The sequence below is a fragment of the Yersinia frederiksenii ATCC 33641 genome (assembly GCF_000754805.1).
Lineage (GTDB): Bacteria > Pseudomonadota > Gammaproteobacteria > Enterobacterales > Enterobacteriaceae > Yersinia > Yersinia frederiksenii.
On sequence record NZ_KN150731.1, the window covers coordinates 824,492 to 882,162 of the forward strand.

Genomic DNA, 57,671 nt, shown 5'->3' on the forward strand with positions numbered 1-57,671 from the left:
ATTCCGGTGCCACCACGGTCAATGGCGGTATTATCAAAGCCGGAGCAGACAATGTGTTCAGCGCCAGCTCTGATTATATCACCCAGGCCGGCGGCTCGTTGGATTTGGACGGCTACAACCAGACACTTCAGTCCCTCAATCACGGCGGCACGGTGAACTTTGGTGGGATTGGGGGCAATACCCTGACCATCACCGGCGATTATATTGGCAACGGTGGCCTGCTGAATATGAATTCAGTTTTAGAAGATGACGATTCTGTCACCGATAAACTGATTATCGGTGGCAATACCGCCGGTAACACCTTTGTGCAGGTGAATAATCTGGGGGGCAGCGGCGCGCAGACGTTGAACGGCATTGAGCTGATCACGGTGGGCGGGGTGTCGGAGGGCGAGTTTACTCAGCAGGGACGTATTGTGGCCGGGGCCTATGACTACTATTTAGAGCGCGGCGTTGGCAGCAATAATGCTAACTGGTATCTGAGCAACGCGATCCCGACAGAGACCCCGGAAGTTCCGGGCGAGCCATCTCCCCCACTGGTTGAGCGGCCTGAAGCCAGTGGCTATAGCGCCAACCTGGCGGCGGCCAACAACCTGTTTGTCACTCGCCTGCATGATCGTCTGGGTGAAACTCACTACATTGATGCGCTGACCGGCGAGCAGAAAGTCACCAGTTTGTGGCTACGCAATGAAGGCGGCCATAACCGTTCCCGTGATTCTCAGGACCAGTTGCGCACGCAAAGTAACCGCTATGTGATGCAACTGGGGGGTGATATTGCTCAGTGGAGCCACACGGGTGCAGACCGTTTCCATCTGGGCCTGATGGCCGGTTATGGTAACAGCAAAAGCACCAGTGAATCACGTTTATCCGGTTACAGCGCCCGTGCCTCGGTGGACGGCTACAGCACTGGGGTGTACGGCACCTGGTATGCCAATAGCGCCGATAAAACCGGCCTGTATGTGGACAGCTGGGCGCAATACAGCTGGTTCAATAACACTGTTAATGGTCAGGGTTTGGCGGCTGAAGAGTACAAATCCAAAGGGGTCACCGCCTCACTGGAAAGCGGCTATACCTTTAAGGTGGGCGAAAATACCGCGAAAAACGCCACGTATTTTATCCAGCCGAAAGCCCAGGTCACCTGGATGGGCGTCAAAGCCGACGAGCATCAAGAAGCTAATGGCACTCATGTTTCAGGCGAAGGCAATGGCAATATCCAGACTCGCCTGGGGGTAAAAGCCTTTATGAACGGCTATGCGGAGCAGGATAAAGGTAAAGATCGGGTATTCCAGCCATTTGTCGAAGCCAACTGGATCCACAACACCAAAGACTTTGGCACCACCCTGAATGGGATCACCGTGAAACAGGACGGTGCGGCGAATATTGCTGAGCTGAAACTCGGAGTGGAAGGCCAGATTAATAAGAGCGTCAATCTGTGGGGTAATGTCGGCCAGCAGGTGGGTAATAAAGGCTACAGCGATACGGCGGTGATGTTGGGTGTGAAATATAACTTCTAATTGACGCTGCACTGATGAATATAAAAGGCGCATACATCAGCTATGCGCTGCTTAATTATAGGCTCTGTTGTCAAAATCTAGTGATAATAATCTAACGACACCATGTCAGCTGAAGGTGTCGCCATTACATGCTTATCATTTTTCACGACAAGCTAGTTAGGAGATTATATGATCATTTTCTTTTTTTTTTTTTTTTGATATTTTTTATTCGCTAACGTTTTATTGCGAGGTTACTGCCATGATCACTTTATGGAATACGGTATATATTGAAAACGCGATTAACCGTCTGAAAAGAAAGGAACTGCATTTCGATGATAAATTGCTGTCATATATATCTCCACTGAGCTGGAAGCAAATGAATCTGACGGAAGATAATAGCTGGCGAAACAATAAAAAACTGGCTGAAGAGAAGTATCGACCTTTGCAGCCAGCTGATATCAGTCAGTACAAAAAAAATCTTAATGTACAAAAATTCCGTTTCCCAAACTGATCCTTTATCGCTCGATCTCACACATTTACGTATGAATCTTTACCTCTGGCCAATTTAGGTTAACGACCCGCCGCTGTCCCTTTCTAGTTCCATTTAGACTTCATGTAGTTCTTTGGAATTGCTCATGTGAATAGACCCGGATTTTCTAGAAGGTTCCGTCCCTCATGAACTAGGTACTTTCATAAACTGCAGGTGGTTGATCTTCACTGGCACTGTGAAGATGTTTGGCATTATAAAACATCTCTTTCCAACGATAGCCAGATATCTTCAGCATAATTTTCAGTTATGCAGGTTTCCTTCACGTTCCATCAACGTTCGGCAATCAATTTGAAAGTATTGGTTTTAGCCTCTTGTGAAGACCGGAGCTGCTCTTTTTGATACTTAAGAGGATCGAACTGTTTGCAAGTAACGCACGTGCTTTTGCTCTCAGTTTTCGTGCGTCAGAAAGTGTGACTGAGGGATAGGCTCCAAAACTCTGCTTAGTGCGTAGTTTGGTGAAAGGGCGATAGTAGCGAAATTGCCAAAGTTTATTGCCGCTCGATTTGATTAGCAGTGACAGGCCATTTCTATGATGCAGATGATAATCTGCGTCTTTGGATTTTGCTGCTTTGATTTCCGTATCGGTCAACGGCTTGGTTTGTCTAGCCATGATCAGTCTTCGCTCTTGTAGACCCAACGAAAACCATAATAGCTTTCATTGGGCCTATCAATGGGCCCAAAAGGATTGGATTTAATTAGGTTAGTTCAGACTTCGCGGGACAAATTGAAGGTACAAAAAAGCCCGCAAGGCTTGCGCCATGCGGGCTTTTCGTACTTCATCGGCCTTATCTGGTAATAACCGATGTCTAAATTGGTGGAGCTGGGGGGATTTGAACCCCCGTCCGAAATTACTACACCGTCGGTACTACATGCTTAGTCCAATCATTACATTCGCCGGCCAGCTGCGGATGGACACGCCACTGACAAACTATCCTGATTAGTTTTAATGCTTCCACCCCAGGCAAGGTTTCCACACGAGCTCTTTTAGTTTTGACCTCTCTTGATCCCCGTCCTAAGAGCGGAGGCTAGGGAGAGAGGGCTCTAAGCAGGGTATTAAGCTGCTAGTGCGTAGTTTTCGTCGTTTGCGACTATTTTTTTGCGGTTTTTTACGAGGCCACCGCACCTCGGCATGCACCTTGGGTTTCGCGAATCCCGTCGAATCCAGAATCAGCCCCAAAGAACTTCACTAGTATAACAGAACTATGTCCTGCTAAGCCAGTGACTTAACGATTTGCGTGCTTCATGATGCGCGCTTTATCCAACTTCCATTCGCGATCACGAATATCATCGCGCTTGTCGTTGTCTTTCTTACCTTTGGCCACACCAATTTTAATTTTCGTCCATGCATTTTTCCAATACATAGAGAGTGCGACCACAGTGTAACCTTCACGATTGACCCGTCCAAACAGAGAGTCTAATTCGCGTTTGTTCAGTAGCAGTTTACGAGTACGCATTGGCTCGCAGACAACATGAGTCGACGCCACGTTTAACGGCGTAATAGTGGCACCAAACAAGAATGCCTCACCGTTTTTAAACATAACATAGCTGTCACTGATGTTAGCTTTGCCCGCACGCAGTGATTTTACTTCCCAACCTTGCAATGCAAGACCCGCTTCGAATTCTTCTTCAATGAAGTATTCATGGCGGGCACGTTTATTTTGCGCAATGGTTGCGGAACCGGGTTTGTATGCTTTTTTCTTTGTCATAGTGTTGATCATTATACTGTATGCGCAGGCGAATGAAATCCTTTCCCGCAGGATGTCAGTGCATTTTGTCTCATTTGTTGCACGGAATGCCTAGCAGATTTTTTGTATGGTGGTGGATAAATGGTATTATCAGTGCGTTTTATGTCTCACAGGAAATGTTATGCCACAAATTAGCCGCTCTGCGTTGGTTCCGTTTAGCGTAGAACAGATGTATCAACTGGTTAATGATGTTCGCTCTTATCCAGAATTTTTACCAGGTTGTACTGGAAGCCGGGTTCTTGATGCCACTGAAAATGAAATGACGGCCGCCGTCGATGTTGCTAAGGCCGGGATCAGTAAAACATTCACAACACGTAATACATTAACTGATAACCAGAGTATTGATATGCAGCTGGTTGATGGGCCGTTTCGTAAATTGATGGGCGGATGGCACTTTACCCCACTGAGTGCGGATGCCTGTAAAGTTGAGTTGCACCTCGATTTTGAATTTACCAATAAGTTGATTGAGTTGGCTTTTGGTAAAATATTCAAGGAATTAGCTGGGAATATGGTGCAGGCATTCACCCAGCGGGCTAAAGAGGTTTACAGTGCCTGATATCCGCGTTGAGGTGGTTTATGCCTTACCTGAACGCCAATACTTGCGCACTGTTTCCCTTGCTGCTGGAAGTACGGTTGAGGATGCTATCAATGCATCAGGTTTGCTTGAGTTGCGGCCAGATATTGACCTGACAAAGAATAAAGTGGGTGTCTATAGTCGCCCGGTAAAGCTTGGCGATAAAGTTAATGATGGTGATCGTGTTGAGATATACCGCCCATTAATTGCAGATCCTAAAGAACTGCGTCGGCAGCGCGCTGAGCAGGCAAAAAAATAAGGCACAATTTGCGCCTTATTTTTTTGTTGTAGCCCTGGACTGCTATTGAAGAAAAATGAGCACCATCATATGGCTGTATAAACAGTAATAGGCTTAATGCCTAAAACCCTCATTAAGATTCGCTTCCTCAATCTACTCTGCAATCTTCGGATAAATTAATTTCCTGCTAATGTTGGCTCGTTTTTGATATCAGTCAGCACACCACTGCTATCGAAGGTCAACGTTAGTGTTTGTTGCGTGACTTTCTCGTGGCCAGGTTGCTGGCGGAATACATAGAACCAGGTTTTTGTACCAAACGGGTCCTGTAACATTGGGGTGCCTAAGGTATATGCCACTTGTTGCTGGGTCATACCCTTATGAATTTTGGACGCGTCATTAGGTGATAAATAGTTACCCTGATTAATATCAGGCCGGTAGACCACCTTCTCCAGCGTTGAACAACCCGCAGTAAGCATTGCAAGCATCACAGCGGCGGCAGTCAGCATTTTACAGCGCATAGTAATCACATTCCTTTAGGGCGTAGGATGACGATGATAATAGACCTTGCAGCAGTTGGAAACCTTTACAGGGCACCTGTATGACCTCTGGAAAGGAAAAAAGTTAATCTTTTCTATGCTGCGAGCAATTCTTTTGCATTTGCCAAGGTGTTTTTCGTCACTTCACTACCGCCTAGAAGGCGCGCCAACTCTTGCAAGCGGGCTTTTTTATCTAGTCGATGCATATGTGTTTCGGTTTCAGTGCCATCAGTTTGTTTACTCACAAAGAAATGTTGATGACCACAACCTGCAACTTGTGGAAGGTGGGTTACACACATAACCTGAGTTGATTCGCCTAATTGACGCAACAGGCGGCCCACTATGGCGGCCGTTGGTCCACTGATACCCACATCAACTTCATCAAAGATAAGTGCAGGAGTGTCCATTTTACGCGCTGTAATGACCTGAATAGCCAATGCGATACGAGAAAGCTCACCACCTGAGGCCACTTTAGCTAGCGGTTGTAATGGCTGGCCTGGGTTAGTTGTCACACAGAATTCAATGCGGGTTGCTCCTTCAGCACTAAGGTGTTCAGGCTCAAATTGAGTTTCTATAGTAAATCTGCCGTGTGGCATAGAAAGCTCATGCATGCTTTCAGTAATCAGGGTCGCCAATTCAGTAGCATAATGTTGGCGTTCTTCATGCAACCGTTTGGCAATAGCCAATGCGTACTGATAGTGAATATTGACTGCGTGACTGAGTTGCTCGTGATCATTTTCTTGCTGCGAGAGTTGTTCTTGCTCATCCAGTAACTGTTGGTGGAACTGTGGCAACTCTTCTGGTGCAACATGATGTTTGCGGGCCAAGTTTAATTGGCGAGATAGTCGCTGTTCCAGTTCATAGAGACGATTGGGATCCATATCAAATTGCTCGGCGTAGTGGCGCAATTCATCACTGGCCTCACTGATTTGGATGGATGCCTCTTCCAACATGTTCAGTAGATTGTTAAATTGTTCGTCCATACCTGCCAGTTCAGTCAATTGATGCTTGGCTGAGTAAAGTTGGCTGAGGATATTATTTTGTTCATCATCCGATAATAACTGCAACGTCTGTTGGCTGAGCGACAACAACTGCCCACTGTTTGCCAGGCGCTTATACTCAATATCAATTTGTTCATACTCCCCAGCTTGTGGGGAAAATGAATTGAGCTCTTTCAACTGATATTGCAGGAGTTCATGGCGAGCATTACGCTCCAGTGATTGTTGCTGATGCAATGCTAGCGTACGACAGCTTTGGTGCCAGATTTGATAGGCGGCTTTCATTTCAGCTAGCAGGGTAGACTGGTCGGCATAGGCATCTAATAATTGCTTTTGATGATCGGGTCTTAACAATAGTTGATGAGCATGTTGGCCGTGAATTTGAATCAGATGCTGGCCCAGTTCCCGTAATTGGGACAAAGGGACGGCGGTTCCATTAATAAATCCTCTTGAGCGGCCATCAGTGCCAATAGCGCGTCGCAACAGGCATTCATTACTGTCGTCAAGATGGTTGTTTTCCAACCATTGGCGAGCCGATGGAGTATCTGCGAGTGAGAAGCGTGCGCAGATATCAGCACGAGTAGCTCCCAAACGAACCATACTACCTTCTGACCGGCTGCCAAGGCACAACCCCAGAGCATCTATAGCAATGGATTTACCCGCCCCCGTCTCACCAGTGATTGCAGTCATTCCGGGTTGAAAATCAATTTCTAACTCTCGCACAATAGCAAAATTACTGATGGTTAATTGGGCCAGCATGGTAAATCTCCTGTACATAAACACATATCTGTATTTGAATACAGTATAGACTGGTTTTATATACAGTAAAGTGCTCGAGGCACTTTTTAGAATAATTTTTTTGACCAACCCAATTTGGTGCTTAACGTATTGAAATAGCTGTAGTCCTTAGGGTGAATGAGATTGAGATGAAAATCACTGCGTCGGATTAAAAGCTCTTCCCCTTCCTGAATTGGTAGGGCTATCTGGCTATCACAGCTGATTTCCAGGTCGCTGGTAATTTGAGAAAACTTTAAGCGGATGGTGCTGCTACTATTAATAACTAGTGGGCGAGCAGTCAGCGTATGAGGGAACATGGGAACCAAGACGATGGCATCCAATGTTGGTGTTAAAATTGGGCCGCCCGCTGAGAGTGAATAAGCGGTAGAACCGGTAGGGGTGGCGATAATCAAGCCATCAGAACGTTGTGAAAATGCAAAGCGGTCATCGATATACACTTCGAACTCAATCATATGGGCCACTTTGCCTGGGTGCAAAACGACTTCATTGATTGCGGTACTGATACGACTTTGCTGATTGGTCCGTGTCACTTGGGCTTCCAGCAAGAAACGTTGCTCGCTGAGGTATTCGCCCTCCAGTACGTCCGAAAGTTGTTGCTGAGCATTATCCGGGTCTAAATCGGTCAAAAAGCCGAGATTACCTCGGTTGACACCGATCACTTTGATATCATAACGGGCAAGGACTCGAGCGGCGCCAAGCATGTTGCCATCGCCGCCGACGACGACAGCTAAATCGGCTTTTTGACCGATATCAGCCAAACTACCGGTGACGGCGTCGGTTAAATTGAGATCTTTGGCTATCTGTTGTTCGACCATCACGTCATAACCTCTGGCGTTTAACCAGTGGTAGAGCATTTCATGGGTGGCAAGTGCAGCCGGATGCCGTGGGTGACCGACAATACCAATACAATTGAATCTTTTATTATTCATTGCCGTGATTTTCCTCAATGGGGCATCTTTTACCCCACATTATGACCGGTTCCCTTGAATCCCCGGTTTTGATCCCCATAATAAGCCAAGTAGCGAGATTAATGCTAAAACGCGGAGATATCCATGAGTAGTAAAGAACAGAAAACACCAAACGAGCAAGTCTCGGAAGAAATGGAAAATGCAGCAGAGCAGCAAGTGGAAGCAACACAAGAGACGGGTGAAGGTGTAGAACCGCGTGTTGCCGAGCTTGAAGCGCAGTTGGCTGCAGCCGTACAGCGTGAGCGCGAAAGCTTGCTACGCGCCAAGGCTGAAGTTGAGAATATCCGTCGTCGTACTGAATTGGATATAGAAAAAGCGCATAAGTTTGCTTTGGAACGATTCTCAGCTGAATTATTGCCAGTGATCGACAACTTAGAGCGTGCGCTGGATACAGCTGATAAGAGCAATGCCGAGTTGACGTCAATGATTGAAGGTGTCGAACTGACCCTAAAATCATTGCTTGATGCAGTAGGTAAATATGGTATTGAGGTGGTAGGTGACACTAACGTGCCGTTTAATCCCGAAGTTCATCAGGCGATGACCATGCTTGAATCTGCTGATCATGAGCCAAATCAGGTCATGATGGTCATGCAGAAAGGTTATACATTGAATGGTCGTCTATTACGCCCAGCAATGGTTGCGGTATCTAAAGCGAAAGCTTAAGGTGTCCTGACAGTAAAAAGGCACCTTTGTGGTGCCTTTTTTTATCTGCTTTTTTGAGTAAACGGCGTTTTATTCTGACGCAGGTAATTTAGGTTGCCAGTCAATCGGCGGCAGACCTTGTTGCTGTAATAGGTGATTAGCTTGTGAAAAGTGCTTACAGCCAAGAAAACCACGGTGCGCGGACAGTGGTGATGGATGTGGGGCTTTCAAAAGAAAATGGCGCAGGGCATCAATGATGCGGCCTTTTTTCTGGGCATGAGCTCCCCACAGCATAAAAATCACACCATCACGATGCTCATTCAGTGCCGCAATAACTTTATCGGTGAAGGTCTCCCAGCCAAGATTAGCGTGAGAATGCGCATTACCCGCTTCAACCGTTAGCACGGTATTCAGTAGCAGCACACCTTGCTCGGCCCAGCTTTGTAAATAGCCATGGTTGGGGCGTTGGAAGCCGGGAATGTCGGTAGCTAACTCTTTGTACATATTTACTAAAGAGGGCGGTGCAGGTACTCCGGGTAATACGGAAAATGATAATCCGTGAGCCTGGTTAGGGCCGTGATAAGGGTCTTGACCCAAAATAACCACTTTTACCTGATCTAATTCAGTCAGGCGAAATGCATTAAATACATCTTTTTGTGCCGGATAAATGGTTTTGCCAGCACTGCGTTGTGCTGCCACATAGGCCAACGTATCTTGAAAGTAAGGCTGTTCTTTTTCCTGGCCGATCACATCGTGCCAGCTAAGGGAGGCAGGCATAATCACTCTCCTTGTTTCGGTAAGGTATTGATGTGCGTTAGCTTACCGGTTCAATCCAGCGAGTGAAACTGTTAAACCTAAGTCTGTGACCCTAGCGGTGGTTTTTTGACCATTTAATGCAAAAAATGTTGAAAATTTACAAAAATAATTGCTATCAATCAGATTGATAAAATTGATATAAAACATAAATTTGCCAGTGTGGTGATTAGTGTGGTGGTGAAAAGATTGATTTAAGTCAAGGAATGGCGGCGGTCTGACTGGTATATAGAACAATAAGACAACAATGGTTTTACCAAATAACCAAGATAGTATCTCTCCTTGGAATTTATAGCCGTATTATGGAGGCACCAAATGATTACTGGTATTCAAATTACTAAAGCTAGCAATGAAGCCTTGCTGAACTCTTTCTGGTTGTTGGATGATGAAAAAGCTGAACTGCGCTGCGTTTGCGCTAAATCCGGCTATGCAGAAGATCAAATCGTTCCAGCAAGTGAATTGGGCCAGATCGAATACCGTGAAGTTCCACTGGAACTGCAACCGACTGTGCGTGTTGAAGGTGGTCAGCATTTGAACGTGAACGTTCTGCGCCGTGAAACCTTGGAAGATGCAGTTAAAAATCCAGAGAAATATCCTCAGTTGACGATTCGTGTATCCGGTTATGCCGTACGTTTCAACTCACTGACACCTGAACAGCAACGTGATGTGATTACTCGTACTTTCACTGAAAGTCTGTAATTCTTGTCATAACAATTAAGTCTCAAAATGTTAAGGGAGCCGCTTTGGCTCCCTTTTTTGTATCTGTAATTTATTCATCTATAAGTTAGACCGCGCTCACGTTCTTCAATTTATATAAATAAATCTTACCTATTTTACTTAAGAACTCATCCGATGTGTCGATAGATAAGCCATTGAGCCTGACTCAATACGGGAATTATCTTTCGACAAGGAGTTGGCATGAGTGTTTCTGTTAGTTTGGCCGGGCCTGTTTCATTGGCAGGATTGATAAGCCAAGTAAAATCATCGGAACAGGCACAGAAAGAGGGTGTCCCGCCGCTTGCCACAGTCGCTAAGCCTCAAGTGGAAATCACTGCAACCACTCTGGCAGGTAATGAACTCTATTACAGTATGCTGGCCAGCCTTAATTTACCTCGTAGTGAAGGTGTCGTGGCGAACAGTCACCACGCACCAATATCTAGTGGACGAGGATCACAGCAAGCAGACTATTCATTAGCATTGCTCGCTAAAGATGTTTACGCTCCAGTAATGGGCAGTATTGCTGGGTTTACTCGCCTAAATGATGATGCATTACTCCGTGTCGGGATTGATCCTGCCAGTTTATCCGACACGGCTTCTGGTTTTCAGGCGGGAATTTACCATGATAGCCAGCAGTATGTTTTATCCTTTGCCGGGACTAATGATATGCGCGATTGGCTAAGTAATATCCGACAGGCGACTGGCTATGAAGATGTGCAATATAATCAGGCGGTTGCTTTGGCGAAAACGGCCAAGATGGCATTTGGCGATGCCATGGTGATTACCGGGCACTCATTAGGAGGGGGGTTGGCAACTACAGCGGCATTAGCCAGTGGGAGCTTTGCCGTGACATTTAATGCCGCAGGTGTTTCGGACCACACATTAAATCGGCTTGACTTGGATCCGGCTCTGGCGCGGCATTCGGCTGAAAGTGGCAGCATCCGGCGCTATAGCGAGCAATATGACTTGCTGACAGAATCTCAGGAGTCAACCTCACTTATTCCTGATGCTATCGGCCATAAAATCACTTTGGTAAATAGCGATAAACTCACTGGAATAAGTGATTGGCTGCCACACAAGCACCTTGAACGCAGCCTGGCAGCACATGGTATTGATAAAATACTCAGTTCTATGAGTGAACAGCAACCTTGGGAGCGGCAGTATGCCTGATTCAACACTGGTTACGAGGGTAAAACGCCATTTGCGTTACGCCATCTACGGTGTTCTGATGCCATTAATGAGCTTTGAGGGGCAGGCAATGACAAATATTACTACCGCTTTTACTGATCCATCAGTAATGCCGATCGTTGATGCGATTGTTCAGGGTGATGTGAAACAGATCCATCAGTTGGCAAATAAAACGTTGTTACAACAGCAAGGCGAGCAGTCAGTCACGTTGATGCAATGGGCTATTCTCAACCAGCAACCCGAAAGTTTGGCGGCCTTACTGCAAGAAAATGCTGATCCTTTTCAACCTGGATTGCAGGGTGATAGCGCATGGCACACTGCTGCAAGTGTGCAAGATGCACATTACATGCAGATTCTACTGGAAAGTCGTATCCGGCCAGATGCCCGAAACAGTGTGACATTAGCCACTCCCTTGGCTGCGGCAGTGATGGCGGGACGCGAGATCCAGGTGATCTTGCTACTGGTTCGTGGAGTTGATCCAAATCTTGCAGATCGGGTGGGGGATACGCCATTACATCTGGCGGGTAAGACAAATGCGCCAGATTTGGCACTGCGCTTACTCAAAGCCGGTGCTGATCCCGATCGACGTAACAAGCAAGGGGCAACATTCCAACAATATTTGGCAATGACACCATTAAATATGCAAAGCGCTGAAATGCAGCAAAAATATCAGCAATTAAATACCTGGCTTCGTGGCAAAAAATTGGCAGAGGTTTATCAGCAATAGTTTTAAATTTGGCTGATAAATAAAAAAGCCGCTATTGATATTAGCGGCTTTTTTGTTCGTGTGCTGAATGAATCCGCACCTTACTTGGTATCAGGTTTATCCTTTGGTTGGCGGCGTTTACCAACATTTTTGGCATCACGATGACGAACCTTAACTTTTGCTTTCTCTTTACCGGCTTCTTTTAGCTCTTTGCGCTTCGCTAAAACTTTCTTGGACGGTTTGCCAGTGGTTTTTTCGCTTGGTGCTTTGCTGCTTGGGCGTAATTCATCAACAACACGTGGCTTCAGCGGCTCTTTCAAATAACGGCCAATTTTGCCCAGCAATAAATGGTCATGCGCTTCAACCAATGAAATAGCGACACCTTTGCGCCCCGCACGGCCTGTACGACCAATACGGTGCAGATAGACGTCAGCGGTCAGCGGCAAGTCAAAGTTAAATACGTGGCTGATATCGTCGATATCCAAACCGCGTGACGCGACATCGGTCGCTACCAAGACATTAACCCGGCCATCACTTAAACGTATAACTGCTTCGGTTCGTTTGGCCTGGACCATTTCGCCTTCAAGGAACCAGGCGTTAATTCCAGCTTCGCGCAGCCAACTAACCAGTTGGTGTACCTTTTCACGGGTACGGACAAAAATAATAGATTTTTGCACTTCCGGTTGCTTGAGCAGATGCACCAGCAGGGCGGTTTTATGTTCAATATTGTCCGCGCGGTAATACCATTGCAAAATCTTTTTGCGTTCGCGGCGTGATGGGTCGGCTTCCAGCTCTACCGGCTCATTCAGAATGCGCTCCGCAAATTCACGGATAGCTTCACCTTCCAGCGTGGCAGAGAACAGTAATGTCTGCTTACGCCAGCGGGTTTCTGCTGCAATGGTTTCAATATCCTGTGCAAAGCCCATATCTAGCATACGGTCAGCTTCGTCCAGAATCAGGGTTTCTACGGCCCGGCAGTCAAAGTTTTCTTCTTTGATGTATTGCAGTAAGCGGCCGGTAGTCGCCACGACAATATCTTGGTTCTCACTAAAGACTTCCGCGTGGTTCATATAAGCCACACCACCGGTAATCGTCGCGATATCCAGCTGTGTATGCTTAGCCAGTTCACGCGCCTGATCCGCAACCTGCATGGCCAATTCACGAGTTGGCGTCAGGATCAGGATGCGTGGTGGGCCAGATTTTTTGCGTGGGAAATCCAGCAAATGCTGCAAGGCAGGCAGCAAAAAGGCGGCAGTTTTGCCGGTACCTGTTGGTGCCGAACCCAATACATCGCGCCCATCCATAGCTGGCGGAATAGCCGCAGCTTGAATGGCAGTCGGGCGCTCATAGCCTTTGTCGCGCAGTGCGTCAATCAGGCGTTCATCGAGATCGAGTTCGGAAAAATTGGTTACAGTCATGGTCTTCCTCTACTTGGGGCGCCGATTATAGACGGGTTAGCCGAATTCTTCACCTGTTTAAGCGGTAATGATGTCTTTTCCCTTCAATCATATTGTCCTATGCTACGCCGGTTATAGATTCTGGTGACTAATGTGGGCGTACAATTGAAAAAAAAACCGGCGTTGCGTGGTGGTGGTTTCACTTTTAAACAGTTCTTTGTGGCGCATGATCGTTGTGCGATGAAAGTGGGTACTGATGGTGTCCTGCTGGGTGCCTGGGTACCGATAGAGAAAGCCCGCAAAGTGCTGGATATTGGCTGTGGTAGTGGGCTTATCGCCCTGATGATTGCCCAGCGCTCCGCTCCAGATGTGGAAATTGACGGTGTAGAGCTGGAACCCGAGGCCGCACAACAAGCGAGCAGCAATGCGGCGCAATCACCTTGGGCTGAGCGAGTTCATATTTACGCGCAAGATATCCACCAGTTTGCTGAAAACCATCCCCATCAGTACGACCTGATTGTCAGCAACCCACCTTACTTTGCTCCGGCGGTGGCTTGCCGCGATGAAGCCCGTGATACCGCACGTTACACCGGATCACTAACTCATGACGCCTTACTTAATTGCGCAGAGAAGCTTATCACAAAAGAGGGTGTTTTTTGTGTGGTTTTACCCCACGATTTGGGGGGGGAACTTGCTCATCTTGCAGTGCAACAAGATTGGTTTGTTCACTGCCAGGTTGATATCAGAGATCGCCCCGGTAAGCCGCTACACCGCATGCTGCTAACGTTATCGCGCCAACCGGCAGAGACTCAGTATCAGCATTTGGACCTGCGCCAATCAGAAGGGGTGTATTCGCCGGAGTTCTGTGTGCTCATTAGCGAGTTTTATCTAAACTACTAGCTGGAGCTGTGGAGATAAGGTGTGAAGGTGGGCTAATAAGGCGCGAAACCCTGAACTTGAAAAGAAATCGCGCCCTGAAAAGCCATTACGGATGAAGAATAGTTGGTTTTGGATTCTCAATTTGCTCAGGGTAGTCGAGGGTATAGTGCAACCCCCGGCTCTCTTTACGGTCCATAGCACAACGCACAATTAACTCTGCGACCTGCACCAAGTTACGTAATTCCAGCAGATTATTTGAGATGCGGAAATTGGCATAATATTCGTCAATCTCTTGCTGCAAGGTATTAATCCGGCGCAAGGCTCGCTCTAAGCGCTTGGTTGTACGAACAATCCCGACGTAGTCCCACATAAACAGACGCAATTCATGCCAGTTATGTTGAATGACAACTCGTTCATCCGAGTTATCAACACGGCTTTCATCCCAATCTGGCAAATGTTTAGCCAACTTGGCAGTAGGCAAGCGCGTCAGGATATCTTCGGCGGCAGACCAACCATAGACCAGACATTCCAGTAACGAGTTGGATGCCATACGGTTCGCGCCGTGCAAGCCGGTATAGCTGACCTCGCCAATGGCATATAGCCCATCAAGATCCGTACGGCCATGTTGGTCTACCATTACACCACCGCAGGTATAATGAGCGGCAGGAACGATAGGAATGGCTTCCTTGGTCAGATCGATGCCCAATGACAGCAGTTTTTCATAGATCATCGGGAAGTGCTGCATCACGAAATCAGTAGGTTTATGACTGATATCCAGATACATGCAATCAGCACCCAGGCGTTTCATTTCATGGTCGATGGCACGTGCCACGATATCTCGCGGGGCCAGTTCGCCGCGAGGGTCGAAATCAAGCATGAAGCGGGAGCCATCAGGACGTTTAAGGTAAGCACCTTCACCGCGTAATGCTTCGGTCAGCAAAAAATTTCGAGCTTGCGGATGAAACAGACAGGTCGGATGGAATTGGTTAAATTCTAGATTAGCGACCCGGCACCCGGCACGCCACGCCATGGCAATGCCATCTCCAGATGAGATATCCGGGTTGGTAGTATATTGATAGACTTTAGCGGCTCCCCCTGTGGCTAAAACGACAGCTTTGGCGCGGAAGGTTTCAACTTTCTCAAGCTCTCTGTTCCAAATATAAGCACCGACAACGCGCTTGGTTCCCGCCAAACCAATTTTATTTGACGTAATAAGATCGACTGCATTGCAGCGCTCTTTAACTAAAATATTAGGGTGAGTACTTGCTTTGCCTACTAGGGTGGTCTCTACTTCTTTACCTGTAGCATCCGCAGTATGTAGTATACGGCGGTGACTGTGGCCACCTTCACGGGTAAGGTGATAACGTTCTTCGCCGCTGGCATTGGTTTCGGTATCGAAAAGGACACCTTGATCAATCAGCCATTGCACGCAAGAGCGAGCGTTACTGGCGATAAACTCTACGGCATCTTTGTCGCAAAGCCCGGCCCCGGCAATCAGGGTGTCCTCTACATGTGAGCTGATGCTGTCAGTTTCATCAAAAACGGCAGCAATACCTCCCTGAGCATAGAAAGTGGCACCTTCATTAAGAGGCCCTTTGCTCAGAACAGTGACTTGACAATGTGGCGCAAGACGTAAAGCCAGTGATAAACCGGCAGCGCCACTCCCGATGATCAATACATCGCTAACGTGTTCAGATGATGATTGCATATCGTATGATGTGTGCAGAAGAAGAGTGAAATTCATGTTAGCCTATCTGCCAGAGCAAAAGCTATGGCTATAAGATGTCTAAAGAATATTCAGACAAATAATCTGGCAACATGGAACTTTGCACTTTTTATAAACTCCAAGCGTGTGCTTGCTCAGGAAAATAAAGATATGGCTGGCAGTACAACTTTTAGCGTGGGGATAGATTTCGGGAGAGTTCACCTCGGATGAGCGAGCAGTTAACGGATCAGATGCTGGTTGAACGGGTCCAGAAAGGTGATCAGCAATCGTTCAATTTACTGGTAATTAGATACCAGCATAAGGTTGCGAGCCTCGTATCCCGATATGTGCCTCAGGGCGATGTTCCTGATGTAGTTCAGGAATCTTTTATTAAGGCCTATCGCGCACTCGAGTCATTTCGTGGTGATAGTGCTTTTTATACTTGGCTGTACCGTATCGCTGTTAATACAGCAAAAAATTACTTAGTTGCTCAGGGGCGACGTCCGCCATCCAGTGATGTGGATGCAAATGATGCTGAAAATTACGAAAATGCGGGTGCATTGAAAGAAATATCGAACCCTGAGAACTTAATGTTGTCTGAAGAATTGAGGCAGATAGTTTTTAAAACCATAGAGTCACTTCCTGAAGATCTCCGCATGGCGATTACACTCAGGGAGTTAGATGGTCTAAGCTATGAAGAGATAGCTGTAATTATGGACTGTCCGGTTGGTACTGTTCGTTCCCGTATCTTCCGTGCCAGAGAGGCTATCGATAATAAAGTTCAGCCGCTGATTCAGCGATAAGCGGACACATAAAGGGTATTTGGCATGCAGAAAGAAAAGCTTTCCGCTCTGATGGACGGAGAAACTCTTGACAGTGAGCTGATAGGTTCTTTATCGAAAGATAAAACCTTGCAGCAAAGCTGGCAGAGCTATCATTTAATCCGTGATACCCTGCGGGGGGATGTTGGTGAAGTCTTGCATCTGGATATCGCCAGCCGCGTCGCAGAGGCCCTTAAAAAGGAGCCTGCTCGTTTTGTTCCTATTGCTGTGCCTGAATCTCAGCCACAACCCCATGTCTGGCAGAAAATGCCTTTCTGGCAAAAAGTGCGTCCGTGGGCCAGCCAACTTACTCAAGTTGGGGTTGCCGCATGTGTTTCTCTCGCTGTCATTGTGGGGGTTCAGCAATATAACCAACCTGCATCCAGTAATTTACAGTCAGAAGCACCTGCATTTAACACATTGCCGATGATGGGTAAAGCATCACCAGTCAGCTTTGGCGCGCCTGCTGGCGATTCTTTAGACAAGACTCAAGTCGGTGGAGAGCAACGTCACCTTGTTAACATGTTGACTCAGTTGCAAGATTTTGAATTGCAACGTCGTTTACCACAAACTGATGTATTGCAGGAATCTTCATCAACGACAAAAATAATGTCTCAGGTCCCTGGAAATCAGTCCTTCGGAACAAAGCAGTAGCAATGAAGCAACTTTGGTTTTCCGTCTGTTTAATGGCGGGCAGCCTGCTTATGCCAACAATTGCATCGGCGGAAACTACGCCGATAGCAATGTTGAAAGAGATGAGCAGTGCCAGCCAGTCGCTCAATTATGAGCTATCGTACATCAACGTAAACAAGCAAGGGATTGATTCTCTTCGCTATCGTCATGCTATCCAAGATAAAAAAACGCTAGCGCAGTTATTGCGTATGGATGGTCCGCGTACTGAGATTATTCAACGTGGTAATGAAATAAGTTATTTCGAACCAGGTTTTGACTCTTTCACGTTGAGCGGCGAGCATATTGTTGATGCCTTACCTTCTGTCGTATTCCCCGATTTTGATAAACTGTCAAAATACTATAACTATATTGCTTTAGGTCGTGCGCGCGTTGCTGACCGGCCATGTCAAGTTATTAGAGTTGTACCCCGTGACAGCTCACGATACAGCTACATTATTTGGATGGATGAGACAACAAAACTCCCTATGCGGATAGATCTTTTAGATCGCGATGGTGAAACACTTGAGCAATTTCGGGTGATTTCTTTTGCTGTTGGTGATCCTATTCAAGAGATTTTGCAAGGCGTGTTAAAACTGTCTTTGCCGCCATTACTTGCTTTACCTGCCAAAACTAAGGTGAACTTTAGCTGGACTCCGCGTTGGTTGCCGGAAGGAGTGACTGAAGTTTCACGTAGTCGCCGTACGTTGCCTAACATGGATGCGCCAACTGAGTCACGGTTATATGCTGATGGCCTGTTTAGTTTCTCAATTAATGTTAATCCGATTGAGAAAGGTACCCCTTCAGAGCAGTCTCTGCGTCAGGGGCGTCGTACAATTCATACCGAAGCACGTAATAATGTAGAAATTACCGTGGTAGGTGAACTACCTCCTTCAACTGCGAAGCGTATTGCCGATAGTATAGTTTTGGAATCTGCAAAATGATGAAAGAGTGGGCAACTGTTATCTCATGGCAAAATGGGGTGGCGCTTTTGCGCTGTGAACCCCATTCTGGCTGTGGGAGCTGTAATGCTCGTTCTGGATGCGGTAGCCATCTGTTGAATGAATTAGGGCCAGAATCCGAGCATCAATTAAAAATCGCAATTTCGCAGCCACTTGAACCAGGGCAAAAAGTTGAAGTTGGGATCAGTGAAGGTAGTTTATTACGATCGGCTTCTTTGGTTTATTTAACACCATTAGCCGGGTTAATAGCGGGTGGAGCACTATTTCAGGCTTTATTTATTACCGATGCTTTTACTGCTCTTGGCTCTATTTTAGGTGCGGGTTTGGGCTTTTTATTGGCTAGGACATTAGCTGCGAGGATTGAAGGAAAAAGTGATTATCAACCCACTGTCTTGCAGATTGGTTTGCCACCCACGGCGATACGTATCCAGCAAGAGTGATTTTAGCCATGGTAGGCTGGAATTCGGTTTTGTATCATATGTTCTAGTAGTGCAATAAAAAGATCTGCGCTAATGAGAGACGAGTAGTCTACTGAAAAAATCACATTACCCTTGGCGTCAAATAAACGTATCTTGTCATGACGAGCTTCACGGAGTGTTTCGATACGTAGGATATCCTCAATATTAATTGTACCTTTTGTTGTAATTAATGATTGAGCACTGAGTGATAGTGGGCATGTGTCTATCTGAATTTTTTTCATCTTAATGAAATCTAAAGTGAGTAATTTCAAACAATTATCATTGTTTTTTACTATATCAAATATGATGGATTTCCCTCGAGATAAAGTTTCTAAGTTTATTAATCCGACATTCATAACTTGTTGGTGAATTATTGTGTTTATGAGCGGGTAAGCATTGGTTATATTATTTATAATAATATTCCAAGGCTGGTTTTTTGATGTGCGAAACGCCATAGAGTTGATTTGTCCATTAGGGTTTAACCCTGTGTGGTACTTATAAATATATTCTATTTTATTAAATGAAATGAAATAAACGTTCCCATTGTTATGATTGAAAACACGCACGCCTTTCTCATATAGAAAATAGGTAAACATTGGACTGTTGTACAAACGTAAATAGAGTAATGCACTCAATGATATACCCGCGATGGCAACGCATAAAATAGAAAGAATTGAGGGGGTTGAAAAAATAGATGTGGTTATTGATAGTGTAATAACCAAGAAGCTTAATACTAATATAAATACTATCGTGGCAATGTTTATCTTTGAGTTTTCATTTCTTAATTCATGGCGGCTAAGTATTTTTCCTTCGTCGATCATAATATTCTCCATTTGCCGCCAAGAGGATATTTCACTTGGTTTTGATTAAATAATATTAATACTCTATGTTATTTGTACCTTGGGTAAATGAGCATTTTCCTAAAGTGATTTAATCGATATTCATCCTGAAATAGCCACATCAGAGCCATTGGGTTAGAGTTTGCCCACTTGATGGCGACGAGCGGAAAGGCGCAGATACATTTTAACAGGATAAATCAGGTAACAAGCTAAGTGTGATGCCTTTCACGAGGCAGACTTACAGTGTAAGATGCGTGCATATTTATGTGGGTAGTTTTGGGTTTGAGTCCATCGCTGTGTCCACCAATAATTAATTAAAGACAACGACTAGAGAAAAATTCATATAAATGAAGCACATAAGAAACTTTTCTATTATTGCCCATATTGACCACGGTAAGTCGACACTGTCGGACCGTATTATTCAGATCTGTGGCGGTTTATCTGAGCGTGAAATGGCCGCTCAAGTACTGGATTCCATGGATCTAGAGCGTGAGCGCGGTATCACTATCAAGGCACAGAGTGTGACACTTGATTACCACGCTAAAGATGGTCAAACCTATCAACTTAACTTTATCGATACTCCCGGTCACGTTGACTTCTCTTATGAAGTTTCCCGCTCATTGGCGGCTTGTGAAGGGGCTTTATTGGTGGTTGATGCAGGGCAGGGCGTGGAAGCACAAACGCTGGCGAACTGTTACACCGCGATGGAAATGAATCTGGAAGTGGTTCCAGTTCTGAATAAAATCGACTTGCCAGCAGCCGATCCTGAGCGTGTTGCTGAAGAAATTGAAGATATTGTCGGTATCGATGCAACTGATGCCGTCCGTTGCTCGGCAAAAACTGGCGTCGGTGTTCCTGACATTCTCGAGCGTTTAGTTCGTGATATCCCACCGCCTAAAGGTGATCCAGACGGGCCATTGCAGGCACTGATTATTGATTCATGGTTTGATAACTATCTGGGTGTGGTGTCATTAATCCGCATCAAGAATGGTTCGCTGCGTAAAGGCGATAAAGTTAAGGTGATGAGTACCGGCCAAAGCTATAACGCGGATCGCCTGGGTATCTTTACACCAAAACGTGTTGACCGTGATGTACTCAATTGCGGTGAAGTAGGCTGGTTGGTGTGTGCAATAAAAGACATTCTGGGTGCGCCAGTCGGCGATACGCTGACATTAGCCCGTAACCCGGCTGAAAAATCTTTACCTGGTTTTAAAAAAGTAAAACCACAGGTTTACGCCGGTCTATTCCCCATTAGCTCGGATGATTATGAAGCTTTCCGTGATGCATTGGGCAAGTTGAGTCTTAATGACGCCTCTTTGTTCTATGAACCAGAGAGTTCGACTGCATTAGGTTTTGGTTTCCGCTGTGGTTTCCTTGGCTTGTTGCATATGGAAATCATTCAGGAGCGCTTGGAGCGTGAATACGATCTGGAGCTTATCACCACGGCACCCACAGTGGTGTATGAGGTGATTACGACCGCTCAGGAAACGATTTATGTTGATAGCCCCTCTAAGCTTCCGGCACTGAACAATATTGAAGAACTGCGCGAACCTATTGCTGAATGTCATATGTTGTTGCCACAGGAATACCTCGGTAACGTCATTACATTGTGTATTGAAAAACGCGGTATGCAGACCAATATGGTTTACCACGGTAACCAAGTGGCATTGACGTATGAGATTCCGATGGCTGAAGTGGTGCTCGACTTCTTCGACCGCCTGAAATCGACATCTCGTGGTTATGCTTCATTGGATTACAACTTTAAACGTTTCCAGACCTCTGACATGGTGCGTGTTGATGTGTTAATCAACAATGAGCGCGTAGATGCGCTGGCACTTATTACTCACCGTGATAATGCTCAGTACCGTGGTCGTGATTTGGTTGAAAAAATGAAAGAGCTGATCCCACGCCAGCAATTTGATATTGCGATTCAGGCGGCTATTGGCAATCACATCATTGCCCGCTCAACTGTGAAACAGTTACGTAAAAACGTGCTGGCGAAGTGTTATGGCGGTGATGTTAGCCGTAAGAAGAAACTTCTGCAGAAACAGAAAGATGGTAAAAAACGGATGAAGCAGGTCGGTAACGTTGAATTACCGCAAGAAGCTTTCCTGGCTATTCTGCATGTCGGAAAAGACAGTAAATAAGGAGTTTTGATGGCTAACATGTTTGCCTTGATTTTAGCGATAGCAACGTTGGTGACTGGGGTTATTTGGTGCTTCGAGCGTTTTAAATGGGGCCCGGCCCGTCAGGCAAAAATTGCGGCTGTTAATGCGCAAACTGCGGCGATTAAGGCACAAACGGGTAGCGCTGTAGATAACAAGACTTTGGCACCGGCAGCAAAACAGCCGGGCTGGATTGAGACTTGCGCCTCGGTGTTCCCGGTGTTAGCTCTGGTATTCATCGTGCGTTCGTTTATTTACGAACCTTTTCAGATTCCTTCTGGCTCGATGATGCCAACGCTATTGATCGGTGATTTTATTCTGGTTGAGAAGTTTGCTTACGGTATTAAAGACCCTATTACTCAGACCACGTTGATTCCTACGGGACATCCTAAACGCGGTGATATCGCGGTGTTTAAATATCCACTAGACCCACGGTTAGACTATATCAAACGTGTAGTGGGGTTGCCGGGTGACCGGGTAAGTTATAATCCAATCAGCAAAGAAGTGACGGTTCAACCAGCTTGTAATACCGGTACCTCTTGTGACAGCGCACTGCCAATTACTTACAGTCCGTCTGCGCCAAGTGTCTTTGTGCAGACATTCAGTTATAGCGGTAATGGCGAGGCCTCTGCCGGGTTCTTCCAGATCCCGACTGATCAGGCTGTGCCAGATGGTGGTGTGCGTCTACGCGAACGTACCGAGAGCCTTGGGCCGGTGGCACATCAAATTCTGACAGTCCCTGGGCGTCAGGAGCAGCTCGGCGCTTATTATCAGCAACCTAATCAACCATTGGGGGTTTGGGTTGTTCCTGAAGGCCATTATTTTATGATGGGCGACAATCGGGATAATAGTGCAGATAGCCGCTACTGGGGTTTTGTGCCAGAACGTAATTTAGTGGGTAAAGCCACGGCTATTTGGATGAGTTTTGAAAAGCAAGAAGGTGAGTGGCCAACGGGAGTACGTTTAAGTCGGATTGGTGGAATTCATTAATACCGATTAAGCCCAAAGTTATTAACGTTACAGCCAGACAGCAAATAACTCACCCAATGAGTTGACAAAAGTCAGTGACTTGGGTGGGTAAGAGCAGCTAACACCGCTGTAACTTCAAGTAAGCAGGGTATTTAAACGCAGCATTATATTTCCACTCGTTGTAGAATAAACTTTCGAGCGATAAGAGTTGGCTCTTTTATGGGGGCCACTGCAAACGAAACAGTTTTGTCTTGGTAATTTTTGCCAATCAGACCTGTTCCGTCTGCTGTAGTTTTTGACGCATTCTTGATCTATTGGTAACTCATGAACCCCATCGTAATAAATAGGCTACAGCGGAAGCTGGGCTACACTTTTCAACAGCAGGAGCTCTTGCTACAAGCACTGACTCATCGTAGTGCCAGTAGCAAACACAATGAGCGTTTGGAGTTCCTGGGTGACTCTATATTAAGTTTCGTTATTGCCAATGAGTTGTATCGCCGTTTCCCTCGTGTCGATGAAGGGGATATGAGTCGGATGCGAGCAACATTGGTAAGAGGTAATACACTCGCCGAAATGGCCCGTGAGTTTGACCTCGGTGAATGTTTACGCCTTGGGCCGGGCGAATTGAAAAGCGGCGGTTTTCGTCGCGAATCAATTCTGGCAGATACAGTGGAAGCCTTAATTGGCGGCGTATTCTTAGACAGCGATATTCATACAATTGAACGGCTGATTCTCGACTGGTATCGCAGTCGCTTAGAGGAAATCAGCCCAGGTGATAAGCAGAAAGACCCCAAAACGCGCTTGCAAGAATATTTGCAGGGCCGTCATCTGCCATTGCCTTCTTATCTGGTTGTGCAGGTTCGTGGAGAAGCACATGATCAGGAATTTACTATCCACTGCCAGGTGAGTGGCTTGAATGAACCGGTTATAGGTACCGGCTCAAGTCGCCGTAAAGCTGAGCAGGCGGCAGCGGAACAAGCGCTGAAACAGTTGGAGCTTGAATGAGCGAAGTAGAAAAAACGTATTGTGGTTTTATTGCTATTGTAGGTCGCCCAAATGTGGGTAAATCTACCTTGTTGAATGAATTGTTGGGGCAGAAAATCTCCATCACTTCACGTAAACCGCAAACCACACGTCACCGTATTATGGGCATTCATACTGAAGGGCCTTACCAGGCTATTTATGTTGATACCCCAGGGCTGCATATTGAAGAAAAACGCGCGATTAACCGTTTAATGAATCGCGCAGCAAGCAGCTCTATCGGTGATGTGGAATTAGTGATTTTTGTAGTTGAAGGAACGAACTGGACTGCTGATGACGAGATGGTAGTGAATAAGCTACGCAGTCTGAAGTGCCCAGTGTTATTGGCGATCAATAAAGTGGATAACGTGACGGATAAAACCAAACTGTTGCCACATATTCAGTTCCTTAGCCAGCAGATGAATTTCCTTGATGTTGTGCCAATTTCCGCCGAAAAAGGCATGAACGTAGATACTATTGCCAGCATCGTGCGCAAGATTTTGCCAGAGGCTGGACATCATTTCCCGGAAGATTACATCACTGACCGCTCGCAGCGGTTTATGGCGTCAGAAATCATCCGTGAAAAACTGATGCGTTTCTTGGGGGAGGAATTGCCTTACTCGGTGACGGTTGAGATTGAACAGTTCGTACCCAATGAACGCGGTGGCTATAACATCCACGGGCTGATTTTGGTTGAGCGCGAAGGCCAGAAGAAAATGGTCATCGGCAATAAAGGTTCAAAAATCAAAACCATCGGTATCGAAGCCCGTCAAGACATGGAACAAATGTTCGACGCCAAGGTGCATCTTGAGCTGTGGGTGAAAGTGAAATCAGGCTGGGCAGATGATGAACGTGCATTGCGCAGCTTAGGCTATACCGACGACCTGAAATAAGGTTCGCCTATGGAAGGTTGGCAACGCGCATTTGTCCTGCATGGGCGACCTTACAGTGAGACCAGTTTAATGCTGGATTTGTTCACTGAAGGGGAAGGCCGCATGCGGGTATTAGCTAAAGGTGCGCGGGGTCGTCGCTCCAATTTAAAAGGCTGCTTGCAGCCTTTTACACCATTACTGGTCCGCTGGACGGGGCGTGGTGAAGTCAAAACATTACGCAGTGCTGAACCGGTATCCCTCGCTCTCCCATTGAGTGGCTCTATGTTGTACAGCGGCTTATATGTCAACGAGCTGCTCTCGCGGGTGCTGGAACATCAAACGAATTACTCTGCTTTATTCTTCGATTATCTGCATTGTTTGCAATCATTAGCGGGTAGTGATGGCTCGCCTGAATATGCGTTGCGTCAGTTTGAATTGGCGATACTGGCCCATCTGGGTTATGGCGTTGATTTTCTCCATTGCGCGGGCAGCGGTCAGCCAGTATCAGACAGCATGACCTACCGGTATCGGGAAGAGAAAGGCTTTATTGCCAGCTTGGTGGTCGATCACTACAGTTTTACTGGCCGGCAATTATTGGCTCTGGCAAATCGTGAATTTCCTGATGCTGATACATTGCGCGCCGCCAAGCGATTTACGCGTATTGCCTTGAAACCTTATCTAGGCGGTAAGCCACTAAAAAGTCGCGAACTGTTTCGCCAATTTGTCATTAAACCACCCGCCGAACCCTTACCCTAGCGCCTATATCCCCACGGTTTACACTGCCCGCCTTCAACTTTCCCATTCTGTAACCTATCCGCTGGCACTCTACTCGGTGTAAACTGCGAGGCACTTATACCCGTCATCTTTCAAGATGTATCCCTATCTGGAGGGCTGTTATGGCTGATTTGTTGCTGGGCGTTAACATTGATCACATTGCGACGCTACGAAATGCACGTGGAACCATTTATCCCGATCCTGTTCAGGCCGCTTTTATCGCCGAACAAGCTGGTGCTGACGGTATTACAGTACATTTACGTGAAGACCGCCGTCATATTACTGATCGAGATGTGCGTATCTTGCGTCAAACCATCCAGACTCGCATGAATTTGGAAATGGCGGTGACCGATGAAATGGTAGATATCGCTTGCGAGTTGCAACCCCATTTTTGCTGTTTAGTACCGGAAAAACGCCAGGAAGTGACTACCGAAGGTGGGCTGGATGTTGCGGGTCAAATTGATAAAATGACCATCGCAGTTAGCCGATTATCCGAGGCGGGTATTCTGGTTTCTCTATTTATTGATGCTGATATGCGCCAGATTGATGCCGCAGTGACTGTCGGGGCGCCTTATATTGAAATCCATACGGGTGCTTACGCAGATGCCACTTCAGATTTAGCCCGGCAGGCCGAATTAGTGCGGATCGCGAAGGCTGCAACTTATGCCGCCGGTAAAGGGCTAAAAGTGAATGCGGGCCACGGTCTGACCTACCACAATGTGCAGCCGATAGCGGCCTTACCAGAAATGCATGAGCTAAATATTGGTCATGCAATCATTGGTCAGGCGGTCATGTCTGGTCTTGCTACCGCGGTCACCGAGATGAAAGTATTGATGCGGGAAGCGCGTCGTTAATGGCTATCCTGGGCTTAGGCACTGATATTGTTGAGATCTCCCGAATAGAAGCGGTGGTTGAGCGTACGGGGGAAAAACTGGCGCGGCGTATTCTCAGCCCCTCTGAATGGCAACATTATCAGCAGCATCAGCAGCCGATTCGTTTTTTGGCTAAACGTTTTGCTGTTAAAGAGGCGGCCGCTAAAGCCTTTGGCACCGGTATCCGTAATGGTTTGGCATTTAATCAGTTCGAAGTGGTTAACGATGCATTGGGTAAGCCGACGCTGCGTTTACATCAACGTGCGGCAGAATTGGCGGTCGAACTGGGCGTCAAATCGTTGCATGTGACTCTAGCTGATGAGCGGCGTTATGCCTGTGCAACCGTCATTATTGAAAGCTAACATTATTAAAAACTGAAACGACCCTCTTTAGTAAAATAAAGTGGTTAGGAACGGAAGGGCGAGCATGAAAATGCCGCCCTTTTTTTTTGTTGCTTACTCTCTCCTGCCATCGGTTCGCACTCTATCACTGCTTTCTCTTTTTCTACCCATAAATGGTGTACTCGGTCCCTCGGCTATTAAGAAAATCCCTAGAATAAATCTTAATTTTGCGATCTGTTCGACAAGTTGGTTAACCAATACTTCATTTGGTCGTCCAATTAATGCTACTTGTAATACCAAATAGTTAGATGCAGTGAGTAATTTGCTCATGTGATTTCCAAATGAAAGCAAAAAATCAAGCTATACAGGCGTTTTTTTAGCCACAAAAGTTACTGGCTTTGGTCTGACCAATATAAGAATCGAGATACTAGAAAAAATTAATTTTTAACTACTGGGGAAATAAAAGATGGAATGGATCAATATCCTATGGGTGGTATTGGGCATTGGCTTAATGCTAGTGCTCAATATCCGCTATCAGATTAACTCAATGATTGCATTGCTGTTAGCGGCTCTGTTGGTGGGGACTCTCGCTGGCATGGACCTGCTCAAACTTCTGCACACCATTAAAGCGGGGTTTGGCGGCACGCTCGGTGAACTGGCAATAATTGTGGTGTTTGGTGCCGTTATCGGCAAACTCATGGTCGATTCTGGTGCTGCTCATCAGATAGCTCAGACACTATTGCGCCGATTTGGGCTGAAGTATGTTGAGTTTGCCGTCATCATCATTGGTCTGATCTTTGGTTTGGCAATGTTCTATGAAGTTGCCTTTATTATTTTAGCGCCACTGATCATCGCGATTGCGGTCGAAGCCAAGATCCCATTCCTCAAACTGGCCATTCCGGCTGTTGCTGCTGCCACTACTGCGCACTCACTTTTCCCACCACAGCCGGGGCCGGTTGCGTTGGTTAGTGCCTATGGCGCGGATATGGGGATGGTTTATATCTACGGTGTTTTGGTTGCCATTCCTTCCGTAGTTTGTGCCGGTCTGATCTTGCCGAAATTCTTGGGTAACTTAGAGCGGCCAATTCCGACTTTCTTAAAGTCGGATGATCCTATTGATGAAAATAATTTGCCGTCATTCGGTACTTCAATTTTAGTCCCGTTGATCCCTGCTTTTATTATGATTTTTACGACAGTCGCCAACATCTGGTTAGTGAAAGGGACAACGTCGTACACCATCCTCAACTTCTTGGGGTCATCGCCGATTGCCATGTTTATCGCGATGCTGGTTGCCTTTGTTCTTTTCGGCACCGGGCGTGGTCATAAGATGGAATGGGTCATGCACTCATTTGAAGGGGCGGTTAAAGGGATAGCCATGGTCATCTTGATCATTGGTGCCGGTGGTGCGCTGAAGCAAGTCATCATTGATACCGGGATTGGTGACACTATTGGTATGTTGATGTCAGCTGGTGGCGTGTCGCCTTATATCATGGCCTGGCTGATTACAGTGCTTATCCGCTTGTCTACCGGGCAGGGTGTGGTGTCGGCAATGACCGCTGCGGGGATTATTGGTGCCGCAGTCATGGACCCAGTTACCCATACCATTACGTCAGTGGACCCGGCGTTGTTAGTTCTGGCGACAGCCGCAGGTTCTAATACCTTCACCCATATCAATGACGCATCATTCTGGTTGTTCAAAGGCTATTTTGATTTGTCGATTAAAGACACGCTGAAAACCTGGGGCTTGCTTGAACTGACTAACTCAGTAGTCGGTCTGGCGATGGTGCTGTTGATCAGCCTGTTTATTTAGCCGTAGATTGATTATTAAGTTGATTTAATTATCAGTGCTTCAGTGGAGGCACTGATAATTCGCTGCATAGAGGAACCGCAGAGATTACAGGCGATCAGCGTGATGCAGTTGGACAAATTTATCCCACAGCTGTTCATTGGTTTCAACCCAGGCAGGATCGATAGCAATGGTATTATCAATGGGGCAAACCAACTGACAAGTTGGGGTTTCGTAATGACCAACGCATTCTGTGCAGCGTGTTGGGTCAATCTCATAGATTTCTGCACCCATGGAAATTGCCTCATTGGGGCATTCCGGCTCGCACATGTCGCAATTAATACATTTACGAGTGATTAACAGGGCCATGATTTCTCTTACCTTAAGCTTGAGTATTCTCAACAGCGCAGGATTATACCCCTCTGGAGTCCTTAGACCAGTTTTTTCACCAGCGCTTCACTGTGTTTAATATGATCCTGAGCACTTTCAAGATTTTGCTGGATCATTGCCATAAACAGCAGGTCTGTTAGTGCATATTGCGCGGTACTGGAAGAAATGGCGGCACTGCGAATCACCGGTTCTTCTGAGATAGTATACAAACAGTGGTCCGCGCGTTGCTGCAAGCTATTTGGCGTAAAACTGGTCAGTGCCAGTACTTTGGCGCCACATCTCTGGGCTTCTTCTGCCGCCAAATTGATCTCACGGCGTTCACCACTAAATGAAATAGCCAGAAGCAAATCCCGCGTATCCAGTGCCTGTACTGCAGCTAATTGCGCATGCATATCAGTTTCAGAAACCGCCATTACACCAATTTTCAATAGTTTATAGGCAAGGTCTTTCGCCACTAATCCAGAAGCACCAAGGCCCGTTAAAATCACTCTTTGCGCGCCTTTTAACATTTCCAGTGCTTGGGCAAGGCGCTGTTCACTATTGATATCCAAAGTTGCGCGTAATGCGGCGCTTTTTTCACTGAGTAGCTTTTCGCCGACTATTTTTAAGCTGTCAGTACTCAAAATTTGGTTGTGGAGGGTAACGGCTTGCTCGGGGGCGGCGACAATGTCACCGAGAGCCTGCTTTAATGCCGGGAAGCCCTTATAACCTAACTTCTGGGCGAATTTGACCACCGCCGATTGGCTGACGCCAGTTTCTTGTGCCAGTTTTTGTGAACTGAGGTGCTGTGCCAGCTCGGGATTGGTCAGCAGAAAATCAGCTAACTTACGATCATTATGTGCCAGTGTGGGATAGAGCTGACGGATGCGAAGAAGGCTGCTCATAAATCAGTTCCTGAATAGGGAAGTTATTCTGCCAAGTTGGTAATAATACCCATAAATAATTAAGTCAAAGACCAAGCCATAGAGCATAGCACTCTTTTTTTAAGTGAATCCGATGATTGGAACAAGAAAATAGGTGTTTTTGATCCCTTTCAATGACAACTAAATTATGATGAGTTAAAAATCCAATGAGGAAAAAATCATGAATTTGGGCGCTTTGATTTCTGAAAGTCGCAATCCGGCTACGATGGAGTTGGATAAACTCTCTACATTGGAGATGTTAGCCTGCATTAATGATGAGGACCGTAAAGTACCCGAAGCGATTCGTTTGGTGATCCCGGCTATTGCTCAAGCCGTTGATCTTGCCGCCACCGCCTTAAGCCAAGGTGGGCGGCTCATTTACCTTGGTGCGGGAACCAGTGGGCGGCTTGGGGTTTTGGATGCCTCTGAGTGTCCGCCAACCTTTGGTGTCCCTCATGGTATGGTCATCGGATTGATTGCGGGTGGTCCGGGGGCATTGCTCAAAGCGGTAGAAGGTGCTGAAGATGACATGTCACTCGGTGAACGAGATCTGCAAGATTTAAAACTGACGCCAACGGATATGGTCGTTGGGTTGGCGGCCTCGGGTCGTACCCCTTATGTTATTGGCGCGCTGCGTTATGCCCGTCAACTCGGTTGCCCGACAGCGGCAATTTCCTGTAATCCGGATTCCCCTATTGCACAAGAAGCTCAAGTGGCGATTTCTCCTGTTGTCGGGCCGGAGGCGCTTACCGGCTCTACTCGCATGAAGTCGGGGACAGCCCAGAAGTTAGTGCTAAATATGTTATCCACTGGCGTGATGGTCAAACTCGGTAAGGTTTATCAAAATTTGATGGTTGATGTGAAAGCGACTAATGAGAAATTAGTCGATCGTGCTTGCCGCATTGTGGTTGAAGCCACGGGTGCCAGCCGTGTTGAGGCTGAACACGCGTTGTCGCAAACTGAATTTGAAGTCAAACCGGCTATTTTGATGATCTTAAAAGACGTCAGTGCCGAGCAAGCGCGTCAGAGTCTACAGCAGCATAATGGCTATCTGCGCGCAGCGTTGTAAGATTCACATGAGATTTAACAATAGGAGTTACGTTTTGAGTGCAAAGCACGCCACATCGGCCTTTGAGCACCCGGCTGAGTCGCCGTCCGAAAGTACCCAACGTGTGGTCTTCTTTGATTTAGATGGCACTTTGCATCAGGAGGATATGTTTGGCAGCTTTTTGCGTTTTTTGTTGCGTCATTTGCCCCTGAATCTATTGTTGGTCATTCCGTTACTACCGGTGATTGGTTTAGGGTTATTGGTGGGAGGGCGCTGTGCTCGGTGGCCAATAAGCTTGTTGCTGTGGGCGATAACTTTCGGGCGATCTGAAGCACATCTGAAAGACTTGGAATTGCGTTTTGTGAATGATTTTCGGCAGAAGGTAACGGAATTTCCAGTAGTCATGATGCGTTTACGTCAATATCTGGACAGTACTGATGCTCAGGTATGGTTGATCACCGGATCGCCACAGCGGTTAGTTGAACAGGTTTATCACGATTCAGAATTTATTCACCACCTGCGGCTGGTCGGGAGCCGTATGGCACGACGCAATGGCGGCTGGGTATTGCCACTGCGCTGTTTAGGGCCAGAGAAAGTGGTGCAGTTGGAACAGCGCTTGGGGTCGCCATTGAAACTTTACAGTGGATACAGCGACAGTAAGCAGGATAACCCGCTGCTAAAGTTCTGCGAACATCGCTGGCGGGTGAGTAAGACGGGTGAATTGCAGCAGTTGGAATAATCCTTTGCCCTTGAAGTTGCAGGGTTGCTAGCTGCTCTCATCCACCTGAATCACTTACTTGAGTAAGCTCATCGGGATGAATTCGCGGGCTGCCTACCTGCAACTCCAATGGCTTTAGGTTGACCTACACGTCTAGTGCGTCACATCATCCTCATGATGCCCTAATCGCCATATCCGTTCGGCATGCCTGCCAAGCAACCATAAGCTAATGCCCAGCAGCAAGAAGAAAATGGTTTTTGGCATCGCGTCCCAAAAGAACTCGAAAAAGCGGGTATAGAGATTGATGGCCAGGAATGTCAGGCCAAAGCCGCGCAGCATGGCATCATCTCGTTTTAGCCCCAGCCAGATAGCCACACCGGCTGCGATGGCAAACAAGAAGCTCCAATGAAGCAGCTCAATTTGGCGCACTTGATACCAATGGTCTATATCGCCGTAATTGCCAAAAATAGACAGCAGCCACAGGGCAATAAACAGGTAAAGCAGCCCCATAGCCTGTGAAACTCGGTCGAGCCTGCGAGCGGCCAGTTGAGGTTGCAACGCTAGAGCCGAGGCACAAATCAACAAACCGAAGGCAATAAAGCGGATAGGGTAGCTCATACCTAGCCAGTAAGCGCCCCAACCAGACAGATAGCCGGTTTCTGCACCAAAGGCATTCCCCAACGAAAGCAAGGCAAACAGCCATACCAGTGGCGAGCGACCAAACCAGCCAACCAGCGCGTAGATGACCGTGCCGAGTAGCAACAATACCGAAACTCGGCCACTGCCATTATCTAGCCACATGCCAAGTTGAGTGATGGCCGCGGCGGTCATAATCACGCCAAGAAATAATACCGCTTCATTGCTATAGATCTTGCTGGCGTCTTGCCGACGGCGGTGAAAACCCCAGCCGTAAAAAGCGGCGGCTAATAGGCCAGTAACAACCACACGTACTGGAGGATCAAAGCGGAAGAACTGGCTAATCCAGGCTAATAAGAAGGTATCCGCCATAAGGCTGCCAATAGCGATGACCAGTGATGCCAATGCGGCAAGAAAGGCATAACCCGCTAGCCGTCGCCAGTCGAAAGGCTGGACATCAATCTTTGCCAATAGGCGCTGATGCTCTTCCTGCTCAATGACCCCTTCGTTGACCCACCCATTGAGGGTTTTGCGCACAATGGCGGCATTTTTTTTGCTGAGTTTCATTTGTCTGGCTTCCCTTAGCACGAGTGATTGCTATCCTGTCGAAACATTAGCTGATCATTATGTGCTGAGCTACTTTATATTGGTTAGACGCGGCGATGGCTGTGTATAATGCACGCCGCAAAAGTGCCAGAGAGGTTAATGTGTCTACTGATAATAATTTGTCTTCTGAATGTGATTCGCCGGCTGAATACAGTGATGAGTACTGGATGCAGCGCGCGTTGGCATTAGCATTACGCGCGCAAGAAGAGGGCGAAGTACCGGTAGGGGCAATATTGGTGCTGGATAATCAGGTGATTGGCGAAGGTTGGAACCGGCCGATTCGAGATAATGACCCCACAGCGCATGCTGAAATCATGGCGCTACGCCAGGGCGGGCGGGCAGTACAAAATTACCGCTTAATAGATGCCACCTTATACGTCACTCTGGAACCTTGCGTGATGTGTGCCGGTGCCATGGTGCATAGCCGAATCCGCCGCTTAGTGTATGGCGCAAATGATCTGAAAACCGGTGCTGCCGGATCACTGCTGGATATCTTGCGTCATCCAGGGATGAATCATCAGATAGAGGTGTGTTCAGGCGTGCTAGCTGACGCCTGTTCCCACCAGTTGAGTGCATTCTTCCGCCAGCGTCGTGAACAGCAAAAAGCCTTGAAGCGTGCTGTAACTGATAATAAATGACTTAATTATTGATTGACCAACCGGGCCCAACCACCGGATAAGCTTTGCCCAGTTCTGCTTCAATAGCCGCATGTTGGGCTGCTTTCTTCTCTTTTTCCTGCAAATATCCCACTAAACTGACCTGATAACGACGAATGTTTTCGACATAATTATAGGCTTCATGCCCGCGAGCATAGCCATAAGTGGTGCTTGGGTAGTAGCGCTTTTGGCTCAACATCGGCAGCCGCATTTTGACATCAACCCAGCTATCCGGATTGCCATTCTGATTTTTGGTCAAGCGGCGGGCATCCAGCATATGACCATAACCCAAGTTATAGGCCGCCAATGCAAACCAGATTCGCTCATCTTCCGGGATGGTGTCGGGTACTTTTTGCATCAGTCGCTGCAAGTATATCGAACCACCTTTAATGCTCTCCTCGGGATCAACCCGATCTTTGACCCCTAACCCACTGGCGGTGGCGCGGGTTAACATCATCAGACCTCGAACCCCGGTGGGCGAGGTTGCTTGCGGGTTCCAGTGAGATTCCTGATAAGCAATTGCGGCCAATAACCTCCAGTCGATTTCGCCCGCATGTTTTTCAAACAGCGGCTGGAAAGAGGGCAATACATTGTCGATGGCAGAGAGGAAAGTTTTGGTGTCGACATAATCAAAGCTGCCGACATGGCCCAGATATTTTTCCTCCAGACGCGCCAAACTGCCGTCTTCTACCATCTGGCTGTAGAAGTCGAGCATGGCTGCATACAGGCTGTCATCATTGCTTTGCTGGAAATACCAGGTTACTGGCTCTTCATCCGTGACGTCGAAAGCCACCGCCAATTGCGGATGGATGCGTTGCAGTAGGGCAATGGTGACTGAGTCGCCAAGGGTATAGTCGAGCTTACCGTCGGCAACTTGCTCCAGTAGCTCTTTTCCGGAACGGTCAATGGATGAACCCCAGTTAAGATCCGGATATTTGGTCTGTTTAAGCTGCTTCAAGGTGGTCATATGGGCCGAGCCGGAGGCCACAATCAACTGACCTTTTAAATCACTGAATGATTTTGGTCGTGGCTGACCCAGCCGATACACCAATTGTTGCGATACAGAATAGTAGGCAGGGCCGGTGCGCGCCCGGTTAAGGCGTTCACTATTATAAATCAGCCCGGCGGCCAGCATGTCAGCATCATCGCTATCTAAAGCATCAAACAAATCGTTAATATTATGCTGTGGGGTCATCACCAACTTCACCCCTAGGTAGTCAGCAAAACGTTTTGCCAGCTCATAGTCGAGACCGGAAGGGCCATCCTTTCCGGTAGAGTAAATCAGTGGTGAACTTATTGTGCTAACTCGTAGTTCACCACGGGCTTTTATACGGTCCAGTTGCCCCTCCTGGCCATTGCGCCAAGGAATATTGGGCCACAGCGCGAGAGCCAGAAGGATGGCAACTACACCGATAACAAAGTAATTTAATTTTATGCGCGTCAAATAGTTATCTCTCGGCAGCGCTCTTTATATGTGTGTCGTAAAGCAGAAATCGACATGGTTAAATCCCCAGTGGAGTGGCATTTTGCGCAACAAATCGTCAGTGTGCAACTTTATTGCGTGCTTATTTATCTGCTATTCGATGCATATCGCTGGCAGAGGTTTCTTACGCAATTATTAATAATAGATACGCAAACGGTTTCGTCGGAGGCTTAGATTCACTATAATGGCGCGCGTTTTCCCCTGTTGCGCCCAATGAAGTGCTGTTCCAGTCGCTTCGAAGACGAGAGAAACTTAGATTATGGAAATACTGCGTGGTTCGCCCGCTTTGTCGGCTTTTCGCATTACCAAACTGCTGTCCCGTTGCCAGGACGCTAACCTGCCGGTTGATGATATCTACGCCGAATATGTTCACTTTGCCGATGTCAGCGCCCCACTGAGTGCTGATGAACACGCCAGACTCCAGCGGCTGCTTCAATATGGGCCATCTCTCCCTGAACATGCGCCGCAAGGGCGTCTATTACTGGTGACGCCAAGACCGGGGATAATCTCTCCGTGGTCTTCCAAAGCGACGGATATTGCACATAACTGTGCTTTGCCACAGGTTCTGCGTTTGGAGCGCGGTCTGGCTTTCTATATCCAGAGCCCAGATCTGAATGACAGCCAATGGCAACAATTATCAGCACTGCTGCATGACCGCATGATGGAAACGGTCTTCACCGATTTGCAGCAAGCCGAGCAACTGTTCTCTCATCATCAGCCAGCCCCGGTACAACGGGTGGATATTTTGGCTCAAGGTCGCAGTGCACTGGAGCAGGCTAACGCTAAATTGGGCCTGGCACTGGCACCGGATGAAATCGATTATCTGCTGGCCGCCTTTACTGGCCTTGGGCGCAACCCAACAGATATTGAGCTGTATATGTTTGCTCAGGCCAACTCTGAGCACTGCCGGCATAAAATTTTTAATGCGGATTGGATAATTGACGGTGTGGCTCAGCCTAAAACACTGTTTAAAATGATTAAAAATACCTTTGAACATACACCGGATTACGTGCTGTCTGCTTATAAAGACAATGCGGCGGTGATGGAAGGTTCTCAGGTTGGGCGCTTCTTTGCCGCACCGGAAAACGGTGTTTATGGCTACCATCAGGAAGCGGCACATATCCTGATGAAAGTTGAAACCCATAACCACCCAACGGCAATTTCACCGTGGCCGGGTGCTGCTACCGGTTCTGGTGGTGAAATCCGTGATGAGGGTGCCACCGGGCGTGGTGCAAAACCTAAAGCTGGATTGGTGGGTTTCTCGGTTTCTAACTTGCGTATCCCAGGCTTTGAACAGCCGTGGGAAGAGAATTTCGGCAAGCCGGACCGCATTGTGACTGCGCTGGATATCATGACCGAAGGCCCATTGGGCGGCGCGGCATTTAATAACGAATTTGGTCGTCCGGCGCTGCTGGGCTACTTCCGTACCTATGAAGAGCGCGTCAACAGCCATAACGGCACTGAGTTGCGTGGCTACCATAAGCCAATCATGTTGGCTGGTGGGATTGGTAATATCCGAGCTGACCATGTGCAAAAAGGCGAGATAGTGGTCGGTGCCAAGCTGGTGGTGCTCGGTGGTCCGTCGATGAATATCGGTTTGGGCGGCGGTGCAGCCTCTTCCATGGCCTCTGGCCAATCAGATGCGGATCTGGATTTTGCTTCAGTCCAGCGCGATAACCCAGAAATGGAACGTCGTTGTCAGGAAGTGATCGACCGCTGCTGGCAGTTAGGTGACCATAACCCGATTCTGTTTATTCATGACGTTGGCGCGGGCGGCTTGTCTAATGCCATGCCGGAGTTGGTCAGCGATGGTGGCCGTGGTGGTCGCTTTGAGCTACGCGACATCCTTAACGACGAGCCGGGCATGAGCCCGCTGGAAGTGTGGTGTAACGAATCTCAGGAACGTTATGTTCTGGCAGTTGCTCCTGCGCAGATGGCGCAATTTGATGAGATTTGCCGCCGTGAACGTGCTCCTTATGCGGTTATCGGTGAAGCCACCGAAGAGATGCATCTGACCCTGAATGACCGCCATTTCGACAATCAGCCAATCGATATGCCGCTGGATGTGCTGTTAGGTAAAACCCCGAAAATGCTGCGCGATGTTACCCGCCTTCAGGCTCAGGGTGAGGCACTGCAACGGACTGAAATCAGCATTGCTGATGCAGTAAAACGTATTATGCATTTGCCAGCGGTGGCGGAGAAAACCTTCCTGATCACCATTGGCGACCGCACTGTAACCGGTATGGTGACTCGTGATCAGATGGTAGGTCCATGGCAGATTCCGGTGGCTGACTGTGCAGTCACCAGTGCCAGTCTGGACAGTTACTATGGTGAAACGATGTCATTGGGTGAACGTGCGCCAGTGGCCTTGCTGGACTTCGCCGCCTCTGCCCGTCTGGCTGTGGGTGAAGCACTGACTAACATTGCTGCGACCCAAATTGGCGAACTCAAACGCATTAAATTGTCGGCTAACTGGATGTCCGCAGCCGGGCATCCGGGGGAAGATGCTGGCTTGTATGAAGCAGTACGCGCCGTGGGTGAAGAGTTATGTCCAGCGCTGGATATTACCATCCCGGTGGGCAAAGACTCTATGTCGATGAAAACCCGCTGGCAGGAAGGTGACGAGCAGCGCGAAATGACGTCGCCGCTGTCACTGGTGATTACCGCATTTGCTCGTGTCGAAGATGTCCGCCATACCGTCACACCGCAATTGCGTACGGATAAGGGTGATAATGCCCTGTTGCTGATTGATTTAGGCGCAGGTCACAATGCTCTGGGGGCCACCGCACTGACACAGGTTTATCGTCAGCTCGGGGATAAACCTGCTGATGTGCGCGATGTGCAGCAATTGGCTGGCTTCTTCAATGCGATGCAGCGTTTGGTTGCCGATCAGGCTCTGTTGGCGTATCACGACCGCTCTGATGGTGGTTTGCTGGTAACTCTCGCTGAAATGGCCTTTGCCGGTCATTGTGGTGTACAAGCGGATATTCAGGCCTTAGGTGATGATACTCTGGCTGCGCTGTTTAACGAGGAACTGGGCGCAGTGATTCAGGTGCGTGCCGAGCAACAAGCCGCGGTAGAAAAAGTGCTGGCAGACCATGGTTTGGCGAACTGTGTTCACTATCTGGGCCGTGCTGTTGAGGGGGATAGTTTTGATATCCGCAGTGATACTGAGGTGGTATACAGCGAAAAACGTAGCACTCTGCGCTTATGGTGGGCTGAAACCACTTGGCAGATGCAGCGTCTGCGTGATAACCCAGACTGCGCCGATCAAGAACATCAGGCGAAACAGGATGAACGTGACCCTGGCTTGAATGTGAAACTGACCTTTGATCCTGCCGAAGATATTGCTGCACCTTATATCATCAAGCAGGCGCGACCAAAAGTCGCGGTGCTACGTGAGCAAGGGGTTAACTCCCATGTTGAGATGGCGGCCGCCTTCCACCGTGCCGGTTTTGATGCGGTCGATGTGCATATGAGTGACTTGCTGGCGGGGCGCACGGACTTGCAATCCTTCCAGACTTTAGTGGCTTGTGGTGGTTTCTCTTACGGCGACGTACTGGGGGCTGGGGAAGGCTGGGCGAAGTCCATTTTGTTCAATAACCGCGTGCGTGATGAGTTTGAAGCTTTCTTCCAGCGCCCTGAAACACTGGCTCTGGGGGTTTGTAACGGTTGCCAGATGATGTCTAATTTGCGCGAGCTTATCCCCGGTGCTGAGCACTGGCCACGTTTTGTCCGTAACCTGTCTGATCGCTTTGAAGCACGTTTCAGTCTGGTTGAAGTGGCCAATAGCCCATCACTGTTTATGCAGGATATGGCCGGCTCCCGTATGCCAATTGCTGTTTCACATGGTGAAGGGCGAGTGGAAGTCCGTGATGCTGCACATTTGGCAACATTAGAACAGAGCAATCTGGTGGCATTGCGCTTTGTGAATAACCAAGGTGTGGTAACCGAGCAATACCCAGCTAACCCGAATGGTTCAGCTCATGGTATTACGGCGGTGACCAGTGTTAGTGGTCGTGCAACCGTGATGATGCCGCATCCTGAGCGTGTTTTCCGTACTGTGAGTAACTCATGGCATCCGGAAGAGTGGGGTGAGGATAGCCCGTGGATGCGCATGTTCCGTAATGCACGTAAGCAATTGGGTTAATCAATGGAGGGGGCATTACGCCCCCTTTTTTTCGTATGCGATTCTTCATTATTTATGGAATAATTATGGTGTGAGCCATTTCTTTCATCTGCTTTTTATTATCAATAATCTCAATAATGAATTGATATGTCCCTGGTTGAACATTGAGCATTTTTAAATTCACCTCTTTTTTGCTGTTATTAACAAAACCAGTCTCATTATCCATTTCAATATTGTTACTGTTGAAGATAGATGCGTTGTAATTTAACATTGCTTCTGATTCCAGCGAAAATGAAATGCCATATTCATAAATTTCCGCATGATAAAATGAATAATTTAAAGTGAGAGTAAAGTCAGGGAAGTCATCATGGCTATTATAATTAATTAAATAACGACTATCATGGCTTATCGCGGGTAGATATGTCTGGCCAGTATTAATGAAGTTGTGGGGTGTTATTGTACTGAAAGCCTTATCTAGGCTCGATGCCGATGGGGGAGCGAAAAGGACAAAACTGGAAAGTAAAAGGGCAGTGGTTTTTAGCATAGTTATATTCCTTTGTATGATAATGCAATATTAATAAGACAAATCCTCACTGGTCATATTCGTTAATGCCATATAGTAAGTTTTAATCACAAGTTGATGCTGCGTATTTAATGATGTCACCACTAACCGATAGTTTCCGGCGGAAAAATCCTCTAATAGTAAAGTCATCCCCTTGGCACGATTATTAATCAGTGTGGCAGTTTGCGCTTTTTCATTGTTATATTGATCGTAGATATAAACTGTGATCAGTAAATTCTCTTGCGTTGTTACCGTCATGGGAATTTCCCCCTGACTATTTTCGAGCCAATAGTTTGTTTGAATGCCATATACAGAAAAGTTATCAGAGCTGGGGTTTTTACTGAATGACATCAGGTTTACATGGAGGTAATCGAGGGGAGGCGGTTGGGCGGTGGCAAAGAAACTTGTCAGCAGCGTACCGATCAAAGCGATATAGCTGATTTGCATATGAGTACCTTCCTAATAATAGGTCAGTGAAACTCCGTCACCTCTATGGGCATGAGCCGTTGTTGGTGTTCTGAACTTTGGCGACCTGTTCATCAGCGACCAGAGCCAGATAATGAGCGTGACTCATTTGCTGCAGTGATTAAATCTCATAATTTATAACGTGATAATTATTTAATCAGTTGCCTGTCGCGTGAAGTAAGGGCTGATAGTGAAAGAGAAACAGGACGGTAATATCAGACCTAACTTTAATTAATTATCTGATTTTAAAGGTTATTAATTTTTTGTCGGGAAATTGCGACAACAGAGATATTAACTGTCTCAAAAAAGAGACATTTAACTAATTGATTTATAGCTACTTTATTTTAATGGGTATTGTGTGTCGGGTAATAGCGACAAAAGCGGGGTTAATCACTCGATTTGACTAATGTGTTTATGGCTAAAATTTGTTGATAAATTTTATTTTCATTAATAATCAATGTCTTAATTTATTTTCATCAGAATTGGCACGCTACCTGCATTATCTCTATCAGTTGCTCATTCACTTTTTATGATAGTCCCGCCGTAAAGCGGAATATGCGCTTCATAAGCCACCGAATGATGCCTAAGACTGGTGCCTATCGTCCACCTAAACCGATATTGTGTGAATGCACATTATCAAACATCGGACGACACGTTGAGTGAGGCGCCGCCTATGTCCTACTGTGATGAATGGTTCATCAATTTTGGACATGTCTGGATGCTATTCGTCTCATCCTCCCGATGATTGCCTCGGCTTCATCAAACTGGAGACGATGTTTAAGGGCATCCACATATTCTGCGACGGGGCAATTTATTGCCCCGTTGTCACATCTGATGGTTGTAAAAGACAGTTATTTTAAGCTAGATAATGCTCTCCATTTTCGCTGCAACTTATTATAAAAGCAGGTCTGATGATGATTCTGACGATAATGGACCAGGCACATTAATTAAAAGCACTTCGCTCAATGCCAAGTGCTTTTTTTTTATCTCTACTTTGGGTATGACGGCGTTAATTGGATAACAGGCATTGTAATCCTGACAAAGTCAGTTAGCATCACAACAGAATGATAGGTAATGAGATGATTTCGTTGAAAAGATGGCGTTTGTTCCCTCGGTCTTTACGTCAATTGGTGCTCATGGCGTTTCTGTTGGTGCTACTCCCTTTATTGGTGCTGGCATACCAGGCTTATCAAAGTCTTGACCACCTGAGTACCCAAGCGGCTGATATTAACCGCACTACGTTGGCTGATGCCCGGCGCAGTGAGGCTATGACCAGTGTGGCACTCGAAATGGAGCGCAGTTATCGTCAATACTGTGTATTAGATGATGCAACACTGGCCAAGCTCTATCAGCATCAGCGTAAACAGTATGCTCAGATGCTTGATACCCATGCACCTATCCTGCCTGATGCTCGTTATTACCAGACTCTGCGTGACCTGTTGACTCAACTTTCTGATATTCAATGTAAAAACAGTGGCCCGGAACAGAATGCTGCCATCTTGCTAGAGCAGTTTTCTCGCTCAAATGCTGAAATGGTGCAAGCCACCCGTGATGTTATCTTCTCTCGTGGTCAGCAATTACAGAAAGATATCGCCGAGCGTGGGCAATTCTTTGGCTGGCAATCCCTATTGCTGTTTTTGGTCAGTGTGCTGCTGGTGGTGTTATTCACCCGTATGATTATCGGGCCAGTTAAAGGCATTGAACGAATGATTAATCGTCTGGGAGAAGGGCGACCGCTGGGGAATACCGCCTTGTTCAAAGGGCCGCGTGAGTTACGTTCATTAGCACAACGTATTATTTGGCTTAGTGAACGTTTAGCCTGGCTAGAATCACAACGTCATGAGTTCTTGCGCCATATCTCGCATGAGTTGAAAACGCCATTAGCCAGTATGCGCGAAGGAACCGAATTGTTAGCCGATGAGGTTGCCGGGCCATTGACTCAAGATCAAAAAGAGGTGGTTGCTATCCTGGATAACAGTAGCCGCCATCTACAATTATTGATTGAGCAATTATTAGACTATAACCGCAAGTTGGCTGATGGCCCCGGTGAACTTGAAAATGTTGAACTGGTCGAAATGGTCGAAGATGTGATTGCGGCCCACAGTCTGCCAGCCCGAGCAAAGATGATTCGTACTGAGACGGATCTTCAGGCGGACATTTGTTGGGCAGATCCAACATTATTGATGCGAGTATTAGATAATCTCTACTCCAATGCGGTGCACTATGGCGAGGAATCCGGTACCATTTGGATTCGTAGCCGTCAGGTGAATAACCGCGTGCAAATTGATATCGCTAATACTGGGGCGTCGATCCCGGTATCAGAAGAAACCATGATATTTGAGCCTTTTTTCCAGGGAAGCCATCAGCGAAAAGGGGCCGTCAAAGGCAGCGGGTTGGGGCTGAGTATTGCTCAGGACTGTATCAAACGTATGCAGGGCGACTTGCAATTGGTGTCCGTTGATTACGCCCCAGTCTGTTTCCGTATTGAATTGCCATTAACCGCTGAGAATGAATAAATAATGTACAAATGGTCTATGGGTAGCATCATTAAAAAGACCGCCTTTTTAACATCAACAACCTCAACTGCGGCAGTTATGCCTGCGGGCAGGATGGGTTCGAGTATTTTTTGGCGAGCTTTATTGCTGGCCCCTCTATTACTGACAGGGTGTAGTGATAATCCGAGCGCTGGCCGTTTTTCGCAGGCGGTCCAAATGGTGATACCGGAAACGAAAATCGTCGATTATCGAACCTTGTCCTGTGATGTACTGTGGGATCTTGATGATAAAGAGACACTTGAAAACTCCCTCTACTGGTTAAGAGCGATGGATTGTGCTGAGCGACTGGGCTCAACTCAAGCACGGGCATTAGCGAAAACATTACCGGTAGTGACATGGTCAGCCGCCTTTAAACAGGGCATTTTGCTGAGCAGCTCGGAGCCGTCAATTGCGGAGCGTCGTCAGGTGGTTGAACGGCTGAACAGTTATAGCCAAAGCTTCCCTGGTGCGGTACGCCCACTGATTCAACTATGGCGTGAGCAGCAGGTTCTGCGCATCTCGCTGGCGGAAGAGCGCACGCGCTATCAGCGCCTGCAAGAGGAATCAGACGCACAGATTGATAGGCTGCGGGAGAGCCAGGTTCGCTTGCAATACAACTTGCTGGACACCACCCGTAAGTTAGAAAACCTAACGGACATTGAGCGCCAGCTTTCATCGCGCAAGCAGCTACAAAATGAAATTCCTGAGACTGATGCTGATAGCAAAGCCCCCGCATCAGCGGTGCCGAAACCTCAGCCCAAAGTGGAGCCAGTCAAACCTGCTGAAGTTAAACCGGTAGAAAACAAACCGCTAGAGGCTAAACCAGCTGAAACCAAGCCTGCGGAAAACAAACCCGCGGAGGCCAAACCAACTGAAACTAAGCCAGCGGAAGCTAAACCTGCAGAACCTCAGATAGAGAGTAAACCTGCGCCGCAATCGGTAGAAAAACCGGCTGATACTTACACACCACCAGTCGTACCGCCAACGGATGTCCCACCTGTGACTAATAAGGAATCCCATGACGCCACGCAAACCGGCCAATCTACTGCTGGTTGATGACGACCCCAGCTTACTTAAGCTGCTGGGGATGCGTTTAACCAGTGAAGGTTTTAATGTCACCACCGCTGAAAGCGGGCAGGAAGCATTGCGTCTGTTACTGCGTGAGAAGATTGATTTAGTTATCAGTGACTTACGGATGGATGAAATGGACGGTATGGCCCTGTTTGCTGAAATCCAGAAGCATCAACCGGGTATGCCGGTGATTATTTTGACCGCCCACGGCTCAATTCCGGATGCTGTCGCTGCCACTCAGCAGGGGGTGTTTAGTTTTCTGACTAAACCAGTGGATCGCGATGCTTTATATAAAGCTATCGATGCAGCTTTAGAGCTTTCTATTCCTGCCGGAGATGATACCTGGCGTGAAGAGATCGTGACCCGCAGCCCGGTGATGTTGCGCTTGCTTGAGCAGGCTAAAATGGTGGCGCAATCTGATGTCAGCGTACTGATTAATGGGCAAAGTGGCACCGGTAAAGAGGTGCTGGCTCAAGCTATTCATGCTGCCAGCCCACGGGCAAAAAAAGCGTTTATCGCGATAAACTGTGGCGCATTACCCGAACAGTTACTGGAATCAGAACTCTTTGGGCATGCTAAAGGGGCGTTTACCGGGGCGGTGAGTAGCCGTGAAGGGCTATTTCAGGCTGCTGAAGGTGGCACACTGTTTCTGGATGAAATCGGCGATATGCCGCTGTCTTTGCAGGTGAAACTGCTGCGAGTATTGCAAGAGCGAAAAGTGCGTCCATTGGGCAGCAACCGTGATCTAAGTATTGATGTGCGCGTGATTTCAGCCACCCACCGTGACTTGCCAAAAGCGATGGCAAAGAATGAATTTCGTGAAGATCTCTACTATCGTTTGAATGTCGTCAATCTAAAAATTCCGGCGCTACATGAGCGCTCAGAAGATATTCCGCTGCTGGCTAATCATTTGTTACGTGAATCAGCCAAACGCCATAAGCCCTTTGTCCGTAGCTTCTCAACTGATGCCATGAAACGGCTGATGACCGCCAGTTGGCCAGGTAACGTGCGCCAGTTGGTGAACGTAATTGAACAATGTGTGGCATTAACCTCAGCCCCGGTTATCAGTGAAGCGCTGGTTGAACAGGCGCTGGAAGGGGAAAACACGGCATTACCGACCTTTGTCGAGGCACGTAATCAATTCGAGTTGAATTATTTGCGTAAACTACTGCAAATCACCAAAGGCAATGTGACTCAGGCGGCACGGATGGCTGGGCGTAACCGGACTGAATTTTACAAACTGTTGTCACGCCATGAGCTAGATGCTAATGATTTTAAAGAATAATAGCGGTTGTTAACCACCTCTATTGTTCCCTGACAAAACAGAGTTTAAATACAAATGAGCAGAAAACTTTCCATTGCACTAGCCCAGTTGAATTGGCTGGTCGGCGATATCGAAGGCAACACTGAACGTATGTTGCAAACCTTACATGAGCAGCAGAAGGCGGGAGCCGATCTGGTCATGTTTTCCGAGCTGGCTCTGTCGGGGTATCCGCCCGAAGATCTGCTGTACCGTAATGATTTCTATCAACGCTGCGAAGCACAACTGGATCGTTTGCAGGCGGCGGCGCAGCAAACGGCGGTGTTGGTCGGGCATCCATGGCGCGAAGAGGGCAATCTCTATAATGCACTGTCGCTGTTTGCTGATGGCAAATTGCAAGCGCGCTATTTCAAGCAGCAATTACCCAACTACGGTGTTTTCGACGAGAAACGCTACTTCTCTGCTGGCCATGATACCTGCGTGGTGGAGCTAAAAGGCTACCGTTTGGGCCTGCTTATTTGTGAAGATCTCTGGTTTGATGGCCCGATAGATGCGGTCAAAGCGGCTGGCGCAGAAGTGGTGCTGTCGATCAATGCCTCGCCGTATAACCGCGAAAAACCCTATGTTCGCAAAACCCTAATGGCTGCCCATTGCCAGCGTACCGGCTTGCCACTGGTGTATCTCAACCAGATTGGTGGGCAGGATGAGCTGATTTTTGATGGCTGTTCTAAAGTATTTGATGCTGCGGGCAATATGACTCATCGCTTGGCGGCCTTTGCTGAACAAACCACGCTGTTGCAGTTTAATGAGTGTGAAGTCGTGCCGATGATGGCGCCAGCCGCAGAGCTACCCCCACTGGCGCAAGTCTATGAAGCACTGGTATTGGCGGTGCGTGATTACGTCACTAAAAATGGGTTTAATGGCGCGGTTCTGGGCCTTTCCGGTGGGATTGACTCGGCACTAACATTGGCCATTGCTGTCGATGCGCTAGGTAAAGATAAGGTCCAGGCATTGATGATGCCGTTCCGTTACACCGCAGATATCAGCATTGCTGATGCTAAAGAAGAAGCTGAAATTCTGGGCATCGAATTTGATGTGCTCTCCATCGAGCCGATGTTTGATGCTTTTATGGGCCAATTATCGCCGATGTTTGCTGGCACTGCGCGTGATACGACGGAAGAAAATCTTCAGGCGCGTTGTCGTGGCGTGGTGTTGATGGCCTTGTCGAACAAGCGCCGCAGCATTGTATTAACCACCGGTAACAAAAGCGAAATGGCGGTAGGCTACGCCACACTGTACGGTGATATGGCCGGTGGTTTTGATGTCCTGAAAGATGTGCCCAAGACGTTGGTATTCAAATTATCAGAATATCGCAATACCGTTTCATATGTGATTCCGCAACGGGTTATCACCCGGCCACCTTCTGCGGAGCTGGCGCCTGATCAGAAAGATGAGGATAGCCTGCCACCTTATGATATTTTGGACGCTATTCTCCAAGGGTATGTCGAACAGGATAAGTCAGTGGCTGATTTGGTTGCTGACGGTTTTGATGAAACTATCGTGCGTAAAGTCATCCGCCTGGTAGATATCAATGAATACAAACGGCGTCAGTCAGCTGTTGGGCCGCGTATCACCGCCCGCAATTTTGGCAAAGATAGACGCTATCCGATTACATCAGGCTTTGGCCGCAAGAATTGGTAAAAACAGGGATTCACCATGAAAAAAATTGACGCGATTATTAAGCCATTCAAACTCGATGATGTCCGTGAGGCACTGGCTGAAGTCGGTATCACCGGGATGACGGTAACAGAAGTTAAAGGTTTTGGCCGCCAGAAAGGGCATACCGAGCTGTATCGTGGTGCTGAGTATATGGTGGATTTCCTACCAAAAGTGAAAATTGAAATTGTTGTTGCTGACGATATTGTGGATACCTGCGTAGACGCGATTATGCAAACTGCCCAGACCGGTAAAATTGGTGACGGTAAAATCTTTGTCTTTGATGTTTCACGTGTGGTGCGTATTCGTACCGGTGAACAAGACGAAGAAGCGATTTAAGTTCTGCCCGTCATACAGTAAAAAGCCCGTTTCGTTTTGCGACGAACGGGCTTTTTAACGTTATATCTCTTGCGGGATTAGGCAGGAACAAATAGCCCCAGCCAATAGAACAGGTTAAGCACAATACCGGTGATAATGACCGCCACCACAGGGGCAGCAATTTTCATGACCGGGCGGCCAATAGCTTCATTGAGGAAATACAGCGCTGTCGTGATAGTAAAACCGGTATAACCGGCCATTTTGATCGATGCAAAAATCGCCCCGATTAACAGTGCATATTCCATCAGCAAGTTCATGGCGTTACGAATATTGTCGGAGGCATTACGCACCGAAGGGAAGCGGCCCAGCCACTTGCCGATTGAGCGCAACATCAACACTTCCAGCGATATTACAACCGCGCCAATTATCCCTGCCAGCAATGGGTTAGGGACCAAATAACCGACCACAAACACAAATGTGAAGCCCGCAACTGCATATACACCCGTCGCCAGCGCAGTGGTGGCTATCAATGGCACAAAACCGAGGCCACGCATAAACTCGGCCAATGATGCTTGATGGATTAATGCTAATGACTCTTCTGGTGTGATACCCGGCGCATAGGCTTTAGCCAGGGTGTAAATCGACACTTCACTACCGCCGAATATCTTCATACTTGCTACTGCAGAAATTAACCCGCCGACAATCGCCAGCATGGGCAAATTTTTAATTATTCGCTGGGTTCGCTCTTCGAAAACAGAGTGCCCGCCACCACCTCCCAGGTGGGTTTTGGCCCGTAAATCTTGTGCGATGGCGATACCGATAAGCAGAATCATACCGACAAAAATTTCAATAGATTCAGGGAATAGGCCGGTGAAACGGGTGATAAGTAAGCGAGTCAGCAGCACGATAAAGGCGGAAACAACGGCAGTTTTCCAGCCAAATTGATAGAAAATAGCCACTAGAGGGAACAGGGCAAAGGCGGAAATCACCGGGCTACTCAGTTCCCCCAGAGAGCCAATAAAGTTCACCGGTAATGAGGTCAGGGCGGTGTTGACTGCGGGCAAGCTGGTAAGAGCCAAAATACCCCAAGCGGCACCCAGCGCGAAGGCCAGATAGCTATTGATCGCCAATACGCCAATGATGTCTGTCGGCAGGAACAGTAACCAAGAGTTAAGCAGGCCGGTGGAGAGGGTAAATGAGATACCGACGGATGCAATAAAGCCAACACTCAGGCCAAAAGCGATACTGCCTGCTTCACGGCGGCTCATGTTACCTTCAACCAATTGCGGAAGAATAGGACGAATGCCGTCATGGAACACGGCGACAGAACGGTGAGAAAGCAGCGCGGTCATCCCTGTCAACAAGGCAACCACGACAATATGAATATAATCCACGGTGGTCCCCTTAGCGCAGTTGCGTAATCAGCAGCGGGATAGCATGTTCAATATGTTCGACCGACAAGCCAAACGCCACTTTGCCTTCAGTGACAAACTTATCGATTTGCTCAGGTTTTGCTTTAATACCGGGCTTAGCAATAGTGGCACTTTTGTTATAACCAATGATCGCGATAGCCATTGATAATGCGGCCCCAGCACCGGTATTACAGGCACCGATATAATAATCCAACTGGCCTTCTTTGACTTTTATGGCGGCATCCATATCCGAGAGAATAAATGTCTCGAAAGTATTCGGTGCCGTCCGCTCAATCATTTCGCGTATTAACTCTCGTTGCAGCCCGGCAATGCCAATCTTCTTCATAATCACTTTCCTTGCGTCTTGAAAAATTTATTAGGATTGTGGCGTAACATCATTTCCACCTGATCGTGGGAAATCCCTGCGGCCAGTAACATGGGAACAAACGAATCAACTAAATAGCTAAATCCACTGCCGCCATTGGCTTTTAAATGTGAACGACGGGTGATATCCATTGAAAGCATGACTCTATCTAATAGCCCATGTTCGGCGAGAGTGACTAACATGGCGACACGGCGCTCATCCGGGAAATAGCTATTTTTACCAATGGTATCGAATTGGACATACACGCCCATATCGATCATTTTCATAATAAGGTCTGGCTGTTCTTTCAGGTCACAATGGCCAATAACCACTCGATCCAGTGGGACCGCATGCTGCTTGAGCAGGGCTATTTGTTGTAACCCCATGGTACTAAAACTGGTATGGGTAGATATAGAAAGGCCAGTGGCATGGTGAGCCAGCGCCGCGGCATGAAAGACTTTTGCTTCGTCAGGAGTAATCACTCCCTCACTGGTACCAATTTCAGCAATAACACCGGCTTTCAGTTCAGTTCCATCAATACCTATCTCAATTTCATCAATCATGGTCTGTGCCAATTGTTGCGCGCTACTCTCGCGCACCATCGGCGGATAGAAACTATCGGTGTAATATCCGGTTGAAGCGATAACGTTTATGCCACTGTCGCGCATCAAATTCAATAAAAACTGCGGGTTGCGGCCCATATATCGATTGGTGACTTCGACGATATTTGTCACACCTTTACTGACTAATTCACGCATTTCGGCGCAAATGGGCTGATATTGGTCCAATCGACAGTCCAGATTATTTTTAAATCCGGACAAATCAATATGAAGATGTTCGTGGGCGTAGGTATATCCATTGGGATTGATCATCGGGCAGGCTCCGAAGAAAGTCAGTCATTATACGAAAGATTAATTCTATTAGTATCACTTACTATTCCGGCAACTTATTACCCTGGCTGTCATAGCGGCCAATTATGCGCGGGTTTCCACTTTGGATGCCATCAATCAAAACAACGTCACTGCGGGTGACAAATATTTGGGTGCGGAAACACATAATAACCGGGCTGCTGACCGGAAACTGTCCAGCGAGTCGCAGGCAATAATCGATACTGTCATCATCAATCGGTAATATCGTGCTTTGGCTAAATTGGTTATCGTGCCAAATCAATGCATTCTGCAAATGGCCGCGACGGTAGTGGCCGCCACCAAATAAATAACTGTTATTCGCAAAGTGATGAGAAATCTCAGACAGATAGAGCATGGATATCTGTTCTGGTTGGTTGCCATGCTGATTGGCGGGAATGGTGCCGGTGAGGGCATGGCCTGGTTCGCTGTGTGTCACCCCCCATTGAGCCAATTGAGGCAGGGTGGTGCAACTGGTTGCTGAGGGGGCATTCACCTGCTCAATACTCACCCCTTGTGCTTGTAAAATATTCCGTGCGGCCAGCAGGGTATGCATGTTGGCTGTTGGCGAGGTCCGCTGTGACTGGGTGTCATACAGCATGCAGGGAAAATGGGTTATCCCGACTAATCGTACCGCCGGCATCTCTCTCAAAGCAGCAATCACGGCGGGTAGCTGGCTTAATTCAAAACCGGCTTCCTGCCCGGCATATAATAAGTCGCCAGATTGGCAAACTTTCAGCATGAGTGGTTGGATAATATGTTGACGGTGGGCGGCTTGGGATATCTCCAGCGCTTTTTCTAATGAGAACACAGTAATGACTTCAGGCCGCTGACGGACAACCTCATCCACCATGCCAGAAGGTGGTTGGACCAAATGCCCAATATGAGCAACAGGAATTGCGTGGCGATAAAGCTGGCGTGCTTCTTTAAAATCAACGGCTACCATGCCCTGATAGCGTTCGCCCTGATATTGGCAGGCTAGCAGACGACGACATAACTGCGGATTTCGTCCAAATTGCTTGCTCATCAAATACAGTTTTATCTGGTAACGACTCGCTGTTTCAAGCAGCAGGCGAGCATTCGCTTCTGTCTGTTCAACATCGATGACATAGCTATCAGGAGAAATTTTTCCCTGGTGCCAAAAAGAAATCGCCGCGTCAATTAATTGAGTATTTTGTTTTAACAGGGTTTTTAAAAACATTTTATGTCCTGATTGTCCACGGCGTCACAGATTTAATTAAATTATCATTATTTTGAATATTTATTATAAAAGTACCCTGATGCTGTATTTCCAATAACTATGCCCTAAAAAATTAACTTAACGCAAAATGGGCATGTCACTGGAAAGGTATAGACCGTAAAGGTTGGCGAGTAAATATCCAATTTCATTTTCTGCTGGTTTTAGCGAAAAATAAGCCAAAAGATCCTGATTGATCTCACGAATATAGTGGATGTCTTCGCTTTGGGTAATTTCCGCTAAAATTGCTGGGTCCAGTGCATTAATCTCTTCACCTCGGCGGGTTCGCATCAATGCGTTTGCCATATGGGTAATGGCCATAACGCCTTGAGATCCATGAACCGGCAGCTGCCAAAAATGTTCTAACCGGTTGATAACCTGATCGAGCCCTTGGCCAATATCGGGGTCGATAACCCCTGACTGACACAGAATATTGAGACGCTCATCAATACAAATCTCCAAAGAGTGACCTCCAGAAAATAGTCCGGCTTATCGCCAGATTGTTATGATTAATAGCGAGGTTCTATCTCGCCATTCTGTACCGCCCGCTGGTGGTTAAGCAGCAATGTTTCATTAATGCCTTTTTCCAGCAGCAATTTTATCGGGTGATTATCAGGTCGGATAAGGATAACCGCCTGTGAAGCTTGGATATAACGCTCATCGCCCTGTAACTTGATGGCCTGCAAATCTTCATGGGGGATATTATCCGCCAGATTCCAAATCGCAGCATCGATATCACCACGGTTAATATGAGCAATACAATCACTATAAGGTAATTCGACTAACTCGATAGCTTGTCCGGCAAACTTAATCTCAGTCAGTAGGCATTGATCCGGTGAGCGCGGATCTAGCCCGACACGGCGGATATTATGTTGTTGACCACGACGACAAATCAGTTGATGGCCGTCCACGTAAGAGCCATTTCCCAGATTCAGAGCTAGTGACACTTTCCCTTGTGCCAGATAATTTTTTGCCGCCAAATGTGAGACAACAGCCATATCGTAAATACCATCTATCAGGCATTCGATACGCACTTCAGCGCCGCGCATATGGGCAAAATAAAGGGGAAGTAAGGTAAATTGTTGCCTTAAGCCGCTCGCCAGACCTTCATAAAGTTTGGTGTAGGGCAGTGGCATAGCACACACCATATTACCCAGATCGGCCTGTTGCAGTAACAGCGGCATATTCAGATCAATCAGCAAGGTTCCGTTGCGGCCTCGGCGTTCCACGATAATCGCATCATCGGCTTCCAGCACTTTTAATGCGTGCTGTACCACACCGACAGAGATACCGAAATCATCGGATAACTCATCTATGGTTTTTAGCCGATTACCGGGACGTTCGCCAATTAAATAGCGCGCCATGGAGACTAACGCCAACCCTTCTTTTTTTATGAATTTCTTACTCATGGTAGGTCAATTCAGCCTTAATTCACCCGGCAATACGTTCGGTTACCGAGTAATAAATAGTAAGGGGATAATTTTAGTCGCACGATAAATTTTCAGTTATACGGATATTTAGACATTCATCTGAATATCTCATCGTGGCAATATTAAATTAGGATATATGAGATCTAAATCACGTTCTACCAAATTTAAAAGCAATAAGTAAACGGATTTTTTATAACCGATATGTTGGGGAGGCCGAATAGCCTCCCCGGAGAAATTAAATAAAATTCAATAATTAAATGACTTTATGCGGGCCGAAACACTCATAGTGAATCCGTTCGGATGCCACCCCTTGTGCCAATAACTGACGGCCAGCAAATTGCATAAAGGCGAATGGACCACAGAAGTAATAATGCCTGTTGGGGTCTGCAGCCAGCCACTGATGTGAACTGAGGTCCATCAGCCCCTGGCTGTGATAATCCTGCCCTTTATTATCCTGGTCGCTCGGCTCGCGGTACCACACATGGCGGCTGAGATTTGGCATATTCTCTGCAATAGCCGAAACTTCATTAGCAAAAGCATGAACCCGCCCATTTTCAGCCGCATGCAGCCAATGCACCGGGGCGGAATGCCGTTGGTTATGCAATGTATTGAGCATGCTTAACATGGGTGTTTGACCAACACCGGCAGAAATCAATGCCACTGGTGTCTCTGGCGAAATATCGAGGAAGAAATCACCACGAGGCGGGGCAACACGGACGTTATCGCCTTCGTTAAGTTGTTGGTGTAGATAATTAGAAACCGTACCTTGCTCTTCTCGTTTTACCGCAATACGGTATGTTTTGCCGTTTGGTGCCGCCGTCAGAGAGTATTGGCGGATTTCCTGATATTCGAGACGCTCGTCTTCAATATAGATCCCCAGATATTGGCCCGGTTTGAAATCCAGCACCTGGCCACCATCTTCCGGTGCGAGCTCGAAGCTGCAAATAACCTCACTCTGCATCTCTTTTTTGATAATGCGGAAACGGCGCAACGTTCTCCAACCCCCAGAGCTAGTTTCACCCTGCTCATAAATCTGGCTTTCTCGCGTAATAAAGACATCTGCCAGCACCGCGTAGGCTTTCGCCCAAGCATCGAGTACCTCCTGACCAGGGGAAAACATTTCATCCAGAGTACATATCAAATGGTGGCCAACTACAGAATAGTGCTCAGGTTGAATATTTAGGCTGGTATGTTTCTGGGCAATACGTTCCACAGCGGGCAGTAACGCTGCCAAATTCTCAAGATTCGCCGCATAAGCACAAATAGCGTTGAATAGGGCTTCGCGTTGGTCCCCATTAAACTGGTTACTCATATTAAAAATGTGCTTGAGCTCAGGGTTATGTTCAAACATACGGTCATAGAAATGCGCGGTCAGTTTGGGTCCGGTGGCGGCAAGTAATGGGATGGTAGATTGAACGGTAGCGATGGTTTGGTGGTCCAGCATGTGGTGCTCCTTTACTATTTTTTCCCCTTTATCCTTGCCTGCAGCAATGCTAAAGATTTTGGGTTATAAGTTATAAATTAATACATGTATTTTAAATGCATCTTATAGGGCGATCGCGAACTTGTAAATCTACATTGCTCTTATAATGGATGACTCCACACTGTCTGCTCAGCGAATGTGAAAATATTACACAATGAATATGAGGATAATTCCGTTGCTCTGGATGAACTCTGAGCAGGTCAAAGCCTTACGCAGTCTGGAGCCAATCGTTTGCGTAAAAACCTCTGTCAAGACCTATCATAACGGGGGGGAAACAGTTTACACTGTGGCATAGACCCCAAATGTTAGCTAAGTCAGGAGAGCCGGATGTTAAAGCGTGAAATGAACATTGCCGATTATGATGCAGATCTATGGCGTGCAATGGAGCAAGAAGTGGTGCGCCAGGAAGAGCACATCGAACTGATTGCCTCAGAGAACTACACTAGCCCGCGTGTTATGCAGGCTCAAGGTTCTCAGTTGACGAACAAATATGCTGAAGGCTATCCAGGCAAGCGTTATTACGGTGGCTGTGAATATGTCGACATCGTTGAGCAATTGGCAATTGATCGTGCTAAAGAATTGTTCGGCGCTGATTACGCAAACGTTCAGCCGCACTCCGGTTCTCAGGCGAACGTGGCGGTTTATTCTGCTTTGCTGCAACCCGGCGACACTGTGCTGGGGATGAACCTGGCGCACGGCGGCCATTTGACCCACGGCTCACCGGTTAACTTCTCCGGTAAACTGTACAACATCGTCCCTTACGGTATCGATGAGTCCGGCAAGATTGATTATGAAGACATGGCACGTCAGGCTGAAATTCATAAACCAAAAATGATCATCGGTGGCTTCTCGGCTTATTCCGGTATTGTTGATTGGGCAAAAATGCGCGAAATCGCCGACAGTATCGGCGCATGGTTCTTCGTGGATATGGCTCACGTAGCCGGTCTGGTCGCGGCAGGCGTTTATCCTAACCCAGTTCCACATGCACACGTTGTCACCACCACCACGCACAAAACACTGGCTGGCCCACGCGGCGGTTTGATTTTGGCGAAAGGCGGTGATGAAGATCTGTATAAGAAACTGAACTCCTCAGTGTTCCCAGCCAACCAAGGCGGCCCATTGATGCATGTTATCGCGGGTAAAGCGGTCGCGCTGAAAGAAGCCATGGAACCTGAGTTCAAGATTTACCAGCAACAAGTGGCTAAGAACGCGAAAGCAATGGTGTCTGTATTCCTGGAACGCGGCTACAAAGTGGTGTCTGGCGGCACTGATAACCACCTGTTCTTGCTTGATCTGGTGGATAAAAATATCACCGGTAAAGATGCGGATGCAGCCTTGGGCCGTGCCAATATTACCGTGAACAAAAACAGCGTTCCTAACGACCCGAAAAGCCCGTTTGTGACTTCTGGTGTGCGTATCGGTAGCCCAGCAATTACACGTCGTGGTTTCAAAGAAGATGAATCTCGCGAGCTGGCAGGTTGGATGTGTGATGTGTTGGATAACATCAACGACGAAGCCACCATCGAACGTATCAAACAGAAAGTTCTAGCCATCTGCGCGCGTTTCCCTGTTTACGCATAATATCGTCAGATTGATGTAGGTTTATAAAACCCGCGAAATGCGGGTTTTTTTGTGCCTATGGCAGGCGGATAAAAATGCCATGGATGACATGCGGGGGCTATCGAATCCGTTGTTGGTAATCTGTAACTCGTATGATTTAAATGTGAATTTAATCACAAACTGTATGTTTGCATGATTACAACATTGCTAGCAGACGAGGCCTCTGTCACAGTAACGGCTGACCTCGGAGGGATTCATGGTATTGCAATCAACACGTTGGCTGTCGCTCAGCTATTTCACCTATTTCTTTTCTTATGGTATTTTCCTGCCTTTCTGGGGCATTTGGTTGCAAGGGGAAGGAATACCGCCTGAAACCATTGGTATTTTGCTTGGTGCTGGGTTAATTTCCCGCTTTCTCGGTAGTCTGATTATTGCTCCTGGCGTTAAAGACCCTTCCCATCTGGTTACCGCAATCCGAATTTTGGCACTCCTGACATTGGCTTTTGCCATTGGCTTTTGGTTCGGTAATGGTTGGGCCTGGCTGATGATCATTATTGCCGGTTTTAACCTATTTTTTGGCCCATTGGTGCCACTGACCGATGCGCTGGCAGCGACCTGGCAAAAACAGCTAACCATGGATTACGGCAAAGTCCGGCTATGGGGGTCGCTCGCCTTTGTTATTGGTTCTGCACTAACCGGGAAGCTGGTTTCCGTTTGGGGCCATCCAGCCATTCTCTACAGCTTGCTTTTCGGTGTTTCAGCCATGTTAGTGGGAGCCTTGCTGAAACCCAGCGTCATGCCGCAGGGGGAGGTTAAGCACCGTAATGTGGCCGCAACTCGCTGGAAAGAGTTGCTGTCTGAGCCGCAGGTGTGGCGATTTTTACTCTGCGTAACTCTATTGCAGGGCGCGCACGCCGGTTATTACAGCTTCAGCTCAATTTACTGGAAAGATGCAGGTTACTCGGCAGCCACTATTGGCTATTTATGGTCGTTGGGAGTGGTGGCCGAGATTCTGGTCTTCGCATTCAGTAATGTCCTTTTCCGCCGCTGGACTGCTCGCAGTTTGTTACTGCTTTCCGCGATCAGTGGCATTATTCGCTGGAGCTTGATGGCCTCAACCACAGAACTGTCGTGGCTCATCTTGATTCAAATCTTGCACTGCGGCTCGTTCACTGTTTGCCATCTGGCGGCGATGCGTTTTATTGCTGCCCGACGAGGGCCAGATGTGATCCGTTTGCAGTCGGTTTACTCGGCACTGGCGATGGGCGGGGGTATTGCGGTAATGACGGTCATCTCTGGTTTCCTGTTCGAGCATTATCAGGGGGGAGTATTCTGGGTCATGGCATTGATTGTGATCCCCGCGCTGTTTATTCGCCCACGAGTGGTCGCAGCATCAGAAAATATGACCCACTAGGGCAATTCTAACAAATTGCGTAACTGCTTGTTTTGTTGTGCCGTGAGTGGCAATAACACCTGAATTAATGGGGGGATTGATTCAGGTTGGCGCACAGCATAAGGGGTTAGCACTACCGCTGTACCGGCAGGAGCCCCAGCTTGTAAATACACATCATGCGGCAAGTACTTAATATGCAGTGGCAGCAGAGTCAGTTCACGAATCTGCTGTTCAACTTGCTCTTCCAATACCGGATTATTCCGCGTCAGCAGTAAAATCTGCTTTTCCTGTAATGCATTCTCCTGCATCAGCCAGGCACCAAAACTAATGGCTATGAGAGCAACTTCGTCAGCAGAAAATTGGATTTGATACTCTTGCTCAAATGCAACCAGCGCCTGCTGGGTGGTACGTAACAGCCGCGGATATTGGCGGTTAACTTCTTTCAGTGATGAATTATCAATACCGATATTGAAATAACAGCGCTCAATAGCAGGGGCCAGATGGGCAAAAAGCTGGTTCGTCAGCATTTCGTTGCGACTTCGAGTCATACCGGAAAGCTGTTGAAAATGCATAATTAACTGGCTGATAGCATTAGCCAGACGCGAATCTTCCGCTGATTGAGTACTGTGATAACTGTGTGCCTTAATCATCGTCAGCATCAGTATTAGCACGTCTCGTTCGACTTTATCGAGTGGGCTACCTAACAGCGGATTAAATGAATCAAACAAACTGTCAGCGGCAGCCTGTGCTGGTTTACAGGCTAGCCATTGTCGCTGGGCCGGGGAGAGCTCTGGTAGAGCATGTTGTCGATTCTCCCAAGCACAATAGGCCAAATAGAGTTGTAAAAACTGGCGGTCTTTTTCATTGAGCTGACGATTCAGATAAGGTTCGCATTGGGCA

At 47.5% G+C, this 57,671-nt stretch carries 55 protein-coding genes, 1 other RNA gene and 1 pseudogene (1 of these 57 cut by a window edge); 32 read left to right on the forward strand and 25 right to left on the reverse strand.

Annotated features, from left to right (window positions below; translation table 11 throughout):
- Together DJ58_RS17925 and DJ58_RS17920 are read left to right on the forward strand one after the other, a co-directional pair.
- On the forward strand, window positions 1–1,511 hold a 1,511-nt coding region (locus DJ58_RS17925), incomplete at its 5' end, for an autotransporter outer membrane beta-barrel domain-containing protein (protein ID WP_032913196.1).
- 238 nt (window positions 1,512–1,749) lie between these two features.
- Window positions 1,750–2,001: a Tn3 family transposase gene (locus DJ58_RS17920; protein ID WP_004708018.1), complete on the forward strand. Its 252-nt coding sequence runs from the start codon at window positions 1,750–1,752 to the stop codon at window positions 1,999–2,001.
- A 236-nt stretch (window positions 2,002–2,237) separates the two neighbouring features.
- On the opposite strand, the pseudogene DJ58_RS0121570 reads toward DJ58_RS17920, so the two are convergent.
- The 3 genes and pseudogenes from DJ58_RS0121570 to smpB all read right to left on the reverse strand — a co-directional run.
- A pseudogene (locus DJ58_RS0121570) lies at window positions 2,238–2,650 on the reverse strand (integrase arm-type DNA-binding domain-containing protein); the annotation flags it as partial.
- Window positions 2,651–2,852: 202 nt separating this feature from the next.
- Window positions 2,853–3,215: a transfer-messenger RNA gene (gene ssrA, locus DJ58_RS22525) on the reverse strand.
- A gap of 48 nt (window positions 3,216–3,263) precedes the next feature.
- Window positions 3,264–3,746 (reverse strand): SsrA-binding protein SmpB, encoded by a 483-nt coding sequence (gene smpB, locus DJ58_RS17915; protein ID WP_032910756.1) that lies wholly within the window; start codon window positions 3,744–3,746, stop codon window positions 3,264–3,266.
- Between the two features lie 160 nt (window positions 3,747–3,906).
- Here smpB and DJ58_RS17910 point away from each other — a divergent pair, with 160 nt between their 5' ends.
- Window positions 3,907–4,341: a type II toxin-antitoxin system RatA family toxin gene (locus DJ58_RS17910; RefSeq protein WP_032910744.1), complete on the forward strand. Its 435-nt coding sequence runs from the start codon at window positions 3,907–3,909 to the stop codon at window positions 4,339–4,341.
- Window positions 4,334–4,618 (forward strand): RnfH family protein, encoded by a 285-nt coding sequence (locus DJ58_RS17905; protein WP_032910743.1) that lies wholly within the window; start codon window positions 4,334–4,336, stop codon window positions 4,616–4,618. The genes DJ58_RS17910 and DJ58_RS17905 overlap by 8 nt, the downstream gene beginning before the upstream one ends.
- 155 nt (window positions 4,619–4,773) lie before the next feature.
- Here the strand turns inward: DJ58_RS17905 and bamE are convergent, their stop codons facing one another.
- From bamE to nadK, 3 genes are all read right to left on the reverse strand, one after another.
- Entirely contained in the window at window positions 4,774–5,115 is a 342-nt protein-coding gene (gene bamE, locus DJ58_RS17900) for an outer membrane protein assembly factor BamE (protein WP_019212230.1), read from the reverse strand.
- A 113-nt stretch (window positions 5,116–5,228) separates the two neighbouring features.
- Complete coding sequence (gene recN / locus DJ58_RS17895) at window positions 5,229–6,890, reverse strand: DNA repair protein RecN (protein WP_004708008.1); 1,662 nt, start codon at window positions 6,888–6,890, stop codon at window positions 5,229–5,231.
- An 86-nt stretch (window positions 6,891–6,976) separates the two neighbouring features.
- The gene (gene nadK / locus DJ58_RS17890; protein ID WP_004708006.1) at window positions 6,977–7,858 is read right to left on the reverse strand and encodes an NAD(+) kinase; all 882 of its coding nucleotides are present in this window, start codon (window positions 7,856–7,858) and stop codon (window positions 6,977–6,979) included.
- A gap of 123 nt (window positions 7,859–7,981) precedes the next feature.
- Between nadK and grpE the strand changes: the two genes are divergently transcribed.
- Window positions 7,982–8,560, forward strand: coding sequence for a nucleotide exchange factor GrpE (gene grpE / locus DJ58_RS17885; RefSeq protein ID WP_004708004.1), 579 nt, complete (start codon window positions 7,982–7,984; stop codon window positions 8,558–8,560).
- Between the two features lie 69 nt (window positions 8,561–8,629).
- Here grpE and ung read toward each other — a convergent pair whose 3' ends face one another.
- Window positions 8,630–9,316 carry a uracil-DNA glycosylase gene (gene ung / locus DJ58_RS17880; protein WP_032910742.1) on the reverse strand — a complete coding sequence of 229 codons (687 nt, stop codon included), beginning with the start codon at window positions 9,314–9,316 and terminating at the stop codon, window positions 8,630–8,632.
- Window positions 9,317–9,667: 351 nt separating this feature from the next.
- Between ung and grcA the strand changes: the two genes are divergently transcribed.
- The 3 genes from grcA (at window position 9,668) to DJ58_RS17865 (ending at window position 11,984) form a co-directional block, all read left to right on the forward strand.
- Window positions 9,668–10,051 (forward strand): autonomous glycyl radical cofactor GrcA, encoded by a 384-nt coding sequence (grcA, locus tag DJ58_RS17875; RefSeq protein ID WP_004707999.1) that lies wholly within the window; start codon window positions 9,668–9,670, stop codon window positions 10,049–10,051.
- Window positions 10,052–10,270: 219 nt separating this feature from the next.
- Window positions 10,271–11,239: a Tle-like phospholipase domain-containing protein gene (locus tag DJ58_RS17870; protein ID WP_004707997.1), complete on the forward strand. Its 969-nt coding sequence runs from the start codon at window positions 10,271–10,273 to the stop codon at window positions 11,237–11,239.
- An 88-nt stretch (window positions 11,240–11,327) separates the two neighbouring features.
- Window positions 11,328–11,984 (forward strand): ankyrin repeat domain-containing protein, encoded by a 657-nt coding sequence (locus DJ58_RS17865; RefSeq protein ID WP_032910755.1) that lies wholly within the window; start codon window positions 11,328–11,330, stop codon window positions 11,982–11,984.
- Between the two features lie 80 nt (window positions 11,985–12,064).
- On the opposite strand, the gene srmB is transcribed toward DJ58_RS17865, so the two are convergent.
- Window positions 12,065–13,381, reverse strand: a complete 1,317-nt coding sequence (gene srmB, locus DJ58_RS17860) for an ATP-dependent RNA helicase SrmB (RefSeq protein WP_004707993.1) — start codon at window positions 13,379–13,381, stop codon at window positions 12,065–12,067.
- A gap of 132 nt (window positions 13,382–13,513) precedes the next feature.
- Between srmB and trmN the strand changes: the two genes are divergently transcribed.
- A complete protein-coding gene (trmN, locus tag DJ58_RS17855; protein WP_004707992.1) occupies window positions 13,514–14,260 on the forward strand; it encodes a tRNA(1)(Val) (adenine(37)-N(6))-methyltransferase TrmN in 747 nt (248 codons plus the stop codon).
- Between the two features lie 85 nt (window positions 14,261–14,345).
- Here trmN and nadB read toward each other — a convergent pair whose 3' ends face one another.
- Window positions 14,346–15,947 (reverse strand): L-aspartate oxidase, encoded by a 1,602-nt coding sequence (nadB, locus tag DJ58_RS17850; protein WP_004707990.1) that lies wholly within the window; start codon window positions 15,945–15,947, stop codon window positions 14,346–14,348.
- A gap of 224 nt (window positions 15,948–16,171) precedes the next feature.
- Between nadB and rpoE the strand changes: the two genes are divergently transcribed.
- Genes rpoE through rseC form a run of 4 tightly spaced genes read left to right on the forward strand, consistent with a single transcriptional unit; the run spans window position 16,172 to window position 18,836 of the window.
- The gene (gene rpoE, locus DJ58_RS17845; protein ID WP_005159396.1) at window positions 16,172–16,747 is read left to right on the forward strand and encodes an RNA polymerase sigma factor RpoE; all 576 of its coding nucleotides are present in this window, start codon (window positions 16,172–16,174) and stop codon (window positions 16,745–16,747) included.
- Window positions 16,748–16,771: 24 nt separating this feature from the next.
- The gene (gene rseA, locus DJ58_RS17840; protein ID WP_004707988.1) at window positions 16,772–17,419 is read left to right on the forward strand and encodes an anti-sigma-E factor RseA; all 648 of its coding nucleotides are present in this window, start codon (window positions 16,772–16,774) and stop codon (window positions 17,417–17,419) included.
- A 2-nt stretch (window positions 17,420–17,421) separates the two neighbouring features.
- Window positions 17,422–18,378 (forward strand): sigma-E factor regulatory protein RseB, encoded by a 957-nt coding sequence (gene rseB / locus DJ58_RS17835; protein WP_004707986.1) that lies wholly within the window; start codon window positions 17,422–17,424, stop codon window positions 18,376–18,378.
- The gene (gene rseC, locus DJ58_RS17830; protein ID WP_032910740.1) at window positions 18,375–18,836 is read left to right on the forward strand and encodes a SoxR-reducing system protein RseC; all 462 of its coding nucleotides are present in this window, start codon (window positions 18,375–18,377) and stop codon (window positions 18,834–18,836) included. Before rseB ends, rseC begins: the two co-directional genes overlap by 4 nt.
- Before the next feature lie 2 nt (window positions 18,837–18,838).
- Here the strand turns inward: rseC and DJ58_RS17825 are convergent, their stop codons facing one another.
- On the reverse strand, window positions 18,839–19,675 hold the full coding sequence (locus DJ58_RS17825; RefSeq protein ID WP_032910739.1) for a hypothetical protein: 837 nt from the start codon (window positions 19,673–19,675) through the stop codon (window positions 18,839–18,841).
- A gap of 365 nt (window positions 19,676–20,040) precedes the next feature.
- Here DJ58_RS17825 and lepA point away from each other — a divergent pair, with 365 nt between their 5' ends.
- From lepA to acpS, 7 genes are all read left to right on the forward strand, one after another.
- The gene (gene lepA / locus DJ58_RS17820) at window positions 20,041–21,840 is read left to right on the forward strand and encodes a translation elongation factor 4 (protein WP_004707982.1); all 1,800 of its coding nucleotides are present in this window, start codon (window positions 20,041–20,043) and stop codon (window positions 21,838–21,840) included.
- Between the two features lie 9 nt (window positions 21,841–21,849).
- The gene (gene lepB, locus DJ58_RS17815) at window positions 21,850–22,848 is read left to right on the forward strand and encodes a signal peptidase I (RefSeq protein WP_032910738.1); all 999 of its coding nucleotides are present in this window, start codon (window positions 21,850–21,852) and stop codon (window positions 22,846–22,848) included.
- Between the two features lie 303 nt (window positions 22,849–23,151).
- On the forward strand, window positions 23,152–23,832 hold the full coding sequence (gene rnc, locus DJ58_RS17810; RefSeq protein ID WP_032910737.1) for a ribonuclease III: 681 nt from the start codon (window positions 23,152–23,154) through the stop codon (window positions 23,830–23,832).
- A complete protein-coding gene (gene era, locus DJ58_RS17805) occupies window positions 23,829–24,740 on the forward strand; it encodes a GTPase Era (RefSeq protein ID WP_032910736.1) in 912 nt (303 codons plus the stop codon). Before rnc ends, era begins: the two co-directional genes overlap by 4 nt.
- Window positions 24,741–24,749: 9 nt before the next feature.
- Window positions 24,750–25,475, forward strand: a complete 726-nt coding sequence (gene recO, locus DJ58_RS17800) for a DNA repair protein RecO (RefSeq protein ID WP_004707975.1) — start codon at window positions 24,750–24,752, stop codon at window positions 25,473–25,475.
- Between the two features lie 140 nt (window positions 25,476–25,615).
- On the forward strand, window positions 25,616–26,347 hold the full coding sequence (gene pdxJ / locus DJ58_RS17795; protein ID WP_004707973.1) for a pyridoxine 5'-phosphate synthase: 732 nt from the start codon (window positions 25,616–25,618) through the stop codon (window positions 26,345–26,347).
- Window positions 26,347–26,727, forward strand: a complete 381-nt coding sequence (gene acpS / locus DJ58_RS17790) for a holo-ACP synthase (protein WP_032910735.1) — start codon at window positions 26,347–26,349, stop codon at window positions 26,725–26,727. Before pdxJ ends, acpS begins: the two co-directional genes overlap by 1 nt.
- Before the next feature lie 93 nt (window positions 26,728–26,820).
- Here acpS and DJ58_RS17785 read toward each other — a convergent pair whose 3' ends face one another.
- Window positions 26,821–27,036: a hypothetical protein gene (locus tag DJ58_RS17785; RefSeq protein ID WP_032910734.1), complete on the reverse strand. Its 216-nt coding sequence runs from the start codon at window positions 27,034–27,036 to the stop codon at window positions 26,821–26,823.
- Window positions 27,037–27,172: 136 nt separating this feature from the next.
- On the opposite strand from DJ58_RS17785, the gene gntP reads away from it, so the two are divergent.
- The gene (gntP, locus tag DJ58_RS17780; protein ID WP_004707972.1) at window positions 27,173–28,516 is read left to right on the forward strand and encodes a gluconate permease GntP; all 1,344 of its coding nucleotides are present in this window, start codon (window positions 27,173–27,175) and stop codon (window positions 28,514–28,516) included.
- Between the two features lie 84 nt (window positions 28,517–28,600).
- On the opposite strand, the gene DJ58_RS17775 is transcribed toward gntP, so the two are convergent.
- Entirely contained in the window at window positions 28,601–28,861 is a 261-nt protein-coding gene (locus DJ58_RS17775; RefSeq protein ID WP_032910733.1) for a YfhL family 4Fe-4S dicluster ferredoxin, read from the reverse strand.
- Between the two features lie 62 nt (window positions 28,862–28,923).
- Complete coding sequence (locus DJ58_RS17770; RefSeq protein ID WP_004707968.1) at window positions 28,924–29,766, reverse strand: MurR/RpiR family transcriptional regulator; 843 nt, start codon at window positions 29,764–29,766, stop codon at window positions 28,924–28,926.
- Between the two features lie 196 nt (window positions 29,767–29,962).
- Between DJ58_RS17770 and murQ the strand changes: the two genes are divergently transcribed.
- Both murQ and yfhb read left to right on the forward strand, forming a co-directional pair.
- On the forward strand, window positions 29,963–30,853 hold the full coding sequence (gene murQ, locus DJ58_RS17765; RefSeq protein ID WP_256593536.1) for an N-acetylmuramic acid 6-phosphate etherase: 891 nt from the start codon (window positions 29,963–29,965) through the stop codon (window positions 30,851–30,853).
- A gap of 34 nt (window positions 30,854–30,887) precedes the next feature.
- Window positions 30,888–31,571 carry a phosphatidylglycerophosphatase C gene (gene yfhb, locus DJ58_RS17760; RefSeq protein ID WP_370447124.1) on the forward strand — a complete coding sequence of 228 codons (684 nt, stop codon included), beginning with the start codon at window positions 30,888–30,890 and terminating at the stop codon, window positions 31,569–31,571.
- Between the two features lie 132 nt (window positions 31,572–31,703).
- Here yfhb and DJ58_RS17755 read toward each other — a convergent pair whose 3' ends face one another.
- Window positions 31,704–32,753 (reverse strand): DUF2339 domain-containing protein, encoded by a 1,050-nt coding sequence (locus DJ58_RS17755; protein WP_004707962.1) that lies wholly within the window; start codon window positions 32,751–32,753, stop codon window positions 31,704–31,706.
- A gap of 101 nt (window positions 32,754–32,854) precedes the next feature.
- Between DJ58_RS17755 and tadA the strand changes: the two genes are divergently transcribed.
- Entirely contained in the window at window positions 32,855–33,430 is a 576-nt protein-coding gene (tadA, locus tag DJ58_RS17750; RefSeq protein ID WP_004707960.1) for a tRNA adenosine(34) deaminase TadA, read from the forward strand.
- 1 nt (window position 33,431) lies between these two features.
- Here the strand turns inward: tadA and mltF are convergent, their stop codons facing one another.
- Window positions 33,432–34,892: a membrane-bound lytic murein transglycosylase MltF gene (gene mltF / locus DJ58_RS17745; RefSeq protein WP_004707958.1), complete on the reverse strand. Its 1,461-nt coding sequence runs from the start codon at window positions 34,890–34,892 to the stop codon at window positions 33,432–33,434.
- Between the two features lie 298 nt (window positions 34,893–35,190).
- Here mltF and purL point away from each other — a divergent pair, with 298 nt between their 5' ends.
- Complete coding sequence (gene purL / locus DJ58_RS17740) at window positions 35,191–39,081, forward strand: phosphoribosylformylglycinamidine synthase (RefSeq protein ID WP_004707956.1); 3,891 nt, start codon at window positions 35,191–35,193, stop codon at window positions 39,079–39,081.
- 52 nt (window positions 39,082–39,133) lie between these two features.
- On the opposite strand, the gene DJ58_RS17735 is transcribed toward purL, so the two are convergent.
- Window positions 39,134–39,604, reverse strand: a complete 471-nt coding sequence (locus tag DJ58_RS17735; RefSeq protein WP_004707955.1) for a hypothetical protein — start codon at window positions 39,602–39,604, stop codon at window positions 39,134–39,136.
- Window positions 39,605–39,634: 30 nt separating this feature from the next.
- The gene (locus tag DJ58_RS17730) at window positions 39,635–40,069 is read right to left on the reverse strand and encodes a hypothetical protein (RefSeq protein WP_004707953.1); all 435 of its coding nucleotides are present in this window, start codon (window positions 40,067–40,069) and stop codon (window positions 39,635–39,637) included.
- A 1,097-nt stretch (window positions 40,070–41,166) separates the two neighbouring features.
- Between DJ58_RS17730 and DJ58_RS17725 the strand changes: the two genes are divergently transcribed.
- From DJ58_RS17725 to glnB, 5 genes are all read left to right on the forward strand, one after another.
- A complete protein-coding gene (locus DJ58_RS17725; RefSeq protein ID WP_032910731.1) occupies window positions 41,167–42,603 on the forward strand; it encodes a sensor histidine kinase in 1,437 nt (478 codons plus the stop codon).
- Window positions 42,604–42,681: 78 nt separating this feature from the next.
- Window positions 42,682–43,677 (forward strand): two-component system QseEF-associated lipoprotein QseG, encoded by a 996-nt coding sequence (gene qseG / locus DJ58_RS17720; RefSeq protein WP_074010233.1) that lies wholly within the window; start codon window positions 42,682–42,684, stop codon window positions 43,675–43,677.
- The gene (glrR, locus tag DJ58_RS17715; protein ID WP_032910729.1) at window positions 43,640–44,977 is read left to right on the forward strand and encodes a two-component system response regulator GlrR; all 1,338 of its coding nucleotides are present in this window, start codon (window positions 43,640–43,642) and stop codon (window positions 44,975–44,977) included. Before qseG ends, glrR begins: the two co-directional genes overlap by 38 nt.
- A 54-nt stretch (window positions 44,978–45,031) precedes the next feature.
- Window positions 45,032–46,654: an NAD+ synthase gene (locus DJ58_RS17710; RefSeq protein ID WP_004707945.1), complete on the forward strand. Its 1,623-nt coding sequence runs from the start codon at window positions 45,032–45,034 to the stop codon at window positions 46,652–46,654.
- 15 nt (window positions 46,655–46,669) lie between these two features.
- Window positions 46,670–47,008 carry a nitrogen regulatory protein P-II gene (glnB, locus tag DJ58_RS17705; RefSeq protein ID WP_004707943.1) on the forward strand — a complete coding sequence of 113 codons (339 nt, stop codon included), beginning with the start codon at window positions 46,670–46,672 and terminating at the stop codon, window positions 47,006–47,008.
- 77 nt (window positions 47,009–47,085) lie between these two features.
- Here the strand turns inward: glnB and DJ58_RS17700 are convergent, their stop codons facing one another.
- The 7 genes from DJ58_RS17700 to hmpA all read right to left on the reverse strand — a co-directional run bounded on the left by DJ58_RS17700 (window position 47,086) and on the right by hmpA (window position 53,779).
- On the reverse strand, window positions 47,086–48,381 hold the full coding sequence (locus tag DJ58_RS17700; RefSeq protein ID WP_004707942.1) for a YhfT family protein: 1,296 nt from the start codon (window positions 48,379–48,381) through the stop codon (window positions 47,086–47,088).
- Window positions 48,382–48,391: 10 nt separating this feature from the next.
- Window positions 48,392–48,745, reverse strand: coding sequence for a DUF2620 domain-containing protein (locus tag DJ58_RS17695; protein ID WP_004707940.1), 354 nt, complete (start codon window positions 48,743–48,745; stop codon window positions 48,392–48,394).
- 2 nt (window positions 48,746–48,747) lie between these two features.
- Window positions 48,748–49,635 carry a phosphotriesterase-related protein gene (locus DJ58_RS17690; protein ID WP_004707939.1) on the reverse strand — a complete coding sequence of 296 codons (888 nt, stop codon included), beginning with the start codon at window positions 49,633–49,635 and terminating at the stop codon, window positions 48,748–48,750.
- A 61-nt stretch (window positions 49,636–49,696) separates the two neighbouring features.
- Window positions 49,697–50,869, reverse strand: coding sequence for a YhfX family PLP-dependent enzyme (locus DJ58_RS17685; RefSeq protein WP_004707936.1), 1,173 nt, complete (start codon window positions 50,867–50,869; stop codon window positions 49,697–49,699).
- Window positions 50,870–50,986: 117 nt separating this feature from the next.
- Window positions 50,987–51,367, reverse strand: coding sequence for a PRD domain-containing protein (locus DJ58_RS17680; protein ID WP_004707934.1), 381 nt, complete (start codon window positions 51,365–51,367; stop codon window positions 50,987–50,989).
- Between the two features lie 47 nt (window positions 51,368–51,414).
- Complete coding sequence (yhfZ, locus tag DJ58_RS17675; protein ID WP_004707933.1) at window positions 51,415–52,314, reverse strand: GntR family transcriptional regulator YhfZ; 900 nt, start codon at window positions 52,312–52,314, stop codon at window positions 51,415–51,417.
- A gap of 274 nt (window positions 52,315–52,588) precedes the next feature.
- Window positions 52,589–53,779, reverse strand: a complete 1,191-nt coding sequence (hmpA, locus tag DJ58_RS17670; protein WP_004707931.1) for an NO-inducible flavohemoprotein — start codon at window positions 53,777–53,779, stop codon at window positions 52,589–52,591.
- Window positions 53,780–54,145: 366 nt separating this feature from the next.
- Here hmpA and glyA point away from each other — a divergent pair, with 366 nt between their 5' ends.
- Window positions 54,146–55,399, forward strand: coding sequence for a serine hydroxymethyltransferase (gene glyA / locus DJ58_RS17665; protein ID WP_004707929.1), 1,254 nt, complete (start codon window positions 54,146–54,148; stop codon window positions 55,397–55,399).
- A 235-nt stretch (window positions 55,400–55,634) separates the two neighbouring features.
- Window positions 55,635–56,792 carry a 3-phenylpropionate MFS transporter gene (locus tag DJ58_RS17660; RefSeq protein WP_004707927.1) on the forward strand — a complete coding sequence of 386 codons (1,158 nt, stop codon included), beginning with the start codon at window positions 55,635–55,637 and terminating at the stop codon, window positions 56,790–56,792.
- On the opposite strand, the gene csiE is transcribed toward DJ58_RS17660, so the two are convergent.
- A protein-coding gene (gene csiE / locus DJ58_RS17655) for a stationary phase inducible protein CsiE (protein ID WP_032910728.1) crosses the window boundary here: on the reverse strand, window positions 56,789–57,671 show its 3' portion. 416 nt of this gene lie beyond the right edge of the window; the window shows 883 of its 1,299 coding nt (coding positions 417–1,299); its start codon lies off the right edge, out of view; it ends in the stop codon at window positions 56,789–56,791. The genes DJ58_RS17660 and csiE overlap by 4 nt on opposite strands.

Coding starts and splice junctions, on each gene's coding strand:
- DJ58_RS17920 (WP_004708018.1), top strand. CDS start 1,750: ATGATCACTTTATGGAATACGGTATATATTGAAAACGCGATTAACCGT.
- smpB (WP_032910756.1), bottom strand. CDS start 3,746: ATGACAAAGAAAAAAGCATACAAACCCGGTTCCGCAACCATTGCGCAA.
- DJ58_RS17910 (WP_032910744.1), top strand. CDS start 3,907: ATGCCACAAATTAGCCGCTCTGCGTTGGTTCCGTTTAGCGTAGAACAG.
- bamE (WP_019212230.1), bottom strand. CDS start 5,115: ATGCGCTGTAAAATGCTGACTGCCGCCGCTGTGATGCTTGCAATGCTT.
- recN (WP_004708008.1), bottom strand. CDS start 6,890: ATGCTGGCCCAATTAACCATCAGTAATTTTGCTATTGTGCGAGAGTTA.
- nadK (WP_004708006.1), bottom strand. CDS start 7,858: ATGAATAATAAAAGATTCAATTGTATTGGTATTGTCGGTCACCCACGG.
- grpE (WP_004708004.1), top strand. CDS start 7,982: ATGAGTAGTAAAGAACAGAAAACACCAAACGAGCAAGTCTCGGAAGAA.
- ung (WP_032910742.1), bottom strand. CDS start 9,316: ATGCCTGCCTCCCTTAGCTGGCACGATGTGATCGGCCAGGAAAAAGAA.
- grcA (WP_004707999.1), top strand. CDS start 9,668: ATGATTACTGGTATTCAAATTACTAAAGCTAGCAATGAAGCCTTGCTG.
- DJ58_RS17870 (WP_004707997.1), top strand. CDS start 10,271: ATGAGTGTTTCTGTTAGTTTGGCCGGGCCTGTTTCATTGGCAGGATTG.
- DJ58_RS17865 (WP_032910755.1), top strand. CDS start 11,328: ATGACAAATATTACTACCGCTTTTACTGATCCATCAGTAATGCCGATC.
- srmB (WP_004707993.1), bottom strand. CDS start 13,381: ATGACTGTAACCAATTTTTCCGAACTCGATCTCGATGAACGCCTGATT.
- nadB (WP_004707990.1), bottom strand. CDS start 15,947: ATGCAATCATCATCTGAACACGTTAGCGATGTATTGATCATCGGGAGT.
- rpoE (WP_005159396.1), top strand. CDS start 16,172: ATGAGCGAGCAGTTAACGGATCAGATGCTGGTTGAACGGGTCCAGAAA.
- rseA (WP_004707988.1), top strand. CDS start 16,772: ATGCAGAAAGAAAAGCTTTCCGCTCTGATGGACGGAGAAACTCTTGAC.
- rseB (WP_004707986.1), top strand. CDS start 17,422: ATGAAGCAACTTTGGTTTTCCGTCTGTTTAATGGCGGGCAGCCTGCTT.
- rseC (WP_032910740.1), top strand. CDS start 18,375: ATGATGAAAGAGTGGGCAACTGTTATCTCATGGCAAAATGGGGTGGCG.
- DJ58_RS17825 (WP_032910739.1), bottom strand. CDS start 19,675: ATGATCGACGAAGGAAAAATACTTAGCCGCCATGAATTAAGAAATGAA.
- lepA (WP_004707982.1), top strand. CDS start 20,041: ATGAAGCACATAAGAAACTTTTCTATTATTGCCCATATTGACCACGGT.
- lepB (WP_032910738.1), top strand. CDS start 21,850: ATGGCTAACATGTTTGCCTTGATTTTAGCGATAGCAACGTTGGTGACT.
- rnc (WP_032910737.1), top strand. CDS start 23,152: ATGAACCCCATCGTAATAAATAGGCTACAGCGGAAGCTGGGCTACACT.
- era (WP_032910736.1), top strand. CDS start 23,829: ATGAGCGAAGTAGAAAAAACGTATTGTGGTTTTATTGCTATTGTAGGT.
- recO (WP_004707975.1), top strand. CDS start 24,750: ATGGAAGGTTGGCAACGCGCATTTGTCCTGCATGGGCGACCTTACAGT.
- pdxJ (WP_004707973.1), top strand. CDS start 25,616: ATGGCTGATTTGTTGCTGGGCGTTAACATTGATCACATTGCGACGCTA.
- acpS (WP_032910735.1), top strand. CDS start 26,347: ATGGCTATCCTGGGCTTAGGCACTGATATTGTTGAGATCTCCCGAATA.
- DJ58_RS17785 (WP_032910734.1), bottom strand. CDS start 27,036: ATGAGCAAATTACTCACTGCATCTAACTATTTGGTATTACAAGTAGCA.
- gntP (WP_004707972.1), top strand. CDS start 27,173: ATGGAATGGATCAATATCCTATGGGTGGTATTGGGCATTGGCTTAATG.
- DJ58_RS17775 (WP_032910733.1), bottom strand. CDS start 28,861: ATGGCCCTGTTAATCACTCGTAAATGTATTAATTGCGACATGTGCGAG.
- DJ58_RS17770 (WP_004707968.1), bottom strand. CDS start 29,766: ATGAGCAGCCTTCTTCGCATCCGTCAGCTCTATCCCACACTGGCACAT.
- DJ58_RS17755 (WP_004707962.1), bottom strand. CDS start 32,753: ATGAAACTCAGCAAAAAAAATGCCGCCATTGTGCGCAAAACCCTCAAT.
- purL (WP_004707956.1), top strand. CDS start 35,191: ATGGAAATACTGCGTGGTTCGCCCGCTTTGTCGGCTTTTCGCATTACC.
- DJ58_RS17735 (WP_004707955.1), bottom strand. CDS start 39,604: ATGCTAAAAACCACTGCCCTTTTACTTTCCAGTTTTGTCCTTTTCGCT.
- DJ58_RS17730 (WP_004707953.1), bottom strand. CDS start 40,069: ATGCAAATCAGCTATATCGCTTTGATCGGTACGCTGCTGACAAGTTTC.
- DJ58_RS17725 (WP_032910731.1), top strand. CDS start 41,167: ATGATTTCGTTGAAAAGATGGCGTTTGTTCCCTCGGTCTTTACGTCAA.
- qseG (WP_074010233.1), top strand. CDS start 42,682: ATGCCTGCGGGCAGGATGGGTTCGAGTATTTTTTGGCGAGCTTTATTG.
- glrR (WP_032910729.1), top strand. CDS start 43,640: ATGACGCCACGCAAACCGGCCAATCTACTGCTGGTTGATGACGACCCC.
- DJ58_RS17710 (WP_004707945.1), top strand. CDS start 45,032: ATGAGCAGAAAACTTTCCATTGCACTAGCCCAGTTGAATTGGCTGGTC.
- glnB (WP_004707943.1), top strand. CDS start 46,670: ATGAAAAAAATTGACGCGATTATTAAGCCATTCAAACTCGATGATGTC.
- DJ58_RS17695 (WP_004707940.1), bottom strand. CDS start 48,745: ATGAAGAAGATTGGCATTGCCGGGCTGCAACGAGAGTTAATACGCGAA.
- DJ58_RS17690 (WP_004707939.1), bottom strand. CDS start 49,635: ATGATCAATCCCAATGGATATACCTACGCCCACGAACATCTTCATATT.
- DJ58_RS17685 (WP_004707936.1), bottom strand. CDS start 50,869: ATGTTTTTAAAAACCCTGTTAAAACAAAATACTCAATTAATTGACGCG.
- yhfZ (WP_004707933.1), bottom strand. CDS start 52,314: ATGAGTAAGAAATTCATAAAAAAAGAAGGGTTGGCGTTAGTCTCCATG.
- hmpA (WP_004707931.1), bottom strand. CDS start 53,779: ATGCTGGACCACCAAACCATCGCTACCGTTCAATCTACCATCCCATTA.
- glyA (WP_004707929.1), top strand. CDS start 54,146: ATGTTAAAGCGTGAAATGAACATTGCCGATTATGATGCAGATCTATGG.
- DJ58_RS17660 (WP_004707927.1), top strand. CDS start 55,635: ATGGTATTGCAATCAACACGTTGGCTGTCGCTCAGCTATTTCACCTAT.